Source organism: Singulisphaera rosea (assembly GCF_054877945.1).
Genome location: NZ_JBTYIP020000021.1, coordinates 115343 through 173013 on the forward strand (window position 1 = coordinate 115343; position 57671 = coordinate 173013).

Genomic DNA, 57671 nt, shown 5'->3' on the forward strand with positions numbered 1-57671 from the left:
AGCGGCGAGCCCGAAGTAATCGTCCTGGGTCCAGACGTCGAACGGATGATCATGGCACTGGGCACAGCGCATCCGGAGCGCGAGGAACCGCTGGGCGGACTGCTCGGCCTGCGTCTTGGCGTCGGGCCCGTCGAGTGCGTAGTTGGCCGCGCCGTTGCCGAACTCCTCGGGCGCTCCGACCGCCGTCAGGAGGGTGCGGACCATGACGTCCCAGTGCGTATTATCCCGCAAACAGGTGTCGATCCAATCCTGGAACCTGGAGGCCCCGTTCCCCTGGCGGGTCGTGCTGACCTGGAACATGTCCCCAAATTTGATCCGCCAGAACCGGACGAAGTCGCGGTCCTCCAGGAGCCGGTCGATCAGCTTGATGCGCTTGTCGGGATCGTCGGACGCGAGGAACTGCCGGACCTGCTCGGGAGTGGGCTGGCGGCCGACAAGGTCGAGGGAGGCCCGCCGGAAGAAGGCGGAGTCGCTCGACCTCGGGCTCGGCGGGACCTTGAGCGATTCGAGGCGCTTGAACAACTCGTCGTCGATGAAGTTCCGTCGCGGTCGTTTCGCGAAGTCGTACGCGAGGTCGGGGTTGATCAGGGTGGCGAGTCGCGTGCTCACAACCTGGGATTGGTAGCGGACGATCAAGTCGGTCTCGGCGCGTCGGAGAAGGACCGCCTTCCCCCGGGCGTCGATGGTCGCGGCCGAGTCGTCATTGACGCGGAACGTCGCGAGTCGGGTAACATCCCGGCGATGGCCGTCAGCATAGTGCGCGGTCGCCCGAATCTGCTGGGGACCGGGTTCGCCGAGGCGGATGTCCGCAGGCTCGACCTCGAGGCGGACCAACTCACCGTGAGTCTTCCCGAGACTCAACGGGGCCCCGGCCGCGATCCAGCCGCGGACGGTCTGATATTCCGGCGACAGCCGAGCGATCCTGAGGCCGCCCACATGCGGGACGCTTCCGGTCGCCTTCTGCAGCAAGAGGCTTTGCTCCGGGGCGAGCCGAGAGATTCGCCTCCCCGCCGCGTCCCGGGTGATCGAGCGATAATCGCCGGGGGCATCGTAGCCGAAAAGCGAGAGGTGGAATCCGTTCTGGCCGTCCGCCCTGCCGTGGCAGCCGCCGGTGTTGCACCCGGACCGGGTCAGGATCGGCACGATATCCTCGCCGAAGTCCCACGGGCGCTCGGACGTCGGCAGGACCTCGACCTCGGCCGAGGTCGATGCGTCCTTCCAACGGGCATGGATCTTGGCCCGGCCCGAAGCTAGCGGCTTTAAATAGCCATTGGCTTCGACGACTACGACGCCGGCCGGTTCAACGCTCCAGGCCACCTCGGTGGTCAGGTCACGCCGGTCCGCGTCGGCGGAAGTCCGTGCCGTTAACTGCAGGCCCTGGTCGCCCGGTGCGATGATGGTCGAGGCCGGGCTGACGACGAGGGGAGGGCTCGCCGGTGCGGTGGGGGCTTTCGGAGCGGCGGCCCCCTGCTCCGTCGTCACGGCTTGTGGTTGGGTCGGATGAGAGGCGTCCGTGGTCGTCTTGGCTGGCAACACCCGAGTGGGTGTGGGGGAGGTCGACTTCGAGCAACCAACGGCCCCGGCCGTCACGCAGAACAACACGACCGATCGGAACCCGGAATGGGCCATGAAAGCACCCTCCCCCATCCTCGTCGAAGGGCCGAAATGCGGGAAAACGACAAACGTCGATGCCCTCCCCTGATCCTAATCGAGTAAGATGCTCGAGGCAAGTCGGGCGTCGAGAAAATCGGATCCACACCTCCCGCGTTCAGGAGTACCAAACTGTGCGGACGAGGAAAATTTGCCCAATGCTTCGGCGATCAAATAGGGTTGGCGTCGCCTCGATCCGGACATTACTCTTTCCGGGGCATCATGCAGGGGCCGAACTGCGACCTTACCTTGTCGAGGCCGGACATTGCCCAAGTCGAAAAAGGCAACCATGAAAGCCATCGTGTTCGATCGGTTCGGCGAGCCCGGGGATGTCCTCCAGGTCCGCGAGCAACCCATCCCGGAACCGGGGCCGGGCGAAGTGCGGGTGCGGATGATCGCCAGCCCGGTCAACCCCTCGGACTTGCTGGTGGTACGTGGGCTCTACGGAGTCCTCCCGACGCTCCCGGCCACGCCCGGGTTCGAGGGGGTCGGGGTGGTCGACAAGGCTGGGCGGGGACTTCTCGGCTGGCTGGCCAAAGGAAAGCGGGTCACTGTCATCAACCACAAGGGGGGGAACTGGGCCGAATACGCCGTGATCCCGGCCCGACAGGCCAGGCCTGTCCCCTCCGACATCCCCGACGAGCAGGTGGCCTCCTTCTTCGTGAACCCCGCGACCGTCCTCGCGATGGTCCGGCATATTCTGGCGGTACCTAAAGGAGCCTGGCTCCTCCAGTCGGCGGCCGGCTCGGTGCTGGGAAAGATGATCATCCGGCTAGGCCAGCACGACGGTTTCCGGACGATCAATGTGGTGAGGAGGCACGAGGCGATCGCCGAACTGAAAGCTCTCGGGGCGGACGTCGTGCTCTCGACCTCCGACGGGCCGATCGAGACTCAGGTCCGAAACGTGGTCGGTCCGGCCGGCGTCGCGTATGCGATCGACCCGGTCGGCGGCGAGACCGGCACCGGCCTCTTCCGCTCGCTCGGCGAAGGGGGGCGTCTGCTCGTGTACGGATCGTTGTCCCAGGAACCGCTCCAGATCGACTCTCGCTCCGTGATCGCGGGGAAACGTATCATCGAGGGGTTCTGGCTTGGACATTGGATGCGAGGGCGGAGCATCCCGGCCGCCTTGCGCCTTTTTCGAGAGATTGCCGAGCTCATCCGCGCAGGCGTGTTGGCGACCGAGGTTGGCCCGTCCTTCCCCCTTGAGTCGGTCGCCGACGCCGCCCGGCAGGCCGAAGCGGTCGGTCGGGGCGGCAAGATCTTGCTCAGGATCGGAGCAGACTGAGTGACTTGGAGGGTCGGTACGATTGACCCTGACCACGTGGAAATCGACCCGGGTTGGCGAGGGTTCTTGCCAGCCTAAGAGGCCCCCGGGACATCGGTCCGACGGTCGAGAAGGTCTTGAGGGCTTCACCTTTGCGGAATCGGCAAGTTGCGGACTTAAGCATCGACGCACCGCGATTTTTCGCGGAATTCATTCGCCCTGGAGGGTCCCGGGCTGTACAATCCTGAGAGGTTGTGGATCGGCCTTGTTGCTCCGTCGTACTGAGTCTCGCCGGACCGATTCTTGCTCGAACGGTCTTCCCCCCCGAGTCCCTGTACTCGTCTCCTTCGCACGCCCTCCTGCGGCCTCGGTTCGGTTCCTGATGACTTCGGGAGGCCCGGTGAGTCGAAGTTTTTGGGCCGGGGAGATCGAGGACGTATGATCGTATTCACGGAAGATCCACCGGTTCGCCGGCCTGGCGGGCGGTCCCTTTGACATCCGAACCGTGATCTTTCTTGCTCATCGAAGTCCTGACGGTTCGTCCGACCTCGGTCCTTTGCCGAGTCTCTCCGGGACGATGCACGTCGGGCGGGGAAATCCTGAAAAATGAGTATATCTGAATCCACCGGCGCCCAGGATTGGCGTGCCGTTGCGTGTCTTGCGCCGGGTGGTGAGCGTCTGCTTTGCGTCGGCGAGAGTTCCTCCCAGGTCCGGGCGGCCTACGCCGGGGCGTGGGGCGAAGTGATCCGCGACGAAGATCGTCCGACCGTTCGCGCGATCTCGCTCCAGCGTTGGGCCGGGCAAGCGTGGGCCGGCCAGTGGGAGCACCAGACCTACCTCGCCGTCCCCGCGACCCGCGGCGGCAAAGCGGGTGCTGGCGATTCGACCGAACCCGTCGTGACCAACCCCTGAGTCGAGGCGATCGGTTTCGGACCCGTGGCCCCGAGCCTTTCGCTCGGTCGGCGAAATGGGCCCCCGTTGGTCTAATCCGACAACTTCCTTCACCCCCAGGCGACCTCTGGGGGTTCTTTTTTTGGCGGATCTCGGACGAGAACCGTTGCTGGCCCTCCTCGCTGCGCGGTTCTGCTTCTCGAGCCGTTAGGTGCGAAGGTCACAAGACCCAGATCAAAGGATCGCGGGCCGGAGCGGGTCTTTCTCGAGACGGCTGGCCCAGACTTCGAGATGGGGAAACGCTGCAGCAATTCGGCCGGCGAGTTCTTCGACCCCCGGGCGTTCCGTGGCATGATGCCCCGCGACGACCAGGCCAATCCCCCGAGAGTCCGCCTCGAGTGCCCGGTGGAACCGAGATTCGCCGGTGAGGAGGGCGTCGGCGCCAGCCTTCGCGGCATCGGGGAGGAAGTCGTCCCCGGCCCCGCAGACGATCGCGACGCGCTCGACACGACGGTCTTCCGATCCCACGTACTGGACGGCCGTGGTGTTTAGGAGCCTCGCGACGAGGGACGCGAACGCGCCGAGTGACGTCGTTTCAGCGAGACGCCCGAGCCGGCCGGCCCCGGCGTTATCGGGAGTTGGATGGAGCGGGTAGACGTCCGTTGCGGGTTCCTCGTACGGGTGGTTCGCCCGGATCGCCTCGAGGATGTTCGCGAGTCGTTCGCCGGGACAGAGCAGCTCGATCCTCGATTCGCGGACCGACTCCCTCCGCCCCGCCTGGCCGACGGTCGGGTTCGCGTCGGCCGTCCCGAAGTACGTACCGACACCTCGAGACGTGAACGAGCATTCCTCATAGGCTCCGATCCGTCCGGCACCGGCCGCGAAAGCGGCGGAGAGGATTGCGTCTCGGCTCTCTCGAGGAGCGAAGACGATCGTTTTAAAGCTCGAAGCCCCCGGCGAGGGACGCAAGGTCGTGACGTCGATTAGCCCCAGGCGTCTGGCGAGGCCGTCATTGATCCCGTCTCGCGTATTGTCGAACGCGGTGTGAGGGCTTGCGATCGACACCCCGGCTCGGGCGAGGTCCCAGAGAAAGCCGGTCTCGACGTGGTCCGCCCGGACACGCTTCACGGCCTTGAACAGGACCGGGTGATGGCTGACGATCAGTTCGGCCTTCGAATCGATCGCTTCGCGGGCGGAGTCGGGGGTTACGGTGAGGCACGTCATGACTCGTGAGACCGCGGTGCCCGGATCGCCCCAGAGCAAGCCCACGTTGTCCCAGCTCTCGGCAATCCGGCTCGGTGCGAAGCCTTCGAGCCAGCTCACGACGTCAGCGACCGAACTCATCTCGAACCTCCTCAATCTGCATCCGATCGGAAAGCACCGCCGATAGTTGCTGCGCCCAGGAGCCTGGTTTTTCCCAGGTCCGCCCGTCCATGCGAGAGACCGACCGAATCCCGCGGACGGAATTGGTGAGGAACACTTCGTCGGCCTGTCGAAGCTCGTCTCGGGTCAGCTCGCCATCGTCAATGACTTCGAGAGCCTGGTCTGCGGCCAACTCCAGCAGGACGGCCCTCATAATACCGGGGACTAGCGGCCCGAGGAGCGTGGGGGTGCGGAGCGTCGTCCCCTGGACGCAGAACAGGTTCGTTCGGCTCCCTTCCCAGACCCTTCCGTCGTCGGTCGTGCTCAACGCCTCGTCGAATCCGGAGCGTTGGGCCGACTCGAATACGATTCGACGCCGCCAGTAATTCAAGGTTTTGTGCCGGGCGAGCGGATCATTCCGGACAACGTCCCATCCCCCCACGTCCACCGTCAGACCGTCCGACGTTGCCGCGAGCCGGAGTGGATTCGCCGACATCCAGAGGGTCGAGCCCTTGTTGCTGGATCGTCCTCCGGACAGGCTGATCCGGATCAGAGCCTCCCCGGCGATCTGGTTCGCGTGCAAGAGCTCGGCGATCGCGGAGGCGTTCGGCAGCGCATTCCGGTCGAGCGGTATTCCGAGCTCCTCGGCCGATCGCGACATCCTCGCAAGATGCCGTCTGAGGAGCGGTACGCGACCGTTCCAGGTGCGTAGGGTTTCGAACAGGCCGAGCCCATGCTCGAACGTGCGATCATGAACCCTAATCGCCAGGCTGTCGGAAGGGACGACCCGGCCGCCGACCCAGAGGCTTGTCAAAGGTTCGCCCCTCCTCTCGCTTCGAGGACCTCCCGAAGTCCCCGGCCCTTGGCGAGGGTCTCGAGATACTCGGCCTCAGGATCCGAGTCGGCGACGATTCCCCCACCAACCTGATAACTGACTCGATCGCCCTCGACGAGCATGGTCCGGATCGCGATGTTGAACGCGCTGGTCCCCCCACGCCCATAGTAGCCGATGGCCCCTGTGTAGAGGCTGCGACGGGTCGGTTCGAGTTCGTCGATGATCTCCATCGCGCGGATCTTGGGAGCCCCGGTGATCGACCCGCCAGGGAACATCGCCCGGATGACCTCGATCGGTCCCGCACCCGCCCGGAGTTGGCCCTCGACGGTGGCCACGAGGTGGTGCACTTGCGCGAAACTCTCGACGGTCAGCGGGTCGAGGACCCGGACCGTCCCAAAGCGACAGGTTCGTCCCAGGTCGTTCCGTTCGAGGTCGACGATCATCGTCAACTCGGCGCGATCCTTGACGCTCGTCGCGAGCTCGGTTGCGAGTCGGGCATCATCGTCCGGCGAGTGGCCGCGAGGTCGAGTCCCCTTGATCGGCCTGGTGACGAGCCGGTCGCCTCGAGTCTCGAAGAACCACTCAGGACTTGCGCTCACGACGGCGAGGTCGTCCCACTGCAGGTAGGCCGCAAACGGGGCCGGGCTCTGCGCCTTCAGACCCAGGTAGAGGTCGAGCGGTTCTGGGTTACCTCGAACGGTGAACCTCTGCGAGAGGTTCGCCTGGAAGATGTCGCCCGCCGCGATGTACTCGAGGATCCGACGGACGGCGTCGAGGTATTCCTCACGAGTGAAGTTGCTCTCGATGTCCCCGAGCTCGCTCCTCGGCGGTTCCTTGGGAATCTCGATTCCCTCGAGGGCCTGCCGCCAATCGTCGAGTCGACCTTGGAGGGCACCCTCCCCTTCTCCGAGAAAATCGTGCGACCAGAGGTCCGCCTGTCCCGAGGCGTGGTCGAGCGTCACGACCGTGTCGTAGAGCGAGAACGCAATGTCCGGGAGGCGTGAGTCTCGGGCGATCCGACGGGAAAGTCGCTCGAGGCTTGGGGCGAGGTCGTATCCGTAGAAACCGATCAATCCCCCCGTGAACGGAGGATGCTCCGATTCGTCGAAATCGGACGGCTCGGAAAGTCCGAATCGATCGAGGAGTCGTCCCAGGACGTTCAGGACGTCCCCCGAGCCGAGCTCGGTCTGCAAGTCTTGGCGGATCGTCCAACGGTCACCCGTTGCCTCGAAAACCAGCCGAGGGCGGGCTGCGTAGAAGCTCCAACGCCCCGAACGTCCGAACCCCAGTCCGCTCTCGAGTAAGGCCGGTCGCGGCCAGTTGCCGATCGTTCGCGTAAGGACGTCGGCCGAGAGTCGTGGCAGCTTGGCATGGATCGGGGACCGAGAAGCGATGGCCACGGAACTCCTCATCAGAACCACTCGAAGTCGCCGTCTCCTGGCTCCATTCTAGGCTCCAGGATCCGACGCACGATCTGAGGACGATTCCATTCGGCATCGGACCAACGAAATCGGATGCCTTGGTAGTCCTCGACATTAGCCCGGTGAGGGGTGTCGGCGCTGATGGTGTCAGAAAGCCGGTTGACTCATGGGGCGAGATAGGTGCCGAAGTCATCCCGAAGGGTGGGCATTGCCCACCAGCCTTTCCCGGTGACGATTGCAGGCCGGAAAGACATCGACGCGCTCCATTCGCAATTCGATGGCTGGGCGACGTCTACCGGGCCTCCCGGAATGCTTTTGGGCAGTGCCCACCCTACAAGGAGCTCAGCACCGATTTCGCGACATGAGGCAACCCGGTCTTAAGAAAAAGCCGGGCTTCGGGACAGAGGCTTGAGCGAGACGGTGAAGGAAACCATCTGCCAAATGCCCGTATGAGGCTCATCAAGGGGGAGGGCTTTGAGGAATCGTATCCGGAAAGCCCGCGACCGCTCGGTGGCGTCGACTGAAAGGAAGGCGGTCAGGTCACGATTCGTTGACAGTCTGAATGTCGGAGTCGTCATCGAGCGCGACGACGATGACTTCGCCGTCATCGCGACGGAGGCGGATGGTCGGCTGCTGGCAATAGGAGGCCTTCCCGCCCATCTCCATGCCGCCGACGGGCCGGAACCCTTCGAGTTCGACTCGCCCGACGACCTGGGTCGTCCACTTGCGATGTCCGACCCGCACATGCTGGGTGATGCGAAGGCGAGTCCCGTGGGTGTACTTCGGCTTGGGAGGTGTGGGGATCATGGTCCCTTCCGGCGGTGACTGAGAATGACGCAACGCTCGGCAATCGTTCCGAAGCGACTATCGTACGGGCAGGTTGGGAGGGCGACAAGTCACGATTGCCGACGCGGGAGATCGGTATGGTCGGACGGGATGAGGATTGGTCTCTCACTGCCGCGCGATTCGTCCTTCGCCTTCGATCCACGAATCTCGATTCCTGGGCGGATCCCGACGTCGAGGAAGGGGGAAATTGGGGCCCGGAAGTCGAAGCATTATTTCGGAAAAGAAGTTGAAGACGTTCATGAGAAAAAGCCGACAACTGATCTGGTACTTCATGTCGACTCCAAGTAAAAGGGGCGTACCGCGGTGGACGCGATCCCCTCCGATTTCGGAGCTGGCCCGGCTGGAAGCCCGGGGCCGAAATGGTACAGGGAGGGAGCGGAAATCACGGTACCGTCGGGCGCCCTCCGTGACAGGAACGGGCCGTCCGCCGGGACACGTTACGCCATGATGGCGAAGCGTGGGGTCCTCGACGCGAGGTCTGCCCAAGGAAGGGTTGGGGTCCCTCCCCGACACGTCACTCAACTTCGCGTACTACACCCTCTTTTCTTGGTCAGAGTGGCCGCCCATTCGGGTGCGGGCCGAGTTTGCGCCTCGGCCTCAGGCTCGAAGGCGTGGCCGGTCCGGACTCCCCACTCGCGACGACCGACCCGGACAACGATGAGTTCCCCGACCCGTACCCCTGAATCGACGGGGGTGCCGGCCCGCTCCGCGTGCGCCGGCATCCCGACAGGGGGCGAGGGGCTGTCCTGGCGGAAAGGAGTCCGTGCGGCATGACGACCATCGCCCTTGTTCTTGCCCTCATCGCCACACCCAACACCGGTGACAACAGCGAGCCGACCCTGCTGGACTTCCACGCCTCCTGGTGTGGTCCGTGCAAGCAGATGCGGCCGGTGATCGGGCTCCTGGCCGATAAGGGCTATCCCATCAAGTCGATCGACGTCGACAAGTCACCCAACCTGGCCGCCCGCTACAAGATCAAGGGCGTCCCGGCTTACATTGTTGTAGATTCGTCGGGCCGGGAACTCGCCCGGACCGAAGGGTTGCAGCCCGCCTCGCAACTCGCCACCTTCTACCGCAGCGCTCGAACGAAGGCGAACCCTCCCGCCGACGCGGCGGGCGAGGACAATGGCGATGGCGATGGCGATGGCGACTCCGAGGCCAACGGCGAGGACGTCCAGGCCGAGGAGGAGGAGCCCGCGACCGCCGAAGAGGTGGTCGACACCGAGCCCCGGAACCCCTTCCCCTGGGAGACGGTCGTCCGCATCAAGATCCAGGGGAACGGGATGATCGGGTTCGGCTCGGGCACGATCATCCACAGTACGGCCGAAGAATCGATCATCTTGACGTGTGCTCACATTTTCAAGATGGAAGGGCAACGTCCGGTCCCCCCCTCGAAATTCCCGCTCGGGATCGCCATCGACCTCTTCGACGGCAAGCTCGACGGTCCGAATCATCAGCAGGTGCATCGGATCGAGACGGTCGATGGCCAGGCGATCGACTACGACTTCGCACGCGACGTCGGACTGATCCGGATCCGACCCGGCCGTCGGCTCGCGGCGTCGAGGGTCGTGCCCCCGACCTGGGTGCCCCGGACCGAGGAGAAAATGACGACGGTCGGCTGCTCCCTCGGACAGGACGCGACCGCGTGGACGACCAAGATCCTCAACCCGACCGTCCGGGGCCTCGCGGGGAATCCGTCGTACGAGGCCATCGAGTGCAAGTCCGCCCCCAAGCAAGGGCGTTCGGGCGGCGGCCTCTACACGAAGGATCGATTTGTCGCGGGTGTCTGCGACTTCGCCGAACCTCGGGGGGATGTCGGCCTCTACGCGACCCCAAGGTCGATCTATTCCATCCTCGATCGGAATGGAATGACCGCGCTCTACAAACCAGGCACTTCACTCGGTGGCCCGGTCCTGGCCAGGAATCCGTCGCGTTCGGGTTCGAACACCTCGAGGGCGATCGTGCGGACCCAGTCCCCCGAACCGCAGGACGAGATCACGATCCCGGTTCCCGAGCGACTCGGCATCAACCCTCCCTCCGTCGCCCAGAACCAGACCCGGTCGACGGCGGTCGGGCACGGCTGGATCAGCCCGAAGTCGCTCCCGGCGGAAGACGGCGAGGCGGAGAGCACCGACCTGAAGCTCTCCAAGTCCGCGGACAATGACCCGTTCGACGACGAACCCGTCCGTCGGAGTCGTCGTTCGGAGGAACGAGACCGGATCGCCCCAAGCTCGTCCGCGCCGATCGGTCGGTGGAAGGCCGTGCAGGTCCTCCCCTCCGAACCCAGCGACGCCGAGCCGGTCGGGGCTGGCCCGACGAGTCGCTGAGGCAGGTCCTAACGCGCAAGATTCTTGAGGACGTCGGTGGGGTGCTCCCTGTCGGCGTCCTCTTTCATTGGACATCCGCCGAATGTCGACCTGTCCTGCGATTTTTGTTTTTAGCCACGGATTGAACACGGATGAAACACGGATAAAAAATCTTAGAAATTTAAAATATTTTATATATTATTAGATTTGATTGCTTGGTAGGCGGGAAGCTTCGAATCATCCGTGTTCAATCCGCGGATAAACCTGCCCGTGGCCTAAAATCTAAGCGTCCTTATTTGTGAGTGTCAAAAACCGGCTCCCAGCCGACCGGTGGCCCGCCCAGGAGCAGTTTCTCGCACCAGTGGACGTAACCTTTGCTGGGCTCGTCGCCATCGGGGCGCTGGGAATTGGCGAGGACGAAGAGGTCGCGGGCCCGGTCGAAGTCGTTCGCCTCGAAGGCGTCGAGGGCCCGGTGGAATGTGCCGACGAAGGCGCCGTCGCCGAGGTCCTCCGGGTCGAAGGCTTCGAAGACGTTCAGCGGGGCCGACTTCCCGGCGACTCGGATTCGTCCCCAGCGTCGCCAGACGAGATCAGGACGGTTGGCGCAGAGCTGGCGTGTCTTCTCGCAAAAGAGGTTCCGGGTCCCGCATTGCGCGCTCGCCGGCTCGAGGCGGGCCGCCAGGTTTACGCCGTCCCCCAGGATGGTATAACTTAGCCGCGCGCTCGTGCCGAAGGCGCCGATCAGGCAGTCATCGGCCGAGGCTCCGCCGATCTTGACCCGGTGGAAGTACGGGTCTTTGAGCGAGTCGAGCGCCTTCGTGCTGGCCAGGGCCGAACGCACCGCGCGATAGGCGTGTTCGGCGGGGTCGCCAGGGACCATCGGCCCCCCGCGGAAGCTCATGATCGCGTCGCCGATGAATTTGTCGATGATCAGGTCGTGGCGCACCAACTCCCCGACCAACCGGTCCATGGCGGCCTCGAGGTGATTCGAGAGGCGGTCCGGGTCGTGGGCCAGCCCTTCGCACGTCTGGGTGAAGCCGACGAAGTCCATGAAGACGATCGTCGCCGGCATCCGGCTTTTCCTCGTGTAGGCCGAGGAATCCACCATGAACCGCTCGGCCACCTGCTTCGGCAACGCCAGGTTCAAAAGCCCGCGCAGCTGTGCCTGGGTGACGTCGAGTTGGTGGTACGCAATGATGTACATCAAGAAGAGCATCGAGAGCATCATCCCGATGATTACGAAGAACTCGATCAGGTCCGAGAGGTCATCGACGTGCTGCATGTCGAAGTAGACTTCGCGCGTCCGGCCGTCGACCTTCGCCATCCTCGTGATGTAATTCTCGTCGTCGGGGGGGAGTAGGCTCCCTCCGAGCGCCCTCAGGAGCGGCACGCTCAGCTCGCTGCGGATCTCGCGGTCGACCTTGTCGGTGAAATTCGTCTCCATCTCTTTCCGGATCAACACGATCAGGACGAGGACCGTCACCGTCATCGCGACGAGCCCCACGTTCATGAAGTGGTGGGTCCGTCTCTCGCTCCGCGTGGCGGGGGCGTCCTTGACGAAGTGCTCGAACGCGGGAATCGACCGGAGCGCCCGCAGGATCCTCAATCCCCTGAGGATTCTCAGGATGCGGAACGCTCTCACGAATCGGATGGCGCGCAAGGGGTGGACCCCATTCGCGAGCGCATCGAGCATCGGGAGGCAGCTAATGAGGTCGATCAGGAACCAGGGCGTCTGGACGTAGGACGTCCCGAAGGCATAGAGCTTCAGGCCGAGGTCGAAGACGAAGATCGTGTCGACGAACAGCGTCAGCGCGATCATGCCCGATCGGCCCCAGTCGATCAGCCCCCGCAGGTCGAACAAATAGAGGACCATCATGAGCACGGCCAGGCCGAGGAGCGGCTTGTCCATCAGCTCGATCAGGCGTTCCGAACGGGGCCGTCTCGTCTTGGTGGGCTGGGTCATCGATCCTTCGTGAACGAGAGAGACGATCGGCCCTCCGCCACCTGGGGAAGGGGCTCGAAGGAAGGGCCTCGGCCGGCCGGGAGAGTCTCTGGACGAGCCGACGGGCCGAATCGGCGTTCCTCGACTCTGATCTCCCTCGCGTGCAAAATCAACGCCGGTCTCCTCGGCCGAGGCTGGATTGCCCGGTGTCGACCTCACAGGCCGCGGTCTCGCCGTCGATTGACAGGCAGGGATGGGTCGCTAGAATCGTTCCTTGCGTCAAAGACGGGAGCTGGTCCCTTCGCGCGTAAGCCCTCATCCTCGAAAAAGTTCCGCGCTGGCGAGCGAACCGACCGGCGGCACCAAGGAGGTAATCGTGATGGCCCCCTCTCGCCGTCTGGGATTGGTCGTTCTCTGCGGGGTTGTCCTCGGGGGCATGCTCGGCGTCTCGGCGCGGGCCCAGGATGGGACGTCGGCCGTGAAAGTCGTGCCGAAGGCGGAGGTCAGCCCTGGCCAGCCGGGGTCCTCGGCGGGCGGGGCGCAAAAGGCCGCGGCCCAAGGGAAGAAGCAGGCGGCGGTCGGCCGCGGCAGCATCCTCGCGTTGTTCACCAGGACCAACCCCATGGTCTGGCTCCTGGCCCTCTGCTCGATCGTCACCTTAGGGTTCAGCCTCGAACGATTCCTGGCACTCCGCCGGGAGCGGGTGATCCCTCGCGAGTTCGTCGCGCGATTCCTCGAACGATTATCGAGCGGGAAGCTCGACCGAGATCGCGCGGCCGAGCTCTGCCGGGCGAACGACAGCGCGGTGGCCCGCGTCTTCGGCATGGTCATCGGCTATTGGGGCCAGCCCGGAACGGACATCCGGCAGGCCATCGGATTCGACGCCGCCGGCGAGCTCTCCGACCTCAAACGCAACGTCCGAGTCCTCAACGGGACGGCGACGATGGCCCCCCTGCTCGGCCTGCTCGGGACCGTGATCGGCATGATCCAGTCCTTCGACGCCCTCGGTGGGCGCGTCGGCCCCGCGAAGGGAGAAGCCCTGGCCCAGGGCATCAGCCTGGCGCTCGTCACGACGGCCCTCGGACTGGCGATCGCGATCGTCTCCGTGACGGTCTACTACTACCTCTTGAACCGAGTCGACGTCTTGGTCCGGGACCTCGACGCCTACGCTCGGCAGGTCATCGACCTCGTCTGCAGCGAGTCGATCCGCCCTGGGTCGTCGGTCGGCCGGTCGGGCTTCGGCCCCCCCGGCGACCTGAGCCGCCAAGAGACTCGCGTCGTTTGACACCGTCCGGCTCACGCACGTGTCGTTGGGGAGAACACCCGGCGCCCTTTTCGGAGATTCGCCCCGATGCTCTCGGACCGTCACCAGGCCGACGAGTTACCTTATATCAATATGACGCCGATGGTAGACGTCGTGATGTGCCTGCTCGTCTTCTTCATGGCGGCGACCCGGCTCTACGACTGGGATGAGAACGAGTTCGTCGTGAGCGTCCCCCGGGTGGCCAATGCCGGACCGCTCACGGCCGCGCCCGACGACCTGGTGCTCACCGTCGTGAAGCCTGGCCTCGTGGCGATCGGCGAGAAGACCCACGACCTGGCCGGTCTCGAGAAGACCTTACACGAAGCCCGGGAGCGGTACGCCGACCAGGGCGTTGTGATTCGCGGCGACGCCTCGCTCAACTATCAGGACCTCGCGGATGTCCTCTCCGCCTGCGACTCGGCCGGGATCCACAACGTCCGGCTGCCGGTCCACCACCGCGAGCCTCAACCCGTGACCCCATGATCGCCGTCCACGCCAACCTTCGCCCTCGACACCGACGGGCGGACGACGCTGACTCCCGCCCGTCTCGACTTGATCGAGACGCCTGAAGGTCGAGAACGATCTGGGGATCGGCGACCTAGGATTGAGCAAGCCTTCGCCCCTCACCCAAACACGTTTCCCGCGAATTCGCCAAGGCCTCGAGTGCAACCACCGAAAGGGGACTTCATGGAATTCCTGTCTCAACTCTTCCATACGCTATTCCATCTCGATATGCAGCAAATGAATGCATTTGCTGCATTGGCAGGCCATTGGCTCTACGTGGTCTTGTTCTGCATCATCTTCGCCGAGACGGGACTGGTGGCGTTGCCGTTCCTCCCTGGTGATTCGCTCCTGTTTGCGGTCGGTGCGTTGGCGGCCCATCCCGACTCGCCGATCAACATCTGGGCGACCATTTTCCTCTTGATCGTGGCCGCGGTCCTAGGCGATGCGGTGAATTATGCAATCGGCTATCGCGTCGGGCCCAAGATCTTTTCACGTGAGGACTCCTGGCTCCTGAACAAGAAGCATCTCGTGGAGGCCCAGCATTTCTACGAGCGTTACGGCGATCGTACGATCATCCTGGCCCGATTCGTCCCGATCGTCCGCACCTTTGCCCCCTTCGTCGCCGGCATCGGTCGGATGAAATACACTCAGTTCGCCACCTTCAACGTGGCCGGTGGGATCACCTGGGTCCTGTCATTTTTGATGCTGGGATGGTGGTTCGGCAGCCGGGAGTCGGTTCAGAAGAACTTCAAGATGGTAATCCTGGCGATCATCGTGATCTCGGTCCTACCGGCCGTGATCGAGATCCTCAGGAATCGAGGGCGTAAGCATGCCGACCTGGTCGAACCGAACCCGGTGACGGAGTCTCAGCCGGGCGCGTGATTGCCATCAAAACGGCGTGCCCCGGACATCCTTCGTTGCGAAGGATGTCCGGGGCGTTGTGTTGAGGCTGACTTATTTCGACTTGGGATCGAGGGCCCGCTCGAGGTCGTCCAGCGGCATTGAATTGAGATTTCCGCCGAGCAGGGCGCTCAACTGGAGTCCGACGAGGGCCTCGCTCGGGCTCTTCCCATCGATGACCATATTTAAATATGGCTCGGCACCTACTAAGACGGCCCGCGGCTTGCCGTGGACGGTCAGGACATAGCGGACACTCTCATTCTCCAGCTCGCGGAGAATTCCCGGCAGATTCTGGTGCAATTCACGACTGCCGATAATCCGTACGGGGGCTTCTGGGCCTTTGTCCACCATGAGCGTCGGCCTCCCACCGAACGAAGACGGGCGATTGCCCTCGTGAGGTCCATATCCCGGCCGTCGCCTTGGGAAGCGATCAAGGAGCCGCCACGAGCAGATGAGAAAATGGAAGCAGGTTTAGACATGACCTGCGGACGAGAATGGAGGATAGGGGACTTGAACCCCTGACCTCTTGCATGCCATGCAAGCGCTCTCCCAACTGAGCTAATCCCCCTGACGAAAACCGATGCATTCCGACCGATCTGTCCACTCCGTCGCCTTGGGAAGCGACCGAGGAGCATTCAGGAACTGTGAGAAACACGTTGCAGGTTTAGACATGACCTGCGGACGAGAGTGGAGGATAGGGGACTTGAACCCCTGACCTCTTGCATGCCATGCAAGCGCTCTCCCAACTGAGCTAATCCCCCTCACGGAAGGAAACTTTATCAGCCTCCGGGGGGGATGTCAACTCTCTGGCGGAATCGTTGGATCAGATTCGGACTCACCCTCGCACCACCATCCCGGATTCATGGTTTCCGGTCGGGGGTCTGGGGGCGCGTCTCGTATGACAATGCGGGATGGAGTCGACCTCAACCCGACCGATGCCCCTCGGCCGACGTATTGAGGGAAGCGGAATGATTTCGGACGAAGCGGGAACGAGGACCAGTTGATGTCGAGCGACCGGAACGGGGCCTTCCTCCTCACAAACGATGACGGCGTCGATGCACCAGGGCTGGCCGCCTTGAGGGCGGCGGTACTGGGACTCGGTCATCCTTACCGAGTCGTCGCCCCGAGCGGTCCGAGGTCGGGCTGTGGTCACCAGGTGACGACCCACGCGACGATCTCGGTGGACCGACGAGACGACGACACCGAGTCGGTCGGCGGCACCCCGGCGGATTGCGTCCGGCTCGCCCTGCACCACCTGGTGCCCGAGGTGGCCTGGATCCTCTCCGGGATCAACGCCGGGGGAAACCTCGGTACGGACGTCTACCACTCCGGCACGGTTGCCGCTGTCCGAGAGGGGGCGACCCACGGGTACCCCGGCATCGCGATCTCCCACTACATCGCGAGGGGGAAGGTCATCGACTGGGAGAGGGCCACTCATTGGACGATCCAGGTCCTCCATTGCCTTCTCCCCAGGCCCCTCGAACCTGGAACCTTCTGGAACGTCAACCTGCCCCATCTCGACCCCGGGGCTCCCGATCCCGAGATCGTGGAAGTCCTCGTCGACCCTTCCCCATTACCGCTGGACTTCTCGGTGGATGGGAACCACTCGGTTTATTCGGGAAACTATCAGCAGCGTGCCAGGCGCCCAGCCCACGACGTCGAGTGCTGTTTCGAAGGACGGATCGCCGTCTCCCTCCTTCGGGTCTGAGCCGAGCGGGCGGATTCGCGTCCGTGACGGCGAGCCGTCGCGGACCTGGACCGGACTTCTCGAGGGGGATTCTCGGTGAGGGGTGGCAAGCCCCTCGGCATGGCCGTCATAATAGGGCGGTGATCGTCGAGCCGCGAGAATCTCCATCAAGGCGAGGTCGGGACTGGGGCCGCCCTTGGGGCGACCTCGAACTATCGATCCCGACGTACCCCGGACGAGAGGATCGAGTCGGTCTCGCTACCGGCTCGGGCCGGGGAGATGGTCCTTTGCTCTTAGGCTCCCATCATGGGTGGGAATTGTTTCCGTCGCGGAGGTCGAGTCGATGTTGACGTGGCGTTGGGTTGTGCCGAGCGTGTTGTGTCTTGCCTTCTGCGGCTGTCAGGAGCCCACGCGGGTCGTCAAGTCCGCTCCTCCGGGGACGGAACTCCCCCCGACCCTTCCCGATTCCGAAAAGGACCCGGCGCAGGCGCTGGGGGAAACCCCTCGGGCTTTGCCCAAGACTGAAGCGACTCCCGCGACCGTGACCGCGGAACCGGCCACGCCGGTGACGGCGACGGCGACGGCGAAGGTTTCGGCCGACGCCAAGACCACGGCCTCGGGCGTGAAATATGAAATCCTCAAGGAAGGGACCGGTGCCGTCGCCAAGGAAGGGCAACGTGTGGACGTCCATTACACCGGGACTCTCGTCGACGGCAAGGTCTTCGACAGCTCGAGAACTCGCGGGGCCCCGTTCAAGTTCAGCCTCGGCGCCGGCGAGGTCATCAAGGGTTGGGATGAAGGCGTCGCGGGGATGAAGGTCGGCGAGCGACGCAAGTTGGTCATCCCCCCCGAGTCCGGCTACGGCGCCTCGGGCCAGGGTCCCATCCCGCCGAACGCGACCCTGGTCTTCGACGTCGAGCTCATGGGCATCAACTGATCGTCGATTGCCCAAAAGTCTCGCAAGCTCGCCTGGTCCTCGCACCGTCGGGTTGGACGGCCACGCAAGGCCGTCTGACCCCTTATGATGGCCTCTGGGCGGCAATACCTGCTCGGACCGTCTCGACTCTTGCCGGATTCCCGAGTTTCGGCTTGGCCTCGTTTCCACCGACGGATCTCGTTTCCGCTGGTGGAAATCATCCGGCCCGTGGTTTGCTCGCCGAGGTTTATCGACTTTTCTCGAAGGTGGTCGCGGAGATCGGTCGACTCGGATGCCCGGTTCCTCTGGAGCGAACCACGGCCACCCGACGTCAACGGTCACGTCCGATGACTCTCGTTTTCTAATCCGATGATGAAGTTTCGTCCCCGACCTCGGCGGCTCGTGAGGCTTTGGCCTTTCACCGTTGGGCCGTGGATGGCTGCTCTTCGTCATGCTTGGGTGCGGGTGTCCTGGAACGCGAATTCTTGCGTACTAGGATACGGGAGGATGGCGGATCGCGGGGCGTTGCCCCTCTTCCATCCCTGGGACATGGTCACGAAATTTCGATTCAACGCGACCCGACGACGCCAAACTGCCTTGCGAATCCGCCCGGTTGACTGGCCGCCCGTCGCCCGTCGTATCGTCTGGGGAATTGCATGTCGAACGTTTCGAGTCTTCCCAAGCTGAGCGAGATGAACTATCGGGTCGTGAATCAGCTCGGAACCGGGGCGGGCAGCACGATCCTCCTGGTGAGCGATAAGAACTCGGGGGGTAAGCGCTATGCGCTGAAGGTGGTGAGGCGACAGGATGCCGAGGACGACATCTACATCGCGCAGGCGAAGGTCGAATACGACGTGGCCCAAAAGCTCAACCACCCGGCCATCGTGCGGATCTACGACATGCGGACCAAGCGATCCTGGTTCCGGGTCGCCGGGGTCGAGTTGTTGATGGAGTATGTCGACGGGAAGACGCTCGACGAGCTCGAGGCACCGGAACTCGGCCAGCTCGCGCTTGTTTTCTATCACGTGGCGTCGGCGATGGCCCATATGCACCGGCGCGGGATATTCCACGGCGACTTGAAGCCGTCGAACATCATGCTTTCGAAGACGGGTCAGGTAAAGCTGATCGACTTCGGGACCGCCTGGATCCGCGGCGAGGAGAAGAACCGCGTCCAGGGGACGCCCCAGTACATGGCCCCCGAGCAGGTGAGCGAGAAGACGGTCGACGAGCGGACCGACATCTACAATCTCGGCGCCACGATGTATCGCATGTTCACCGGTCGATTTGCCCAGCAAGGGCTGCCGAAGGCGGTGGACCGGAGCACCCGGAAGCCCCCCACCCCGTCGGAGATCAATGTCAGGGTCCCCGCGGCACTCACCGAGTTGATCATGTCCTCGATCGACCCCGTCCGGGATAAACGCCCGTCCGGGATGTTCGAGATCAAGAACCAACTCGCCCAGGTCGCCAAATATCTCGGCCTCGATGAAGCCGACCTCAAAGGGGCTGGCGACGAGGAGGAAGACTAAGCGTCGCGTGATCGGGAAGGCCGCCGGGCCGCGGCGTGGGGAGGCCGTGCGGGCGCATCTCGTCGATCGATTCGCGTGAGGTTTCGACCGCCGGCCTCTCGGATCACGGCTGCCTTGGGCTGCGAACCGGACGACGTGCGCGCGTCGATCTTGCGAGCCCGGCGTCGGACCTCTACCATTCTTTACAGAGAAGCCCTCAGGACCCACTCGTCATTCCTCCGGTCCGTTCTTGCCCGGCAAGGAGCCCATGCAGTACAACCCCGCGAATCCGCTGATCGTGCAAGGCGACCGCACGGTCCTCCTGGAAGTCGATAACCCGTTGCATGCCGGGGCCCGAGACGCGCTCGCGCCATTCGCCGAGCTGGAGAAGAGCCCGGAGCACATCCACACCTACCGGCTGACTCCACTCTCGCTTTGGAATGCCGCCGCGGCCGGCATGACCGCCGACGCGATGATCGACGCGCTGGCGACGTACAGCAAGTTCCCGCTCCCTCCCAACCTCTCGACCGACCTCCGCGAGCTCGTCAGCCGTTACGGCCGGGTGAGCCTGCGACGGGTCGACGGCGGCCTCCGGCTCATCACCGAGGACCGCGTCCTGCTCGAAGAGCTGGCTCGGCAGAAAGGGGTCCGCGACTATCTCGGCGAACGGATCGACGAGACCAGCTTCGCGATCGACGACTCTTTCCGCGGCGTGTTGAAGCAGGCCCTTATCGGTGTCGGCTACCCTGCCGAGGACCTCGCCGGCTACACCGAAGGTGCGGCGCTGGCGGTCGAAGTCCGCGAGATCACGCGGAGCGGCGTCCCGTTCCGCATCCGAGACTACCAGCGTATGGCCGTCGACGCGTTCCACGCCGGCGGTGACGTTCGAGGCGGTTCGGGTGTCGTGGTGCTCCCCTGCGGGGCGGGGAAGACGATCGTCGGGTTGACCGCCCTCGCGGCCTTGAAGAAGAACACGCTGGTGCTCACGACGAGCACCACGGCCGTCGAGCAGTGGCGTCGCGAGATCCTCGACAAGACCGACCTCGACGACTCGATGGTCGCGACCTACACCGGCGAGGGGAAGGCGATCGCGCCGGTCACGCTGGCAACCTACCAGATCGTCACCTTCCGCCCCAAGAAGGACGGCGACTTCCCCCACTTCGGGCTCTTCAACGAGCGCGACTGGGGCCTGATCATCTACGACGAGGTCCACCTGCTCCCCGCCCCGGTCTTCCGGGTGACGGCCGAGATCCAGGCGAGGCGGCGGCTCGGGCTGACCGCCACGCTCGTCCGCGAGGACGGCCGCGAGGAAGACGTCTTCAGCCTCATCGGTCCGAAGAAGTTCGACGTCCCCTGGCGGGTCCTCGAGTCCAAAGGGTGGATCGCCGAGGCCCAGTGCCATGAGGTTCGGCTCGGCCTCCCGGCTGACCTCCGCATGGAATATGCGGTGGCCGAGTGGCGGGACAAGTTCCGGCTCGCCAGCGAGAATCCCGCCAAGGATGACCTCGTGGAAGTCCTCCTCGAGCAGCATCAAGGTCCCGACGACCGCGTCCTGATCATCGGCCAATACCTCAAACAGCTTCGGCGGCTGGCGGCCCGATTCGACCTCCCGCTGATCACGGGGCAGACCTCGAATCCCGAACGCGAGGATCTGTACGGCAGATTCCGCCGCGGAGAACTGAAGCGACTGATCCTCTCGAAAGTCGGCAACTTCGCCATCGACCTGCCCGATGCCAACGTGATGATCCAGGTTTCGGGGACCTTCGGCAGCCGACAGGAAGAGGCCCAGCGGCTCGGTCGGATCCTCCGCCCGAAGGAGGAAGAGGTGTCCGCCGCCTTCTACTCGCTGGTCACGCGCGACACCCGCGAGATGGATTTCGCCCATCACCGACAGTTGTTCCTGACCGAGCAGGGTTACAACTACGAGATCCTCGACGAGTCCGAGGTGATCGGCCGCAACGGGGTGGCGAAGTCTCACTGAACCGAGGCCTGTCCCGCCGACGATTGCACCAGAATCGCGTGCGCGATGGGCTTCGTTCATGGTACACTCTCTCGACTTTCGCCCTTCGACGCGCCGCGTGCCGTCGGGTTGATTCTTCGGATGGTCGAGTTCCGTGGAGGTGCTTTCGCATCCTCCCCGACGACTCGGCCCCGAATCTTCGTGAACGTCCGTCGTGGACTCGGTTCCGGCCGGCTCTGCAACGGGGCGATGTCGTCGGCGGCGCGCCGACGACACTTGACCGCGGAAGGGATCGCGACTGATGTCAGGACAGCCCGCGAGGACTCCCGTCAAGCTCCATAAACAAGTGGCTCTGATCCGCACGACGGAGCCCGTGCTGGTCGAGGAGTTGCTCGCGCGGAAGACGCTCGCCCGGATGATCGCGGGCCGGCTCTCCGACACTGTGCTGCTGGTCAACGCCTCGGAGGAAGAGGGAATCCTCGAGGAATTACGGCGGATGGGTCACACCCCTCGCGTCGTTCGCTGAGGGTGCTGCGACGATGGACGACGCCGAGGATTCCTACCTGATCGAATCGGCACCGAGGCCCGACCGCCCTCCGGTCGTGGTCGTCTCACCGCTCAACGCCTATCAAACGGCCCTCGGGCGTTATGAAGGGCTCACGCTCTACGAGATCCACAGGACCCTGGGGATCGCCGACCTCGGGACCAAGCCCCGGGCCCTTCCTGGGGTGATCGCCGAACGACTGGGCGAGTCGAGGTCGATGGAGCGACTCCTCGCCGAACTGGACAAGGGACCCCGGCTCGCGCTGAACCTTTTCGCCCTGACTGAGACCACATCATGGCCGTTGCTCGGCCTGACTCATGCCTTGGCATGCCTGGGTATTGATCCGTCGGCATCCCTTCGGCGGCTGGGCGAGTTGGGGCTCGTGGCTTTCGAGTTCCCCGCCGGGGAACCGGTGACCGACCCCGTCAAGACGCTCGTCGAGGGGAAGGCCGGCGTCAACGTCCTGGTCCATCCTTCGGCGCCGGGGGCGGCCCGGACGATGCAGCCGGACTCGGGGTTGCCCGCTAGCGATTCGACCGTCCGGCAGGTCCGAGAGGCCGACGGCCTCGAGGCCATCCTCCGCATGGGGGCGGTCTGGCAGCGCGTCGACGAGGCGCCTCTCCGTCGAACCCAGCAGGGGAGCCTCTACAAGAGGGATCGCGACCGCCTCGAAGACGACCCGGTCTTCGCCGGTACGATCGCTGATGTGATCGAACCTTTACCGGACATGGTCGCGCTCTGGCTGACGCTCGCCAGGCGGGTGGGGCTCCTGATCGACGAGGCCGAGAGCGACCGCATCATCGCCGCGCCGACGGCTTACTGGGCCGAGAATGCGATCCATCTCCCGCAAATGGTGGCGACGCGTTGGCTCGGGCTCCGGACTTGGCACGAGCAAGGGGGGATCCGGCAGGACGGGCTCGACGTGGAGCTCGCGATCTCGTTCGTCCGGCCCGCGATCCTGCTCTGGCTCTCAACCTTGCCCGAGGACGCATGGGTGGCCGTGGAAGACCTCGCCGTCCACCTCCGAGCCCAGGCGCCCGATTGGGATCGCCTGACATTCCAGGTCGAGGTCCCCGTCAAGGCGCCGCCGCGTCCCAAGCCGCCTCGAGGCCGCAAGGAGGGATCGAATGGCGAGGAGATCCCGGGGACCAGCTTGCTGGAAGCCATCCTCCTGGGGGCCGCCTATCAGTTCGGGCTGATTCGAACCGCGGAGGAAGTCCCGTCGGGGAGGCGGGTCGTTCAGCTCTCCCCGCTCGGTCGATACATCCTGGCGCTAGGATCCCCGCCGGCACCTCGCCCCGCGTTCGATCACTTCCTCTTCGTCCAGCCTAATTTCGAGATGATCGCCTATCGGCAGGGGCTCAACCCTTACTCGATCGGCCAGTTCAGTCGCTTCGCGCGCTGGAGTCAGGTGGGGGCGGCGCTCGAGTTGAAGCTCACTCCGGACTCGGTCTACCGGGGGCTCGAGGGAGGGATGGAGCCGAAGCAGATGCTCGACCTCCTCGCCAAGCACAGCCCCAGGCCCCTACCCGCGGGGGTGGCCGAGGCCCTGCGGACCTGGGCGGGGCGTCGCGAGCGCGTCACCTACTACGCGTCCGCGACGCTGGTCGAGTTCGCCTCCAAGGCCGAGCTGGATGCGACGGTTGCCCAATGGCCTGCCTCGGCGAAGGTGGCGCCGGTCGCGATCTCCGACCGACTGCTGCTCGTCGAGGACGAGTCCTCGATCCCGTTTCAGCGGCTCCGACTTGCCGGATCACGAGACTACCGACGGGCACCCGAGTCTTGTCTGGAAGTTGAGCCCGACGGCGTCACGTTGAGCCTGGACCTGGGCCGCTCCGACCTCCTGGTCGACGCGGAGTTGGTGCGGTTCTCCGACGAACAAGAGTTGGGGATGTCGCAAGGGGCGCCGGGGAACCCTCGTCGACGTTTTCGCGTTTCGGCGGAATCGCTCGCGAGGGCGTCCGAGAACGGTCTGACGGCGTCATTATTGTCGAACTGGTATGTGAGAAGGACCGGAGGAGAGATCCCCCCTGCGGTCAGGCTGCTCCTCTTCGCCGCGGACCCCCGCGTCGCCCCGCTCTCGACCAGCCGGCCGCTGATCCTGCACGTCCCGACTCCGGCCGTGCTCGATGGCCTGGTCCAGCATCCGGAGACCCGAGACTACCTCGGCGAACGGCTTGGCCCTACCTCGGTCGTCCTACCCGACCAGACGCTCCCATCGTTCCGACGTGTCCTGGAATCCCTCGGGCTGACGCTGGGAGATCCTCCGGGACCCGAATCACTTGGCGGCTTATCGCTCGCCGACAGCCCGCCGCCGTCCCCGTCTCGTCGACCGAAACGCACTTGAGGATCCGGGACGAAAGAACCTCGTCGCCGGTCTCAAGGGCCAGTCGGCGCTGGTCCAATCTCGGGAGGAGGGGCCGATTCGGGCAGGTCGGTTAAGGGGACCAGTTCGTTCCGACCTCGGAGAAGGCCCAGTAGTCCATCGAAACGCCAGCGGCCGTCTTGGTAGACGAATCGATAGACGGGGCCGACTCGGTTCGTTGGGCAAATCCACACGTCGGGGCCTTCTCGCCACGCTTGAAAGTTCTTGTGGATGTTGCGCGGGAAGCCGACGATCCCTCCCTCGCGCGCGGGAGTCAACGCGTGGCTTGCAAGGTATCGGGAGGAGCAGAGTCGCCGGATGGCGTCGAGGTCCTGACGATTGGCCGCACCGAGGAGTTCGCCATAGGCGGCGAGCGCCAAGCGGACGGGGCGTGTGACCAGGGCCATCGTGACGACCCCGGCGATGATCGCAACGCCGATCCCGGTCCCAATCAGGTAGGGGCGGGGGCGTTCCGGGACGCCGAGAGTCATCGGGAGACCCGGGACTTCAGGTCCTGGCGGAGGCGGTCGATGACGGAGTCGGTCTTCGCGTCCGCGAGGATCTCGTGGATGACGGTCTTGATCCCTCGAGGTCCCCACTGGCACCCTTGGCGGAGATAGAACTTCGCGCCGTGGCCGAGTACGTACGAGGTCGTTGCGGCGGTCCCTCCCAGCGTGATCCCGATCGCGCCGTAACCGAGCGCGGTGAGGGGGACGGCGAGACCTCCACTCAGGACCGTGAGGCCGGCGAGCGAGGCCTTGACCCCTCCGGCGACGAGCCGGGTGACGACCTCGACGGCACCCAGGGCCCCGAGTGCGAACATCATGTCCTTGACCAGGCTTGTCGCGGTGCGTCGGGTGAGCGGGATCCCGTACACGCGGCTCAAGGCCACGATCATGCCGACGTCCACCGCCAGGCCACCGGCCATGTCGGCGACCGGGATCGGGTTCAGGGCGACGGCCGCACCTTTGGCGATCGCGAAGTTCCAGATCAGTCGGTTCGCGGCATCGTCGCGGATCCGGATCTTGTGGGCCAAGATCTCCTCGTGCACGTCGCCGGCGAGGAGCAAGGTGTTTAAGGCCACCAGGGCCTTCCCCTCTCGCTCGAGCACGTCGAGGATCTTCAGCTTGAGAGGCTCGATGATCGGTTCGGGTTGCTCCCACTGGTCGGTCGTGGTCCCGTCGGGGCGTCGGATCCTGACCTTGAGGGGGTCGGGCCTCGCGGCCGTCATCACGACGTCTTCGGGACGGATCAGGTTGCGGACCCGCTCGTCCTTGATCTTGGAATAGATCTGGTCTCGGTCGGCGTCGGGATAGCGGTCGACCTGATTGAAGACCAGGATGATCGGCTTCTGCACCTCACGGAGCTGCGAGAGGGCCTCGATCTCGACGCGCTGGAGGTCGCTGGAGACGACGAACAGGAGCAAGTCGGCGTGTCGTGCGACCTCGCGTGCGATCGCCTCGCGGACCTCTCCCCCGACCTCGTCGATTCCGGGGGTGTCGACGAGGATCAGACGGGCTGTCCCCAGACCAGGATGTTGCGAGGTCGACTCGTGCTCCCAGCGCTCCGAGGTCCGGGCGATGGTCGTGCCGTGAGTCGTCCCGACCTTGAACACGACCCGACCCAGCAGGGCGTTGAGGACCGAGGATTTTCCCCGGCTGACCATGCCGAACGCGGCGATTTCGATCGTGTTCTCGTCGAGCTTGCTCCCGAGCGCGCGGAGCTGCCGGAGCTCATCGGCGAGGGCGTGCTCCTCCTCCGGGGTCAGCTTCAGCCCTTTCAAGGTCTCGTCGAGGCTGGCCCTGGCCTTCTCCACGAGCTCTTCGCTTGTTGCGTCGTTGAGATCTTCAAGCATGTCAGCAATGTCCGGGGCGACGGGCGTCGCCGGTTCGAGTCCCCCGGCCGAGCTCTCGGGCTTCATCGGTCAGACTCTCCTCGCATCATTGGACTCGGCAGATCGCGTCCTCGCACCAGCGTGCGGTCGCGATCAGGTCCCCTTCGCGGAGCCAACGGCACTCCACGAGTTGGATGGCCAGCGGCAGGCCGTCGGGTGTTTTCGCCACGGGGAAGGAGATCGTGGGCGAGCCTGCGTAACTCCAGGGGGCGTTCAACGAAGGGTCCCCGGTGGTCGACGTGTCCGGCGCCGGGCCGATCGCCGCGGGCATGACGAGGGCATCCAGGGCGCCGTCTCGGCCGGACAACGAAAGCCTCAGGGCCTCTTGATGCTCCCGAGCGCGGAGGTAGTCGATCGCGACCAGCTTCCGGCCCTCTTCCACGAGGGCCCGGATTCTCGGCTGATAGTCGTCGGGGTGCTCCGAATACCGGTCCCGATGCCCGGCCGCCGCCTCGGCGGCCATGATGATTCGATGGTTGCGAAGCACCTCATCGAAGTCGAATGGCATGTTCACATCGACGACTTCCGCCCCTTCTGCTTCGATGGTGGTGAGTGCACGGTCGAAGGCGTCGCGCATCGACGGATCGACGCGCGCTTCATAAGAGCCTCGGAGTCGCCCGAGCTTTGGGGCCTTCCCTTTCGGGGCGAAGGTCTCCGAAATCAGGCGAGAGACGGCGTCGGGGGTTGTCGGCGAAGCGTCCGGCCCGGGTTCGATCCGGAGGAACTCCATGAACATGAGCCCAAGGTCGAGGACCGAGCGTGCGATCGGCCCCGGGTGGTCGAGGTGCGGCGAGAATGGGACGATGCCCTCGGCGCGACCGTTGAACGTCGGCTTCAGCCCGGCGACCCCGCAGAACGAGGCGGGGCGGGTGATCGAGCCGCCGGTCTGCGTGCCGATGGCACCCAGGCACATGCCGGTGGCGACTGCGACCGCGGATCCGCTCGAAGAGCCGCCGGGCGTCCGCCCGAGATCCCACGGGTTGAGCGTCGGCGGCGGGTCGATCCAGGCGAACTGGGTCGTGACGGTCTTCCCAAGGATGACCGCCCCGGCGGACCTCAAACCTGCGACGATCCCCGCGTCACGCGTCGCGACCCGGCCTTTCCAGGGTTCAAAACCGGCGGCCGTCGGGAACCCTTCGACGTCGATGATATCCTTGACGCCGATCGGTATGCCGTGGAGCGGCCCTCGACAAGAGCCGGCGGCCAGTTCCTCATCTCTCGCCCGAGCCTCGGCAATTGCCCCGTCACGGTCGATCACGACCCAGGCGTGAACCCGATCTTCCCACTCGTCGACCCGGTCGAGACACCATTCGAGCACGTCGACGCACGTCGTCCGACCGCCCCTCAACGCGAGGCCGACGCTGTGGATCGTCTCGTGTTCTCGGGGAAACAGGATCATGTTAGCAAACCTCGTCGAAGTCAGTCGGAGACGGTGATGCTCTCATTTGTCCCGAAATCTGTTTTTTCCCTAAAACAACGGGTTTCTGGCACATTCGACCTCGACAAACGCTCCCGGGGTGTCGTTGTTCCCTCTCAGGGAAACCCGTTTTAAAAAAAACAGGTTGCGGGACGCGTCAATAACTCTCGTCCGTTACTCCGACTGCTTCCCGCGTCCGTTACTCCGACTGCTTCCCGGCCGTCTGTTGGGCTCCTTTGAGGGCCTTGCTGGTGACGCGGTTCAGCGCCTGTTTGGCGAATTCCTGGAGGAACTCCGAGCGGCGATTGAGGTCGAACTGTCGGATCAAGGCGGCTTGCATCCCGCCGTCGCCCCAGGATTGTCCCTTGGCGAAGTAGTCGGCGAAGGCGTGGCCGGAAATGTGGGTCAGGTAGGCCATCGAGACGGCCTGGACGCCTCCACCTGCGGCGTAACCGACCAAGGACGACTTGAATAGTCCGGCGATCAGCGAGGTGGTCGCTTCGACGAGACCGAGCTTGAGGAGCATCTGGATCATCTGTGCGCCGATCATCTTGACGTGGGCCGTCGAGATCTCGACGCCGTAGACGGCGCCCAACTCGGAGATCATCTGGAACTGCACCGCGCCTGCGGCCATGAAGTCGAGGGCGGGGATGGGGTTCGCGAAGACGGTCCCCGCCGTGAGCCACTGGAACTTGTCGATGACGGCCTGGGCCCGCACGTCTCGCTCCTTGCCGAGCTGGCCCTGGGCCTTCTGGCTCAGCAAATGGGCTCGGAGCAGGAGGTTGCCGGCCCGGAGGGATTCGCCCTCGCGAGAGAGGATCTTTGCGACCCTCGCCTCGAGCGCGGCAAGGTCGGGGGCTTCGGCTTCGAAGACGGTCTCGGTCGTCCCGTCGTCGTGGGTGATCCGCACGGCGATCGGCCTCGGGGACGCGGCGACCGACACGACGTCTTCCGGCGCAACGACACTTTGGAGCCGCTCCCGGAGCTTGTCGAGGATGGAGTCGCGATCCCCGTCCAGGAGTCGATCCTGTTTGTTGAGGACGACGATGGACCGCTTCCCCTGACGCGCGAGCGCGATGAGGGGCTCGTATTCGGTTCGCAGAAGGTCGTGGTCGACGACGAAAAGGAGCAGGTCGGACCGCGCGGCGAGGTCGCGTGCCTCGGCCTCGCGCTGCGCCCCTCCGGCTCCGATCTCAGAGAGACCGGGGGTGTCGGTCAGGATCACCGTGCCCTCGACCCCTTCGATGGAGTGGGAGAACGTCTCACCCCGACGGGTCGTCCCCATCACCGCTTCGGTCTTCCCGACGTGTCGTCCGAGCAGGGCGTTCACGAGCGAGGTCTTTCCCGCCGAGCTCGTCCCGAAGATCACCACGTGGAACCGGCGCACCTCGCGATCGGCGCGAAACTCGGCCAATTCCCCGTCGAGTCGTCCCTTGGCGGTCGGATCCCGGACCTGGGCGATCACCGCCTCGGCCTTTTCCGCCTGGACTTCAGCCGCGCGGACGACGTCCTCGGGTGGTTTCGGGGGTGGGACCGACGGCCGTCCCATGCTCCAGAACATGCGGGCAGCGACCAGGGCGACGGAGGCCGTCACCAGCCCGGCAGCCCCGATGAACGCGATCGCCAGGCCGTTGGAGTGCCGGGCAAGTCGGTCGTGCATCTCCCCGACGGACGTGAACAGCCAGGCCGCCGTGGCAAGGACAACCGAGGTGGCGACGAGGGGTAATAACCATCGGGTCGTTCGCATGCCGACCGGATCCTGGAGGCCTTGCGCCCCAAATCAAAAGGGTGGCGCTTCCCTACACTCCATTCGTCTTCCCGAAGGATCGATTCTGACATCTCCGCGGAATCTTTTCACTCCCCTGCCCCGCCCCTTCGTTCTCGAGGGTCGTTCGAGAGCCGACGGACCACCGAGGGTGAATCGAGACCTCCGGAACTGGTTGAGGCCCATCCAAGGAAAGATCCGCGAGGTCCCGAAGCAGGGACGGCTCGCGGATCTTTAGGGTGGTTCGAGGATCGAGCTGAGGTCGATCAACGCCGTTTCCGGCCGAAGAGGCTTCCCAGGAGGCTCGGACGCTTGGGGGCCTGGACGGCTTCTGGCGGGGCGTAAGAGGCCGGTGCGGCGTCGCCCATGACCACGGTCGGTCCGCGTCCCACGGGGGCCGTCGGGGTGACCGGCGTGGTCGGGTCCGGCAACGACGACAGCGGTCCGTCACTCGGAGGCGCGATGAGCGGGGGCAGTTCGCCGACCTCGGGACGATTCGTCGTCGGCGTCACGGCCCCGGCGGCCGGCTTCACCGGCTTCGGAGTCGCCGAGCTCGTCCCGCCCGAAGCGGGGGGAAGATCGAGCGGAGACGACGTCGCGGGGGGGGCCGCCGGCCCATTGGACGCCGGGGGAGCCGTCCTGGGTGCCCCAGCGGGCCCCTGACGGGGCGGAGGCGAATCCGAAGGCTTGGTGTCGAGCTCGAACGGCGACCGATCTTGCGGCGGGACGGGAGGGACGTTGCCGCCCGGCATCGCCGGAGCGCTGTCGTCGCCTTCCTCCGGGGGTGCATCGCCTTCCATGTTCGAGATGTTGGGGAACGGGTCCGGCTTACGGGTCCGGAACGCCTGCTCCACGTTCGGCGCCTCGGGAGAGGGGCAGCCCCATCCCGCCGGGAACTTCCGCCAGCAGGTCGGGTGATATCCGAAATACTCCTTGCGATACATCCCGTAGACCGGGTCTTCCGCCGCACACGGGACTCGTTCCCGACGGATCGGTGCCAGCGGGAAAAGTCCGCTCTGCTGGGCCTCCGCCAGCATCGGGGCGCCCAGGACCATCGTCAGTGCCCACGCAGCCGGCGACCTTAGTCGCTTCCCAATCGTACTTAGCATCCTCGCCTCGCAGGTTGCGGGGTTAACGGTCCGCCACGAATCCATTTCGTTCGGCGCGTCCCCCACTCAAGGGACTGTGCTTCCTTCGATCGGACCTCGTCTCGGTCCCCATGAAGTCAAATTGGGGGAGTCCCTCGATTCTGGGGTTTTGGTGAGGAGGGCTGCTCGGGGTAAACTGTAGAATATTCGGGTTAGGTCGAGATGGTAGGTGTTTGGCCCACGTTTCCTCCCGGCTTGAGTTAAGAATGTACTCACGGGAGAAACTCCGTGAAGTTAGGCAATGGTAAGAGACGAGAGATTCCGGTTAGACGGGTTGTGACTCTTGTAGCGGTAGGACTTCGACGCCGGGGTCGCAAAGGTTCATCGGTCTCGAATTCCGAGGCCGATTGGTTGAGAGTGCAAGATGCACCGCGTAGGGCGAGAGCCTGGCGGCCGACGGACACAAGACCAGGAGGGTCGAATGGGACGCCGAGCACGAGGTTTGGTCTTCAGCTTGGTCGTGTCGGGGCTTGGGACCGCGGTCCGTCCGGTCGAGGCCCAACAAATTGGCCGATCCGCGGCGACGGCCACGACCTCCCCGAATTCGGTGGCGTCGGGGATGTATGCCAACCCCTACGCGAATCCGTACGCCAACCCGTTCCTGAACCCCTACATGACGCAGGGGCAGGTCGGCGGTGGCAACGCCGCTCTCTATTTTCTCGCGGCCCAGCAGGCGAACGGTGGGCTTGGCTCGGGCCGGATCAGCGGGGTACGCCCCGCGGGTCCGCGGGTCCCGGTGCCGGCACCTACCCCGCCGGACGATCGTCGAGTGACTGACATCCCCGGGGGTACCGCGGCCCGCTACTTCAATCGCGCCTCGCAGCCGACGGGGGCGTCTCGGTACTTCCACAGGGCCGGGCGGAACGACCTGTCCACCCGCCGCTAAGGCGAGGACCGGGAAAGGCTGCCGTGGCCTTACATGTACGATGGGCGTTGCGGATCCGCTCGCGTTTCCAGCCGTCTTCGGACGACACGGCTTCGAGACACGAGCGGTCCTCGGCAACTCCTCAGCGTCTTCTCCCCCTTGGGATGGATGCGTGCCGTGAGCGAAGCTCATGCGACCAGAGGATTTCCCGGTTCGAGCTCGACCATCGGTTCGAAAGTATTGTGATCGGGGATGAGTATTGATGAGGCCAACTCGCGGGAGGGTAGTTAGCCTCAACTTGCCCAATCGAGAAAACCGATGGAGACCGGGCAGTGATTCTCCAGGCTCGGTCGGAGACATATGCTGGCGGTCGAAGTTTGAACGAAGGTTGGCGGCCTCTGCGCCGATCTTTTGAGTGGTGGGAAGGCCGGCCCGACGCGAAGGCTCGCGTCCGGACCCCTTTCGAGGCGATGACCGGATGTCAACGGACCCTGGCCCGCGGTTCTCATGGGGGCGACGGCGGGGTCGCGGCCGACACGTGATCGGCCGTATTCAGCCAGCCCCGGGGGACAGGGAGGGAGAGCTGCAATGGAGTGCACTAGGATGGTCCGACGGAGGAACGGGTCTCTCGGGCTAGTGGCGGTGGCCGTCCTGATGTCTTGCGGTTGCCAGACGGTCAGGACCCCAGAAACGCAAATCGCCAAAACCAACCTGCCCCGCGAGTTCCAGAAGGTGTCGATGCCGGAATACGTCGTCGAGCCCCCCGACCTCCTCTTGGTCGAGGTCCTCGACGCCCTCCCTGCACGCCCGATCAGCGGTGAGCGGCTCGTCCGCCCCGACGGCAAGATCTCTCTCGGCTTCTACGGCGAGGTCTACGTCGCCGGCTTAACCACGACCGAGATCAAGGAAAAGGTCGTCATCCACCTCCGAGAATACCTCTCGGACGAGGCTCTCGGGCTCACTCGCTTCAATGAAGGGGATCCCAACAACCCCGATGATGGCGAGTGGGTCCATGTCGAGCCCAACAACTCGGCCACGGTCTTCGTCGACGTCGTCGCCTACAACAGCAAGGCGTATTACGTTCAGGGGGATGTCGCCGCGCCCGGGCGGATGCCGATCACGGGGAATGAGACGGTCCTCGATGCCATCAACTACGCGGGTGGCCTGATCGCCACCGCCGCCCCGCAGAACATCCGGTTGGTCCGCCCCGCGCCACCGGGCGCCTGCTGCGAGCAGGTCCTGCCGATTAATCTCGCGGCGATCATCAGCGGCGGCGACCCGACCACCAACTACCAGCTCATGCCCGGCGATCGCATCATGGTCTATCGCGACCCGATCGTCCGTGCGACGATCTTCATCGACCGACTCGCCGCGCCGTTCCAGACCGTGGTCAACTCGGTCTTGCAGTACAGCTTCGCTGCAAGGTCGGCCCGGTCGATCAACGTGCCACTGGTCAGCGGGTCATCCTCGTCCTCCAGCTCCACCACAGCTCCCGCCCAGCCTGGAGCCCGCTGACGCTCGGAACGGTCGCCTCCGGTTCGCCTCGATTCCACCTGATCAGGCCGAAGGACCTCCTCGAACCCGAGGAGGCACCTTCGGCCTGCTCGCGTGATTCCGTGGCCGAATGCGACAAGTCGGACGGCGATCGTCGTGATCAAGGACTGCTTGGCTCCCTCTGTTAAACTTTGGTAGAATCCACGTGCGTCGCCCCGCCATCCGTCCTGCCTCGAAGGCCCACCATGCGAATTCGGTCCATAGCGCCGATCCTCGTTGTGTTCGTTGTCGCGATATCCCACGTCGCGAATCGGACTCGGGCCGCCGAACCCTTGCCGGGCACTGATCCGTCGCAGCGGGATAAGGCCGCCGCTCCGACGTTCGAGCAACACATCGTCCCGATGCTCACGAAACATTGCGTCGAATGCCACGGGGCCAAGAAGCCGAAGGCCGGACTGAACCTGTCGGCCTCCGTCGGCGCAAGCGACCTCGCGAACAATCCGAAGGTCTGGCGGCAAGTCGTCGAGGTCGTCGAGGCTGGCGAGATGCCCCCCGAAGGGCGGCCGAAGTTGAGCTCGGACGAGATCCGGCTCCTGGCCGAGTGGGCGAGCACTCAAGTCGTGACGAGGGACTGCACCAAGGAGGTTGACCCCGGCCGTGTCACGCTCCGACGGCTCAATCGTTCGGAATATAATAATACCATCCGCGACCTGTTCGGGATGGACTTCCGGCCCGCGGACGACTTCCCCTCGGACGACGTCGGATACGGGTTCGACAACATCGGCGACGTCCTGACCTTGCCCCCCCTGCTCTTCGAGAGATATCTGGCGGCCGCCGAGTCCGTCGCCTCGCTGGCGATTGTCTCGGGACCCGACCAACCCGCGATCACGAAGACTTGGCAGGTCGAGGAACTCGACGAGTCCGCTGGCGGATCCTCGTTTGAAGAGATGGGTCGAGTCCTGGGGACCTACGGCGCGATCACCGTGACCCATCCCTGCTCGAGGAATGGCGAATACACGCTCCGAGCCCGAGCCTTCGCCCAGCAGGCCGGACCCGAGCCCGCGAAGATGGCGTTCCAGGTCGATGGGAAGACCGTCGGCGTGGTCGACGTCGCGGCCGAGCAGGATGCTCCCAAGGTCTACGAGATGAAGGCGACGATCGCGGCGGGTTCGCGACGCATCTCGGCCGTTTTCCTCAACGATTTCTGGGATCCCAAGTTCCCGGACCCGAACCGTCGAGATCGAAACCTGGTGCTCGACTACCTCGAGATCCAGGGCCCTCCGGGGTCGATGGACGCCTCCTTGCCCGGCTCACACACGCGGATCCTCTTCCGGGCCCCGACTAAAGACACGCACCACGAGTGCGCCGAGGCGATCCTCGAGCGATTCGCCAGCCGAGCCTATCGCCGTCCCGCCACCGGGGGCGAGGTCGCCCGGCTCATCAAGTTCGTCGACCTCGCCGAGCAGAGCGGCGAGAGCTTCGAGAAGGGGATCCAACTCGCGGTCGAGGCCGTGCTGGTCTCCCCCCAGTTCCTCTTCCGCGTCGAGATCGACCCTCGCCCCGACTCGAACGCGAAGAAGCCAGCCGGGATCTCGTACCCAATCAATGAGTTTATGCTCGCGTCTCGACTGTCTTACTTCCTCTGGAGCAGCATGCCCGACGAGGAACTTTACCAGTTAGCCCTCGGGGGCAAGCTTCGGGAGGGGGGGACGCTCGAAGCCCAGGTGAGGAGGATGCTCCGGGACCCGAAGGCGAGGGCCTTCGTCGAAAACTTCGCCGACCAGTGGCTCCAGATCCGCAACCTGAAGACGCTCAACCCCGACCGCGAACGGTTCCCAACCTTCGACGAGTCGTTGCGTGCCGCGATGCAGAAGGAGACGGAGCTTTTCTTCGAGTCGGTCATGAAGGAAGACCGGAGCGTGCTCAGCTTCCTGGACTCGGACTACACCTACCTGAACGAGCGGCTTGCGAAGCATTACGGAGTCAGCGGCGTGACCGGGGATGAGTTCCGCCGGGTGACCCTGCGCGAGGAAGACCACCGCGGCGGCCTGCTGACCCAGGCCAGCGTCCTCGCCGTCACCTCGAACCCGACCCGGACCTCGCCGGTGAAGCGGGGCAAGTGGATCCTCGAGCAGATCCTCGGATCCCCCCCGCCGCCCCCGCCCCCCGACGTCCCGGAGCTGAAGGACGAGCCCGGCGCCAAGCTCTCGGGGACGTTGCGACAGCGGATGGAGCAGCACCGCGCCAATCCGAACTGCGCGGCCTGCCACGCGAGGATGGATCCCCTGGGCTTCGCATTCGAGAACTACGACGCCGTCGGATCCTGGCGCGAGAAGGACGACACGTTCCCGGTCGACGCCTCGGGCACCTTGCCCTCGGGACAGTCGTTCCGGGGCGCGGCAGAGCTGAAGACGGTCCTGAAGGCCAAGGACAAGGAATTCGTCCGCTGCCTTTCGGCCAAGATGCTTACCTTTGCGATCGGCCGAGGGGCCGAAGAAGAGGACAAGTGCGCCATCGATCGGATCGTCGACGGGGTGGCGCGGGACGAATACCGATTCTCGCGGCTGGTACTCGAGATCGTCACGAGCGACCCGTTCCAAAGGCGGAAGCATCGAGGGGGATGAGGCGATGAGCAAGTCTTGGCACCTGTCGCGGCGGACCGTCCTCAGGGGCTTGGGGACGGCCATCGCCCTCCCCTGGCTCGAGGCGATGACGACCGCGGCGACGACCAGCTCAGGAGCGTCCGGCCCGGCCCCCTTGCGGTTGGCCTTCTGCTACGTGCCGAACGGCGTCCACATGCAGGACTGGACCCCAAAAACCGACGGGGCCAGCTTCGAGTTCCCCCACATCCTCGAGCCCCTCGCGAAGGTCAAGGAAAAACTCCTCGTCCTCACCGGACTCGCCCAGGAGAACGCCGACGCCAAGGGGGACGGCGGCGGTGACCACGCCCGTTCCCTCGCCACCTTCCTGACCGGCTGCCATCCGCTCAAGACCGACGGCGCCAATATCCGAGCGGGAGTCTCGGTGGACCAGGTCGCGGCGATGAAGATCGGCCGGCAGACCCGTTTCGCCTCCCTCGAACTCGGCTGCGATCGGGGAGCCCAGTCGGGGAGCTGCGACACCGGATATAGCTGTGCCTACTCGTCGAACATCTCCTGGCGGTCGGAGTCGACTCCGATGGCCAAGGAGGTCAACCCGAGGTTGGTCTTCGACCGGCTCTTCGCCAGCAGACTCGGTGGCCAGGATGCCTCGGCCCGCGCCCGTCGCGAGCTCTACCGGAAGAGCATCCTCGACTATGTCGCCGAGGACGCGTCGACCCTCAAATCCCGCCTCGGCATCGGCGACAAGCGGAAGGTCGAGGAGTATCTCACCGGCGTCCGCGAGGTCGAGCTCCGGCTCGCCAAGGCCGAGACGACAGGCGACGTCGGGTTGCCGGATTTCCCCAAGCCGCAAGGCGTCCCCAAGGATTACCGGGAACACGTCCGGCTGATGTTCGACATGTTGGCCCTCGCCTTCCAGGGGGACCTCACTCGCGTCGGCACGTTCATGTACGCCAACGAAGGGAGCACCAAGAGCTATCCCTTCATCGGCGTGCCGGAAGGGCACCACGACCTCTCGCACCACGGCAACGACCCCGAGAAGCACGAGAAGATCAAGAAGATCAACCGATTCCACATCGAGCAATTCGCCTACTTCCTCGAGAAGCTCGACTCGATGCGCGAAGGCGAGGAATCTCTGCTCGACCGCTCGATGATCGTCTACGGTAGCGGCATCGGGGACGGAAACCGCCACAACCACGACGACCTGCCGGTCCTCCTCGCCGGCAAGGCGAACGGGACGATCAAGACCTCGCGTCACCTCAAGTTCAATCAATCGACCCCGCTCAATAATCTTTACCTCTCGATGCTCGACCGGGTCGGGACCACGCTCGATCGTCTCGGCGACAGCACCGGGCATCTGGATCTGGGCTGACGCGAATCGAGTCCGAGGAGTCTCGCCCGAGCTGGCTTTTCGACCCCTCACGCCGATCGTCATCGAGTTCGCTTTCACCACAAAGGCACCAAGCAAAGAATACGCCAGGAACGGATCCCCATTCGGCCGTTCCCTCGAGACCCAATGTGTGTATGTGCCTTTGTGGTGAGCCTCCTGTGATGTGAACCTCAGGAGACGCTTTGGAATTCAGTGATGCGTTGCGGTTCCGGTGGAGGGGTTACTCGACCTCCGACTCGGGAGCCATGGGATGGGGCTTCTTGTCCTCGCCAACGCCGTCGTCCTTGGAGGGGTTCGGCCTGTTCCAAAGACCTTGGTCGAGACGCGTCGGTCGTCCGATTTTGGCATCAAACTTGATAACGATGATCCATGTCAGGAGTATGGCGGAGCAAGTGTAGATCCACGTACCCAGGGCGCACGTCAGGACCATTTCCCCCTGGCGATCCCGACTTCCGCTGACAGAGGACCCGTGGATGATCTCGTCGAGGGTTTTCCAGAGATCGTTCCCCGAGACGAGCGAGAGGGCCTCGATCATCGGCGTGACGCCGAACGCGGTCACGCTCGAGTCCATCTGGGCGGGGATGAAACACATCAGGTAGACGCCGTTGATGAAGATCAAGATTGCCAGGGTCGTGATCATGGCCCTCGCGGACGTCTTCGCGCGTAGCGATAGGTACGTCCCGAGCGCGGTGACGAACCAAAGGAAGACGACGGTCTCGAACGCGACGAGGACGATACCGACCGGATGGACCGCACCCGTGGCCATGCCCAATCCCCAGAGGGGAAACAGGAAGAGGGCGACCCAACGCGTGGACCAGAACGCCCCGAACATCTTGCCTCGAATGATCTCCAACCCGGACAAGGGGGTCGAGACCAGGCTGATCCAGGTATCCTCCTCCCTCTCGCTCGTCAACGATGTCGAGGACGCGCTGGCGACGGCCAGCATCCAGAAAACGTACAGGCAGGTGCAGACGACTCGAAGATACGTGTTGAATTCATTTCGATGGCTGAAGGAGCTCCCCGTCCCGTAAGCGGCCTGGATGAGTTCGACGACGGCGGGTCGGGCCATGAATTCGGTGAGATATGCGAGCAATCCCCACCCGATGAGGAGGGCGCTCGTGGCCGCGATCTTCGTCCCCAGGGTTGTCCTCGAGACGTATCGCTCCTTCCAGAGCATCGCGTCGTCGCCGCAAGGAGGCCTCCCTAGCAAGCGACGCTTTCGAGAGATCTTCCCGAACTTCCCGAATAAGCGTCGACCCCCTCCCTCTCTGCGAAACACCGGGCGTAAAAGGACAGAAGCGAAGAAGAGAAGCACCAGACCATAGACCACCTGGCGTGCCATCATCTCGAGGATGAAGTCGAGGGGGCGACTCCAGCCTGCGAACCCGCCTGCAAGGAGACCGAATGGGCTCGTGGGCACGATCCAGTCGTTGATCGGCTTGATCCACTCGTAAACTTGCGACCAGTAAGGGCCGCCACCCGGCATGAGGAGCTTGAACATCGTCGGGATGAAGAACCACGCCGCCTCGATCGCGTAGGTCAGCGAGATCGCCTCGCGGGGACGTCGAGCGTTCACCGAGACGAGGATGGCGATGGAGGCGAGGAAGAACGCCGAAGTGAGGCTGGCCACGAATGAGAACACGACAGCGAGCGGGTCGACTCCGCCGAAGAGGCTCAGGATGCTGAGGATCGGCAGCCCGATCGCCAGGAAGACGCCCATGTGGAGGAGGCGAGCCGCCACTTTCCCGAGGATGATCTCGACGCTCGAGAGTCGGCTCGAGAGCAGGTAGTGCAAGGTCTTGCGTCGCTTCTCCTCCGCAACGACCCCGGCGACGAGGGCCGGCGTGAACGTCAAGACCGCGATGGACTGCACCACGATGAGAGACGTGAAAAGGGCCTTCCCGATCTGGGCCATCTGTTGGATCGTGAGCACCCCACTGGTCGGACCATAGTACGAGGGGTAGATGGCAGGGTTGTTTTCGTAGATGACTGCGAGGAGGACCAATCCATAGAGGAACCGGACCAGGTAGTATCGAGGTCGTCGGGATGTCGTGATTAACTCGACGTTGAAGACGGGCCCGGGGAGCATGGGGGTGTTCCTGGGAGTTATGAAGCCGACAAAATAGTCTAATGTTTAAATGTTATGAATTGGCGTAATTTTATCGATAAAGAGTCACTCGCTTGGCTCGTGAATGCCGAGAACTCGGCGCACTTCCGACGGCGACGTGAGCCCGGCTTCGACGGCGTTTCGGGCCCTCTCCCAACGGCTGATCATCCCTGAGTCGAGCGCGACCCGCTCCAAACTTCGCACGTCCTGACGAGAAAGGATCGCCGATCCGATCTCGCCTTGCTCGGGCATGAGCCATTCGGCGAGGACCATCCGGCCTTGATATCCGGTGCCGCCGCAGGAGTCGCACCCCACCGGGGTCCAGGCTCGCTCGACCGCGAGGCCGAGACGCTCCGAAGGGTCGTCGGACTCCCTGGCACACGTGCAGAGTCGTCGCACGAGTCGTTGGCTGACGATGGCGAGCAGGCCGCTCCGGAGTAAGTAGGGTTCGATCCCCATTTCGCAAAGCCTACCGATCGCCCCCGCGGCGCTCCCCGCGTGGAAGGTCGTCATGACGAGGTGGCCGGTCAGCGACGCCTGGAAGGCGATCTCGGCGGTCGCCGGGTCGCGGATCTCCCCCACGACGATGACCTCGGGGTCCTGCCTCAGGAGCGAGCGGAGCCCGGACTCGAGGGAGAACCCCGCCTGCGGGTTGACCTGGGATTGGGAGACTCCCGGGACGGGGACTTCGATCGGGTCCTCGAGCGTCGCCAGGCTCCGTCTCCCGCCGGACATGGCGACGAGCTCGCGGAGGCACGCGTAGATCGTCGTCGTCTTGCCGCTCCCCGACGGGCCGCTCAGGATGATGGCCCCCGAGGTGGCGTTGAGGGAGGTCCGGAGTGCCTCCCGGACCTCGTCGGGGAGCCCGAGGTCGTCGAGTCGGAGGAACCGCCCGCGAGCCCCGAACAGTCGGACGACGGCCTTCTCGCCATAGAGCGTCGGGAAGGTGCTCAGGCGCATCTCCACCTCGCCGCTCTCGCGACGCAGCCGGCCTTCCTGGGGGACGTCGGTCCGATACGTCAGCAGCTCGGCCAGGACCTTGAGTCGTGCCACGACATTCGGTGCGATCGAGGTCGGCAGCAGGGCTCCTGGCTGGAGCACGCCATCGATCCTCCAATGGACTTCGAGCCCTTCGGGTGTCGGACGCAGGTGGATGTCGCTGGCCCCGAGAGTCCGGGCCTCGCCGAGGATCAGGTCGACGACTTCGGTGGCATAGGCCGCGTGCTTCGGATTCTTCTTCGCGAGCTCGAGTCGGAATCGCTCTCCGAGTGTCGCCATGAGCCGAGAATCCTCTTCCTCGGGATGGGATGTCCCGAGACGGTCGATGTTGGACTCATCGTAGCGGAGCCGTGACCATTGTCGAAGGGTCACCCTCGCCTCCACGGCGACGTTGGCCGCTCTCCTACCCGGGAGAAGACGAAGGTTCGTCGAGGTCGGGGTGTTGCCCCTCGGCTGGAGAGGGCTCATGATCCTCGAGTCTCGACGTTGGTTTGGGGAGCGATTTCGGGGTGCGATCCGTCGCGAACCCGGACTCCCCGTGATGAGTGAGGACTGGCCAGGGGACGATGCCCGATGACGACCGGCGCCAGGATGCTTGTGCAGGAGTTGGAACGATTCGGGGTCCGGCATCTCTTCGGGATGCCCGGGTCCCACTCGACCGCGATCTACGACGCGCTTTCGCAATGTCCGTCGATCGCGACGTATCTCATCCGCAACGAGCAGGCCGGGGCGTTCGCCGCGGACGGCTACGCACGCGTAACGGGTCGGCCGGGAGTCGTTTGCACCACCGCGGGCCCGGGCGCGACGAACGCGCTGACGGGGGTCGCCGAGTGCTGGGCGGACTCCGTCCCGATCCTGCTCCTCTCCGGTCAGGTGAACGCCGACCGGATGCACCTCGAGTGCGGGGCCTATCATGAGATCGACCTCGAATCGATCTTCCGGGCCGTGACCAAGTGGTGCGGGACGCCGAGCTCCGTCGCGGAGATTTCCCCGATGGTCGCCCGAGCGTTCGAGGCGATGACCACCGGCCGTCCCAGGCCCGCCGCGCTCTTCCTGCCGCAGGACGTCGCCCGCTTCGAGGGTAATCCCGGCTCGCAAGACCTTGCGCCGATGCCAAAAACCGTCGAGCCCCCGACCGAGGAGATCGAGAAGGCTGTCGAACTGCTTTCGAAGTCCAAACGGCCGATCCTCCTGGCGGGTGGAGGTGCCCTCTGGTCGGGGGCCGCGGACGAAATCCTCGCCCTGGCCCAAAGGCTCGGGGCGCCGATCGTCACGTCCTTGAACGGGAAAGGGATCGTCGATGAGCGACATCCCCTGTCGCTCGGACACGCCCGATCGGCGCGGGCCAAGGTCGCCTTGCCGCATGCCGACGCGATGCTCGCGGTCGGTTGCCGATTCACCGAAGTCATGACCGAGTGGCGTCGAATGCCCGTGCCCGAGGCCCTTGTCCAGATCGACATCGATGCCGGCCAGATCGGGATGAATCACCCCTCGGCCGTGGGGATCGTCGCCGACGCGAAAACGGCCCTCAGTGCCCTCTTGGCTTCGATGCCCGACCGCCCCGCCCAGGGATGGGCCTCGATCTTGCTCGAAGCTCGCGGGGCCCGGCCGGCGAAACCCGAGTGGCTGATCGAGGTGTTGCGGTCGAAGCTCCCCCTCGATGTCCCGGTCTTCGCCGATGCGTGCGAGATGGGCTACCGGCTCCACACGGACTGGATCTCCCCCGGCCCTCGCCTCCTGTTCTACCCCTCGAACTACATCACGCTCGGCTGGGGCTTCCCCGCCGCGCTCGGGGCGGCCGTCGCGCTCGGAGGGACGCCCGTGGTTTCCGTCAGCGGCGACGGTGGGTTCCTCATGACCGCGCAAGAACTGGCGACAGCGAGTCGCTATCGACTCAGGGTGATCGCCATCGTCCACAACGATTCCACGTATGGTGCGATCAAAAACATCCAGCACCGTGTCCACGAAGACCGATTCCTCGACGTCGAGCTGAATAACCCCGACTTCCTCAAACTCGCCGGGTCTTTCGGTGTCCCGGCCTGCCGAGTCGAAAATCCTGGCGATTTCGTCGTGGCTCTCGAGGAGGCGCTTGGACGAGACGGCCCCTCAGTCGTCGAGGTGCCGGATCGTTGGCGACCACTTCGGGCCTGAGACGTGGCCTTCAATACTGGTCGGCGCCGATCATTTCTCCGTCGGCTCGATTGCCGAGGAATCGATAGATTCGCGTGTTGATCGTCGACTTCAAGAACCGAACGGAACCATCTCCGAAGGCCGTGACAGCTCCACCGGGGTGGAAGCTCGAGTATGAGCCCACCATGAGGGTGGCGTCGGCCTTGGTCTTCGAGACCGGCTTGGTCGCACCATCATCCTCGCCCTCTTCGTCGTCGCCCAGCACGGAGGCGCCGAAGGTGGGCGACGTGGAGTTGTTACTCGGGGGCGATCCCGTGTTCCGGAGCGTCGAGCTCGTCCCCGAGATCCAGCCGAGCTCGAAGGCGTTGCTTTTCTTCTCCGAGAGAAAGATCGTGTTCGAGCTCCCATCCGGGATCTCTTCGAACCTGATTCCGCTGTTGAGGAAAAAGACACCGGTATTATTGGAGGCGATCGGGGCCTCGACGTCGTTATGACAACCGGCGTAGTCACTCTGACCGGGGGCGGCCATCGTGGATTGGCTGGGGCAAAGCAACGTCCGGATCGTGATCGGTCGGGCCGACATGTTCTCGGAAGAATAAGCCCCGAACGAGAAATTGAGGTGATCATAGATGTTCTTTTGATCGATGTAGGGGAGGATCTGGGCGATCCAGCTCATGTGGAAGCCCTTCGGTATCGCTCGGACGGGGCTCGTCTCATTGACGACCCCGGGTGGCAGTACCTCGTGGGCCGTCTCGTAGTTCTGGACGGCGATGCTGAGCTGCATCAAGTTGTTGGTGCATTGCGCCCGCCTCGCGGCCTCGCGGGCCGACTGCACGGCGGGGAGCAAGAGGGCGATCAAGACCGCGATCATGGCGATCACGACCAACAGCTCGATCAGGGTGAACGCAGGGCGTCGAGGGCATTGGTATTGTCTTTGTCGATGGGTCTTCATGGTCGTGGATCCTTCGGAGTCGATCCGACACGGACGAGGGCTGTCTTGCTCAACCGAGCCCGGCGCGTGCTTTCGCGCGGATAGTCGGCTTCGATGTGGACGTGGCGCAGTGCGGTCGTGTTATCGGGGCGATCGACGGTAATCTTGACGAGGGCTGCGTCGAGGCCACCGAGTTCCCGGGCCGAAAGTTCCCAGGTCTCGCCGGAGTACTTGGCGTCGAGCTCGAGTTTCGACGCGGCCCGCTCGAGGCCCGACTCCACCAGCCATTCCACCTGGAGCCGTCGCTCCTCACTCCGGAGTCGTCCTCGACCGGCCAGGACGACCTTCAAGAGGACTCCGCAGACCAGCGTGATGAGGACCAGGCTGATCAAGACGAAGATTGTGGCTGTACCTCGGCGATGTTTTGGATGCGGCCGCGACGGCAACGGATTCATCGGACGGCCTCCGGCGTCGCCCCGAATCGGTCGTCCCGTCCGAGCGACACATCGATCTGGAACGGGCGTTCTCGAGGGCCGTTCGCGACCGTCGATCGAGGGCCGACCATCGAGACGAATGTGGTCCCGTCGTCGAGGCTCACGCGGAATTGCGGCGGGGTCGTGGGGAACGGGTAAGACTCGCCTCGTACGAGTTGGTTTCCCAACCGCTCGGACCTCGCGAGGATCTTCCCCTTCGCCTCGTAAGTCACGACTCGACCATCACGACTCCCGAGCTCGAGCGTGGCCGAGAGCGAGTCGAGCTCGGCCTTGGGTGTCACGACGTGGGCGGCATGCACATCCTTGCGAAACTGGTGGGACAGGCGATCCCGAGTCATCGATTGGGCGAGGTGCGCCCGACCGACCCGATCGAGCTTCATCAAGGAGTACAGGATCGCGACGCAAATCCCCATCACAATCCCGAGCGATGAGATGACCACGAGGAGCTCGATGAGCGTATAACCTCGGCGAGCCTTCATCGTTCCTCCTTCCCACGATATCGCCAGGCTGTCAAACGCACAGGCGCTTCCATGGTCCCGGCCCGGTTCCTCCAGGACAACCGCATTCGGATCCGCTTCGCTCCCTCGCTGGCGAGAACGTCGACGTCGACCTCAAGTCGTGCTCCGGGCAATCCGGAGCGGGCCGAATCGGAAAGTGCGAGGGCCTGGTCGCCCTCAGCGTTCAGCCGGTTCCAGGGCCTCGCGGCGAGCCGCTCCATGAGGTTGGCAACCTCCTGAATGGCAAGTTGCCGACGATCGGTGGCTCGACGTTGAATCGCGACCCAGGAGACGACCTGGAGCGTCGTCGCCATGGCGGCCACCAGCATGGCCGAGATCACGGTGATCTCGATCAGGGTGAAGGCTCGACGCTTGGGGCGAAGGTTCGTGCTGGAATTCCTCCTCATCCGGCGAGCCTTTCGATCAGCGTGACCAGGGGCAGGAAGAAGGCGACACTCAGGGCCATGACGAGGGACCCGATCGCGATCAGGAGAATGGGGTAAATCCCCTGCACGAGCAGATGGGCGCGATGGGCCAGGCGTCGTTCTCCCGCTTCGGCCGCTTGACGCATCGCCCACGAGAGGTTTCCGACGCGGCGTGCCGAGTCGAGGAGGGCGGCATCCGAGGCGTTGATGAGCGAATGGTCGCGGAGGGATCGTGTCCAGTCGATGCCGTGGGCGAGGTCGAGGGCGATTCGGGCGAGCCTGCGCCGGACCCACCGCGACGGATAGGATCTGGCGAGCACGTTCACCCCCCTTTCGAGGGGCTTGCCGCCGTCCACGGTCCACGCCAACGAACGTAAGATCAACGCGCTGTGCCGGCGGACGAACCATCGATCGAGGATCGGGATCCCGAATTGCGACCAACCGAAGATCGCCAGGGGGACATAAATCAAGATCAAGGAATCTACGAACGCGAGAGTGACGAGGAATTGCCAAGCGGTCGAGAGGTGGCCGAGCGCGAACACGGTCCCGGTCATGGTTGGCAAGGCGATGCCGAAGTCTCGAAGTATCGAGACCATCCTCGGCTCGACGAAGTAAAATAGGAAACCGGCGATGATCTGGATCAAGAAGAAAAGCGCGGTCAGATAAGAGATTCGAGACGCGATCAGGTTGTAGATGGGTCGAAGGGCGAGGCGTGTTGCGGCCCCTTCGAGCAGCGCCTCGGAGAACTTGCCCGAAAACCAGCCGACGCGGGCGAGGATCTCGACGTCGGCGGGTAGGACGCCCGGGATCTGATCGATCGCCCTCGGGAACTCCTCTCCGTAATCGAGGTATGCGGCCAAAGTCAGGACCTTTCGCCGGTAGGAACCCCGGCAATCTTCGGCGAGGGCGGTGAGTGCCGTAGTAAGCACGACCTCGTGCTGCGAAGCGATGGCCAGCATCCTCGTCAGGGTATCCCGATTCCTCGACCGGCTCTTCGACGCGGTGATCAGGCTGCCGACGATCAGGAACCCGAGCCCCAGGAAGGTCAGGATCACGAGGTAGAAGTCCGCGAGCGAGATGACCCAAAAGATGAGTGCGGCGACGAAAACCGTGTACATAAGATGACGAAGCATCAGTCGCCGATGAGGCGGCGACGGGAAGTCGATCGGGCGATCTCCCTTCGTCGAGTCGTTGGATCTGGCCGATTCGTCGATCACAAACTCCTCCGCGAATCCCCTCGATCGGGCCGAGGTGAGGTCGTCAAGACAACTGGTAGATGAGCAAGGCCGTCGGGAGGACGAGCGTGAACAGGATCCCTCCGAAGATTGCGATGAGGCTTGAGATGTTCAGGGCCAGGGCGACGACCTGGACGCGGGCCCGGGCGCGGACCAGGATGAGCTCGGCGAGCATGTGGAGGGCATCGGGGAGCCCTCGGTGTCCTTCGGACCAGACGAGCATCCTGGTCATCCCTCGGGGGAAGAGCGAACGGCCGACCATCGCATCGGAGAACGGGAGGCCGGACGAAACCGCCGAGGCGGCCGACCGGCTCGCGGACGCCACCTGGAAATTCGACACCCCTTCCCCGGCCATCGGCAGCGCCTCGACGAGCGGGATCTCACATTCCACGAGGGTGGCGAGGAGGTGGCAAAACTCCGCCAGGGCCGTCAGTCGCCAGACGTCCCCGAGCACGGGAATGTCGGCGAGCAGGCCGCGACGAATCTCCTTCGGCAGGACCAGGCAGGCGATGGCCCAGCAGGCCGAGAGGATCAGGAGCCCCTGGACGACCGGCCGCCAGACCGCCTGGATCGCGTCGGAGATGGCAAAGATGGCCCGGATGATCTCCAAAGGAGGGGCGCCGAGATCTTTATAGATCGTCTTGAAGTCGGGGATCAACTGGGTCGAACCGAAGATGAAGATTGCGATCGCGAAAGCCAGTGAGGCGAGCGAGGGGATGAGCCGGAGCATGACCGAGCGCCGAAGATCGGCCCCGATGTCGCAGTATCCGGCGAATCGGCCGAGGACCTGGCCGAGGTTCCCCGTCCTCACCGCGGCCAGGATCAATCCTCGTAGGTAGCTAGGAAGTTGGGGTTTGAGAGCGCCCAACGCGGCATCGAGCGGCACCCCCGCGTCCATCGCGTCTGCCAACCGCACCAGGCATTCTCGGACTCGTCTCCTGGGGAGTTCTTCCGCCAGGGCACGGAGCCCCGACGGGAGAGGTAGTCCGGCGGCGGCCAGGTCGGCGATCCGACGCGCGAGTTCCGTCGTCTCGTGGTCCGAGAGCGAACTTCCCGCGTCCAAAGCTCTCCTCATCGGCGGCCCTCTCGCTCGTCGGACTGCGTCTCGGATTCGTCGGGAATCACACCGCCCGCGACTCTCAAGGCGTGGCGAGTTGATGGAACAGCGTGGTGATGGGGAGGAAGAGGGTGAGTCCGTAGGCCAGGACCGCGGTCGATCCGACGGCTACCATCGCCATGACGGGGAAAAAGAGTTTGATTTTTTCGGCGTCGTCGCGCGCCCGTTTCCGGTCGTTGTTCGAGAGTTGTCGCAGCACGACGGGTAAGTTCGACGACTCTCGACACGTCGCCAACGTCCATCGCAGCATGGGCGTGAAGGCCGAGGATCGATAGACCTCATCATTCCGGGCATCCCCGCGCTCGATGGAGTCCGCCAGCGACCTTCCCGCACCCGTGATCGCGGGATCGCCCGACGACTCCGAGGCCAGGATGATCGCTTCGGGCATCGGCACGCCGTGCTCGATCAGCATGGCGAGGAGATCCGCGAAGTTGGCGGCCTCGAATCGCCCGGTCATCGAGCGCATCCAGGGAATCCACAACAACGGTGACCCCCGCCCGCCCGGCAAGACGTTCGCCGCTCGGCCGGTCCACGCCCAGGAGGCCGCGAGTGCCAGCAAGATCGCTGGTAGGATCGGGCCCCAGTAGCGAGCCGTTGCACCGAGGTTCGTGAATGCGTCCAAGGCGAATGATCTCGGAACTTGCAGCGAGTCGAACGCGGCTGTCAGATGCGGCACCCACTGCGTCACGAGGAGCAGGAACAGCCCATAAGCCATCACCAGGACGATCAACGGATACCAAAGAGCCTGGCCGATCGAATGCCGAGCGTCCCGGTAGCTCCGGATGAACTCCGCCAGGCTCTCCAGTGCGGTCGGAAGCCGTCCCGATCGCGAGCCGGCCGCGACGACGGCCCGGTACAGCGGGGGGAATTGGTCACCTTCCTCCTGAAGGGCCTCGAGCAGACTCTGCCCTTGCCCGATCCGCTCCGACAGTCGGCGCATCGACTGCCCCAGGCTTCCCGACAACTCACCGCCGAGGTCTTGTAAACCACGCTCCAACGGTAAGCCGGCCCCGGCTAGCGCCGCGATTTCGTCGTTCAACGCGATCAAGTCGTTGAAAGAGAGTCGCGGGAGGGCGGGCAACTCCCCTGTCGCTTCCGGCATGGTTCCAACCGATCTCGCCAGGCAACCAGGGCGATCCTACGACAAATGTGAAAGCTGATTTCACCACACCACACGCTCGACGTCAACCGTCACCGAAGTCAGAAACCGCAACGGCTTATCCGTGAAGCTCAACTCTAAACCAAAGTCCTGGCCCAGAAGCTTTCGGACGTCGAGGGCCGATCCTGACACCCGGATGTTCGGACAGTCGAAGATCAACGAATGCGTCTCTCCTGTCGAGAGGCTCGTTGGATGCGTGAAGTTTTCGTGTAAACTTGTCCCGCCAGACCGGTCGTCCTCCTCTCCGCCGTGATAGCCAACTCGGTGTCGCCAGCCGAGCTTTCGGCCCCTACGTCGACGCCGATGGGATTAAGGTCGAATGATTCGATATTCTGGTTTTATGTTGATGCTTGCAGTGTTTGGCCTCGAGGCTGGCGGCGGCGAGACGGATTCGGAGCACAGGGTCGCGGACTTCAAGCTCGCGATCGAGGAGTTCGAAGTCCGAAAGGAACCCGTGCGGACCGTCGAGATGATCGTCCACGGTGGGCGAGTGTACCAGATCATCACCAAGCCGGGCTTCGAAGTGGTGCTTTACGAGCCGACCGCGGACCGGGTCGAGATCGTCGATTTGGCGAGGAAGGTGCGGACTGAAGTCGCTCTGAGGAAGGTCGAGACCCTTGAGGAGACTCGCCGACAGGTCCTCAACCGTACCCGAGATGTGGCGGAGGCGAAGCCGAGCCCTTCGAACTCGAGCCCGAAAGACTTGCTTCAGCAACCGTTGGCCGTGTCGTTCGATCGACAAGCTCGCCGGCTGAGCCTGTCGAATCAAGCGTTCGAAGTCGAGGCAATCGGCGAGCCGGAGGCTGATCGGGGACGTCTGGACCTCATCGCGAAGGCGCTCGTCACGCTCGAGAAGGTGAATGCCTTGCGAAACCCTCGACCCATTCCCCCGTTCCCGACACTCGAGGCGGTCCGCACGCTCGTCGAAGGGCATCGGCTCCGCCCGAGCGAGATCACCGTGCTCTATCGACTGACGGGGCCACCGCGGAAGGTGCGTTCGACTTATCGAGTCACACCCAACCTGACCACTCGCGAGGTTGAGGCCCTCGAACGGATCCATTCGCTGATGGCTCGCTCCCGATTCGTTCGCCTGGAGGAATATAAAGACCTCCAGTCGCGATAACGACCACTGGCATCACGCCAGGTCCGAGTCGACGATGGGCTTCAGCTATTCGTCGGCAAGTCCCGCGCGGAGAAGAGCAGGAACGATAGGCCGACCCCGGCTCCGAAGATCAGGACGAGGACGCCCGCATTGAACGCGAGCGGATCTCCTTTCATCGCCACGGTCACCGGGGCATAGGCCCGCAGCACCGACAGCTTTTCCAGCCAGTCGTACCCTTCGAATTGTGGTGCGACCGTGAGTGCGATCAGGCCCGCCAACGTGATGGCCGAGGCGATCAAGCTGGGACGCCAACGCACCAGATCGATCGTCGAGAACGGCAGCGTGTATCCGTAAACGCCCATGCCCAGCGTGATAACCATCAGGCCGGGCCTCAGATAAGCCAGCAGGTTTGCGGGCGACTTCACGGGAAAGACTTGGTTGCCGATGAGGTCTCCCACGATCAAGGCCGCCGCCAGCGCAACCAGCCCGAAGACCGTATAGGCGATGTGCGAGGCCAGGAACGCTGAACGTGAGGTTGGTCGTGAGAGGATCAGGTCGAGCGTCCCGCGCTCGATTTCTCCACCAACCGCTGCGGCCCCGCGCGTGATCGCCCACCCGAGGACCGTCAAGACGATCAACGGGTGGTTCCAGAAGCTGATCTCCAGGGCCAGCGTCGAGCCGTCCATCTCAGGGCCGCCGAGCCGCTTGAAGAAACCGAGGTTGCGGGCCGCTTTATCGAAATCTTCGCTGGCGGCGAGACGCTCGAAGCGCAACGTCAACCAGACGGTGAGGATCGACAGCCCGAAGAAGGCGAGGCATGAGAGGATGAGCACCCATCGCGCCTCGGTCGAGTGCTTCCGAATGAGGGCCAGGAAAGGAACCATCACCAAGCGTCCTCGTCCTTGACGTTGGGGCCGTGGAATTGGTCGTACAGCGTGCGCAGGTCTTCGGTCCCGATCGCGACGTCGAGGACTCCGCGCTCACCGAGCCAGGAGAGCACCGGGGCTGCCGACCCTCGGTGCTCCATCAGGAGCACGTCTCCATTTCGCTCGCGGACGGTCAATTCGAGCTCGTCGGGGAACGGTTGGACGAATCCCTCGGGGAATCGAGCGAGGATCAGGCGGAGCGTGTTGCGCCTCTCGTGCATGTCCGCGAGATGCATCAGGCGGCCTTGACGCATGATCGCCACGCGGTCGGCGACTTCCTCGACCTCCGAGAGGACGTGTCCCGAGAAGACGACGGTCTGGCGGTGGACGTCCCGCGCCTCGCGGACCAGACTCAGGATCTCGGAGCGGGCCGACGGGTCGAGCGCCGACGTGGGCTCGTCGAGGATGAGGATCTCGACGGGGTCGGCGAAGGCCTGGGCGAGCGCGAGCTTCTGCTTCATCCCCGTGGAGTAAGTCCGAACCTTACGCCTGAGGTCGAGCTTCATGAGCTTTTCGGCGATGGCGACCGCCCGGTCCAGGGGAGCTCCGTCTCGAAGGTCGGAGAGGAAGCTCAGCATCTGGAATCCGGTCATCCAGCCGAACATCCGGAGTTCGCCGGAGAGGTAGGAGACCCGTCGTCGTACCTCGAGGCTTTGCCGCCAGCAGTCGTGCCCGGCGACGGTGGCCTTCCCCGAGCTTGGACGGAGAAGTCCCAGGAGGAGTCGGATCGTCGTCGTCTTCCCCGACCCGTTCGGGCCGAGCAGGCCGAACACCTCGCCCTGACGGATCTCCATCGAGAGTTTGGAGAGGGCCGTCGTCGTCCCGTACTGCTTGGTCAGGCCTTCCGTAACGATCATCCCTCGTCGACCTCACGGGTTAACCGCGCCGATCGGCCTTGGTTCGGCTCCCGGCCTTGGCGAGCGATTCGGAGACTCGCAGCTCATCCTAACAGGTCGGGGGATCGTTCGCCCGGGAAGAGTCGGCGAAGTCGCCCCGGGTCGTCGGTAAAGAGCCCGGCAACACCGGCTTGGGCCAGGTGAATGGCGAGACCGTCCGCACGGTCGTCGTTGACGGTGTAGACCAGGACGGGAACATTCGCGCCGTTGAGTGCTTGGAGGTCGAGCTGTCGGAGTGCCTCGGCCGATGACCTTCGCCGATAGGCGATCGACTCTTCGCCGAGGATTTGGCTCGACGGATGATAGAAGTCGGCGCCGACGAAGTCGCGGACGTATTCGTGGGGGCGATCGACTGGCGTGACCGCGAGAACTCCGGTGGGGATGTCCGGGCAAAGTCTTGCCGAGCGCGCCACGTCGGCATGATCGAACGATGAGATCAGAACCCGGTCGGCCATCCCACGTCGGATCACAAGGTCGAGGATGGCTTCGAGGAGTCGAGGGTCGGTCGCGGGAAACGATTTGACCTCCACATTCACCAGCCAGTCGAGCCTCTTGGTCAATTCGAGGGCTTCGTCGAGCGTGGGAATGCGCACCTGCCCCGAGGCGATGAACGCCCGACGTTCGTCATCGATCTCGTCCAAGGTCCCAAAACCCGCGGCTGTTCGCAGGCCTCCTGGTTCCAGGAACCAGGAACCGGCGTCGAACTGCTGGACTTCGTCGAGGTCGAAGTCCGAGATCAAGAATCCCGACTGGCCGCGCGGATCACACTTGCACCGAGCCGAGACGTCGGTGGTCCTGGAGAGCGACTCGTCGTGGATGACGACTGGGACGCCGTCCCTCGTTAGTTGCACGTCGAGTTCCCAGGCGTCGGCCCCGGCTTCATATCCTGCATTTGCGGCGAGGAGGGTGTTCTCGGGGGCATGGGCCGAGTCACCCCGATGAGCGATGATCCACGGTTTGTTTCGCGAGGCGACGATCAGACCCTGTCGGAAGAGATTGAGCATATCCGGTCAAGCGCCCTGGACATCTGGTTCGACCCGAGTCAACGTCGTCTCAGGCCTAAAATCGAAGGGCCGACCTGTTGGGTCAGAGTCTTAACGTCGCCTGATCTGGTTCCGAATCTGTGGTCGGGTGTTGCCCAAGGCCGGGGGGCTTTGGCAATTCAAGGCGGGGTGACTATCCCTCGCACCCGGATTTCGAACCAGCGTTGAGAAATTACCGGGCGCGATCTCGCTCGCTCGACCGAGCCGTGAGGGTTCGATCAGAGGCAATGTTCGCCGCATTCTTTAAGCGAAGTCGAGTCGGGCGGTATGGGAAGACGAGAGTCGCGAGGGCCGCTTACTTGGTCTCGATGCCGGCCGCGGCGGCGATCTTCGAGGCGTCCGCCTTGCGGTACCCGAGGCTCTGGAGGACTTCGAGGACCTCGCTCCAGGTGGGGAACATCCGGCCGCTTTTCTTCTTGTATTCCTGGATGGCCTGCATGAACTCGAGTTCGTTGGACGTATACTCGCGGTCGCAGGTTGTGGGGTCGACGAGGCGGCGGCGTCCGCTGGTCGAACGCGCATTCGCGGCCCGAGTGGCTTGCGCCTTACTTTGCGTGTTCGACCACGACGAAATTTCGGCCGGGGAAGGGAGGGGAGCGGAGATCTCGGTGTGATTCATCGCGGATGGCTCCTTCGTGGGGCAGTCCTCAGACGCGGCAACGTCGCCGAGGGGACCGTCTTGACGGGTTCGTGAATTCCCTTGATGGTCTGGTGAGGATCGATCCATGAAATGACCAGCCTTAAAGATTATAATGCGGTTCGGCCTCGATGTCACCACCCGAGAAGTCGACTTTGGCCGGTTTATTGTTTTACCACGCCTAGTCCCACCTCACCCGCGTTTGTCCTCGACCGGCGGCAGAGGCTTGCTTTTCCCTGATCACGGCCCCGCCTCAGTTCAACCCTTCGACGGCGATCGCCCCCACCCAACCCAGGCCTGGGGCATGGGTGAACTTGAGGGGCCGTTCGTTCTCGGGGAGGATCGCCCACTCCTCCTCCGACCACACGTGCAGCCGGCAGAGCATGGAATCCGCCACGACTTGCATCGTGCCGAGAGTGGATTCCGATGACATCGAAATAAGATCATGCTTGGTCCGCTGGATGTTTTGTCGGCCAATTCGCCTCATGAGCGAGCTCCCTCTGTACCCTGGCCTCGTCCATTTCGAGGTCGTCGTTCATCGCAGCCGGGGGGAAGATATCGCTCTGAACGCGATATCTCTCGATCGCCCACGGGACCTCGGGACGTTTAGGGCCCCGTCGTCCTTATCCTAGGTCACGATTGAACTCACGCCAAATAATCCCGTGAATAATCGGCGCTCCCGCCATCATCGGGCCATCGGGACGCACATACATGTGTGACGTCCAATCCTCGAAGACCGTGTCGACCCCTTGGCACATAGGGCTCCGCAGGGTTCATCACCCGCAAATGCCCTCATGCTCGATGGGTCGTACCCCGCTCTTGTCGGGGCCGTTCCTGGTCTGATTTGACGTTTTCTTTCGAACCGGTGGGGATGCGAATCAGTCAAACTAAGCTATGCCCTTGGAGGTGCGCTGCGGCGAGATTCTGGTATGTCAAAGCTTAAATAGTAATTTGAACAGGAAGTTAATTTCGGAGCCGGGTGGGTGTTATAGGCCTTGGTCTTTGCCGGATAGAGTTTCTCCATCCTAGCTTACCGATGGGCGGCCCTCCGCAAAGGGATGAAGGCACTCACCCTCTGCGAAAGCCTCAAGGAGGCAACGACTCGTAGTGAAACGGACGGGGGCGTGAAATCGACGATTCCGATCGACTCCTCGAATCACAGCCTTGGGAACAAGCCTTTCGAGCCGCTGTCGCGTTCTAGGCTAGATGCTGGTCAGCGGCGGAAGAGTCTTTGGAGCATGTTGCCGGTCTTCGAGGTTGCGCCGCCGGGGGCCAACGGTGTGGCCAGCGCGGTACGCGAGTACTCGACCACTACCTGAGGAGGGTCGCCCGGCGACGGCGTCGGCTCTCCCTGCCCGGCCTCGTCGCGAGCGATGACGCTGAAGCCGTAAGTCCCTTCGTCGCCCAGTTCGATCGGGAAAGGAGAACGCTTGTCCGGATCTTTGCCTTGAGACTTCCAGGTTCGCCCGCCGTCTCGAGTCACCCAGAGTTCGACACTGACCAGCCCTTCAGGACCTGATCCTTGAATCCCGTATGGGAGCGTGAATCGAGGACGATTCACGCGGAAGGTGGCGGGCCCGTCTGCCGTCGGCTGGGTTGCCGAGACCGGCTTTTCCGCCGGCGTGTCGTTCGTCAATCCGACCGGGTCGACGAAAGGGTCGGTCCCGGAACGGTCGTCGAGCTTAGCAATCACCCGTGCGATCGCCTCCGAGTCCTGGGCGGACTCCTGCGCGACGGTGGGTCCCCGGCTTGCGGTGACCATTATCGCACGATCATCCGAGGCGGATGGCTGACTGTTCGTTGCGACGGGATCGGGCGTGTTGTTATTGCTCGAGGGGCGTTGGTCACGACCCTCGGCGCGTTGACGTCCCTTGCCTCGTCCGCCCGACCCTTCCGTGCGTGAGGTCGCGAGGACTGGACGACCCTCCAGGGGATTGGTCTCCGCGGGACGGACGTCTGTCGTGGGAACGGTGTCGTTCCGAACCTCTTGAATCGCGACGTTCTCGGCGGATCCTTGTGCCTTCGAGGAGGCCGACTCCGGCATCTTCTCTCGGAGCGCCGACGCTGGGGACGGCCTGGCTCCTCGGTTGACTTCCCGATCTCGATTTGCGCCGACGGTCTGAGTGTTCCGGGCTTGTTCGTTACGTTTCGGTGACTTCGCGGCCAACGTCCGGTTGGGAACTTCGGCCTTCGATGTGTCTGAGGTCCGCTTGGTAGTTGCAGCGACGGCCGACTCCGTAGCGGCCGAACCTGCCTCGCGGCGTTGTCCCGGGATCGCCGTGAAGGTCTCGATGCGGTTGCCGGCACGATCCGAGACGGTGGCCCGGACTCTGAGCGGGCTGGTGTAACCCGCATCCCAGGTCGCGCAGCCGATGGCTCCCGGGTTTTGTCGAGGAATCGGTTGCCAGTCTTTTCGCCCCTCGACCTGATACTCGAAGGTGAGGGTCGCTACGTCGGGGTGATCGTCCCCGATTTTCCAGAGGATGGAAGCGAGGCTTGCGCTCCTCATCTCCGGCTCCAACGCGAGTGTCGGCGGGGTCGTGTCGACCACCACTTTCATGCTCGGGACGATTTGGTCGTTGCTGCTCGGGTGCAGACGCCCCTCGTCGTCGACGGTCCTCACCGCGAGCCAGTACTCGCCATCCTTCGCCGCCTGGAACGTGAACGAGGGCTGGTCGGGGGTCGTGGAATCCTTGGGCTTCCACGACTTTCCACGGTCTTCGGAGACCCAGAGCTGGACCTCCCTTCGCCTCGACTTCTCGTTGGGATGGTTCTGGAACGGGATCCGGAAGGCCCGATTTCGTTGGTAAATCGTGGCTGGCTGACTCGGCACCGAATCGGCGGATGCGATGGCCGCGACGATTCCCAGGCTCAGGGAAATCCCCTGGATCGTGCGACGTTTCCAAGATTCCCGCAACGTCACGTGATCCCTCCTTAGACCAAGGCCCGAATCGTCGCCTGAGGCAAGTGTCGGTCGGGTCGCCCCTCTCTTCGTCCTCGACGGGGGTCGCTTCGGAGAAGCGAGCGATCGAGTCTCGGGAGCGGCCGAACTTCTCGCCAAGCGACGTGCGGCGTGGCCGAGATTCCCCATCCTTGAGGAATTTACGGAGCCCGAGTGCCTTGGACCCGCTCACGGCGCGGTCAACGAACCTGCCGGATGTCAAGATCGTAGACACAGAAGCGCGGGAACTTTATCCGAAGGTCCAAACAGCGCCAAGCGAGGATTTTTGGGGTCCACCAACGATTTCCGCATCCGCCCTACTCTGCCGTCGAGAGCTCGGCAACACTGACATGGCTCGGACGACCCTTTTGCCGGGCCCGTCTCGACCTCGAGGCCTGTAGTCGGGAAGATTTGAGGGGATCGGCTCGGAGAATCCAGCCCGGGTGCGACCGACCCGAAGTCGATCGGGGACGATGTCGACAGCCCTCCAACGCCAGACCGGGTCCGAAGGGATGATCATGACGGGACGACGCAGGACTCTCGAAGGTCGCGCGGGGAAGGTTGTGGTCGGCCGGAACGTCGAGGGGGTTGCGGAGGTCGAGGCTCAAGACCCCATCGACGCCCTTTTGGGACTGGGCTTTTGTCATGCGAGAGACCGCGCGCTCCAGATGCGGCTGGTCCGGATCCTGGCGCGAGGCGAGGCTTGCCAACGGCTTTCTGACACCGACGAAATGCTCGAACTCGACCGCTTCTTCCGGAAGTTGAATTTCGGAGGCGACGCGATACAGCAAGAGGCGGCACTGTCGCCGAGGGCAAGGGCGGGCGTCGACGCCTATTGTCGAGGGGTTACGCTGGGATTTCAGACGTCCGGGATCCCCTGGGAGCTTCGGCTTTTGGGTGACCGAGCGCGGAGCGACCCCTGGTCGTTCGCGGACATCTACCTGACGGCGAAGGTCATCGGCTACGTCTCGCTCGCCATCGGCCAGGCGGAGATGGAGCGTTGGATCCTCGAGTGCGTCAAGGGTGGGATTTCCCGGGACCACCTCGAAGAACTCTTTCCAGGGAAGCTCGAGGGCCTCGATGAGGAGTTGATCCGCCGCATCAACCTCGAGGAGAGGCTGGTCCCCGAAGCCCTCTGGCGGGTGCCGACGATTCCCGAAGGGGTCGGCTCGAACAACTGGGTCCTCGCAGGTTCCCGGACGGCGACGGGGCACCCGTTCGCATGCAACGACCCACACCTCCAGGTCAACCGGCTCCCCGCGTTCTGGTATGAGGCGGTCCTGCGCTGGTCGTCGGGGGGCAAGGAGTGTTTCGCTGCCGGCGCAACGCTCCCCGGCGCACCCGGAGTGGTGATCGGCCGTAACGCCGACGTCGCGTGGTCGGTTACCTATGCGTTCATGGACTGCGTCGACTCCTGGGTCGAGGATTGTTGCGACGGGCAGTATCGGCGTGGGACGTCCTGGCACCCGTTCCGGGTCCGCGAGGAGACGATCCTCCGCAAACGGCATGACCCCGTCACCGTTTGTTTCTATGAGAATGAGCACGGGACACTCGAGGGGGATCCCCGCGTCCCGGGCTACTACCTCACGACGCGCTGGTCTTGCGGGGAGGAGACCGGGGCCCCTTCCCTCGATGCGCTCCTCGGGATGCTCGACGCTTCGAACGTGGACGAGGCCCGGGGCCTGCTGGGCCAACTCTGCAACTCGTCGTGGAACTGGCTCCTCGCCGACCGCGAAGGTGCGATCGGCTACCAGATGTCCGGCAAAATGCCCCTGAGACGGCCGGGGGTCTCGGGCCTGCTTCCGTTACCCGGCTGGGAACCGGACAACGACTGGAGGGGGTTCGCCGACGTGGAGGATCTCCCACGCCGCTCCGACCCCGATGAGGGGTTCCTGGTCACGGCCAACGACGACCTCAACCGCTGGGGACGGCTCGATCCGATCAACCTCTGTGCGGCCCCTTATCGATCGGAGCGGATCCGTTCGATCCTCGCTCGTCCCGGCGTGTTCACGCTCGACGAGATGAAGGCGATCCAGTTCGACCTCTATTCGCTCCAGGCCGAGCGTTTCATGACCGTCCTTAGACCTCTCCTGCTCGAGGCTGGGCCCGGGAGGAATGCGCAAAGGCTCCTCGACTGGGATTGCTGCTATCGCGACGACTCGACGGCCGTGACCTTGTTCGAGTCGTTCTATCGCTCGCTGTTGGAGGACGTCTTCGGAGGGGCGGACGACAGCGATTCGGACCGATTCGGACCGGAG

General features: G+C 64.1%; 46 protein-coding genes and 2 tRNA genes (2 of these 48 running past the window's edge). 19 read left to right on the forward strand and 29 right to left on the reverse strand.

Going from position 1 to position 57671, the window contains the following annotated elements; translation table 11 throughout:
- Positions 1–1629, reverse strand: the 5' portion of a protein-coding gene (locus ACYOEI_RS28430) for a DUF1549 domain-containing protein (protein ID WP_462853037.1). It extends 936 nt beyond the left edge of the window; 1629 of the gene's 2565 nt are visible here — the first part of the coding sequence; the start codon lies at positions 1627–1629; its stop codon lies off the left edge, out of view.
- Positions 1630–1939: 310 nt separating this feature from the next.
- Between ACYOEI_RS28430 and ACYOEI_RS28435 the strand changes: the two genes are divergently transcribed.
- Together ACYOEI_RS28435 and ACYOEI_RS28440 are read left to right on the forward strand one after the other, a co-directional pair.
- Positions 1940–2935 (forward strand): zinc-dependent alcohol dehydrogenase family protein, encoded by a 996-nt coding sequence (locus tag ACYOEI_RS28435; protein WP_462853038.1) that lies wholly within the window; start codon positions 1940–1942, stop codon positions 2933–2935.
- A gap of 585 nt (positions 2936–3520) precedes the next feature.
- Positions 3521–3826 (forward strand): hypothetical protein, encoded by a 306-nt coding sequence (locus ACYOEI_RS28440; RefSeq protein ID WP_462853039.1) that lies wholly within the window; start codon positions 3521–3523, stop codon positions 3824–3826.
- A 213-nt stretch (positions 3827–4039) separates the two neighbouring features.
- On the opposite strand, the gene ACYOEI_RS28445 is transcribed toward ACYOEI_RS28440, so the two are convergent.
- From ACYOEI_RS28445 to ACYOEI_RS28460, 4 genes are all read right to left on the reverse strand, one after another.
- The gene (locus ACYOEI_RS28445) at positions 4040–5149 is read right to left on the reverse strand and encodes a Nif3-like dinuclear metal center hexameric protein (RefSeq protein WP_462853040.1); all 1110 of its coding nucleotides are present in this window, start codon (positions 5147–5149) and stop codon (positions 4040–4042) included.
- Entirely contained in the window at positions 5133–5981 is an 849-nt protein-coding gene (locus ACYOEI_RS28450) for an aminotransferase class IV (RefSeq protein ID WP_462853041.1), read from the reverse strand. The genes ACYOEI_RS28445 and ACYOEI_RS28450 overlap by 17 nt, the downstream gene beginning before the upstream one ends.
- Entirely contained in the window at positions 5978–7402 is a 1425-nt protein-coding gene (pabB, locus tag ACYOEI_RS28455) for an aminodeoxychorismate synthase component I (RefSeq protein ID WP_462853042.1), read from the reverse strand. The genes ACYOEI_RS28450 and pabB overlap by 4 nt, the downstream gene beginning before the upstream one ends.
- Before the next feature lie 561 nt (positions 7403–7963).
- Complete coding sequence (locus ACYOEI_RS28460) at positions 7964–8230, reverse strand: hypothetical protein (protein WP_462853043.1); 267 nt, start codon at positions 8228–8230, stop codon at positions 7964–7966.
- Between the two features lie 809 nt (positions 8231–9039).
- On the opposite strand from ACYOEI_RS28460, the gene ACYOEI_RS28465 reads away from it, so the two are divergent.
- On the forward strand, positions 9040–10596 hold the full coding sequence (locus tag ACYOEI_RS28465; RefSeq protein WP_462853044.1) for a thioredoxin domain-containing protein: 1557 nt from the start codon (positions 9040–9042) through the stop codon (positions 10594–10596).
- 271 nt (positions 10597–10867) lie between these two features.
- Here the strand turns inward: ACYOEI_RS28465 and ACYOEI_RS28470 are convergent, their stop codons facing one another.
- Positions 10868–12538, reverse strand: a complete 1671-nt coding sequence (locus tag ACYOEI_RS28470; protein ID WP_462853045.1) for an ion transporter — start codon at positions 12536–12538, stop codon at positions 10868–10870.
- Positions 12539–12896: 358 nt separating this feature from the next.
- On the opposite strand from ACYOEI_RS28470, the gene ACYOEI_RS28475 reads away from it, so the two are divergent.
- The 3 genes from ACYOEI_RS28475 (at position 12897) to ACYOEI_RS28485 (ending at position 15206) form a co-directional block, all read left to right on the forward strand.
- The gene (locus ACYOEI_RS28475) at positions 12897–13802 is read left to right on the forward strand and encodes a MotA/TolQ/ExbB proton channel family protein (RefSeq protein ID WP_462853046.1); all 906 of its coding nucleotides are present in this window, start codon (positions 12897–12899) and stop codon (positions 13800–13802) included.
- Positions 13803–13868: 66 nt separating this feature from the next.
- Positions 13869–14303 carry an ExbD/TolR family protein gene (locus ACYOEI_RS28480; protein ID WP_462853047.1) on the forward strand — a complete coding sequence of 145 codons (435 nt, stop codon included), beginning with the start codon at positions 13869–13871 and terminating at the stop codon, positions 14301–14303.
- A gap of 204 nt (positions 14304–14507) precedes the next feature.
- Complete coding sequence (locus ACYOEI_RS28485; protein ID WP_462853048.1) at positions 14508–15206, forward strand: DedA family protein; 699 nt, start codon at positions 14508–14510, stop codon at positions 15204–15206.
- Between the two features lie 72 nt (positions 15207–15278).
- Here ACYOEI_RS28485 and ACYOEI_RS28490 read toward each other — a convergent pair whose 3' ends face one another.
- The 3 genes from ACYOEI_RS28490 to ACYOEI_RS28500 form a co-directional block, all read right to left on the reverse strand.
- On the reverse strand, positions 15279–15575 hold the full coding sequence (locus ACYOEI_RS28490; protein WP_462853049.1) for a type II toxin-antitoxin system Phd/YefM family antitoxin: 297 nt from the start codon (positions 15573–15575) through the stop codon (positions 15279–15281).
- Between the two features lie 144 nt (positions 15576–15719).
- A tRNA-Ala gene (locus tag ACYOEI_RS28495) sits at positions 15720–15792 on the reverse strand.
- A 120-nt stretch (positions 15793–15912) separates the two neighbouring features.
- Positions 15913–15985: transfer RNA gene (locus tag ACYOEI_RS28500), tRNA-Ala, on the reverse strand.
- 242 nt (positions 15986–16227) lie between these two features.
- On the opposite strand from ACYOEI_RS28500, the gene surE reads away from it, so the two are divergent.
- The 6 genes from surE (at position 16228) to ACYOEI_RS28530 (ending at position 24183) form a co-directional block, all read left to right on the forward strand.
- Positions 16228–16932: a 5'/3'-nucleotidase SurE gene (gene surE, locus ACYOEI_RS28505; protein WP_462853050.1), complete on the forward strand. Its 705-nt coding sequence runs from the start codon at positions 16228–16230 to the stop codon at positions 16930–16932.
- 322 nt (positions 16933–17254) lie between these two features.
- Entirely contained in the window at positions 17255–17848 is a 594-nt protein-coding gene (locus ACYOEI_RS28510) for an FKBP-type peptidyl-prolyl cis-trans isomerase (protein WP_462853051.1), read from the forward strand.
- A 635-nt stretch (positions 17849–18483) separates the two neighbouring features.
- A complete protein-coding gene (locus ACYOEI_RS28515) occupies positions 18484–19353 on the forward strand; it encodes a serine/threonine protein kinase (protein ID WP_462853053.1) in 870 nt (289 codons plus the stop codon).
- A 247-nt stretch (positions 19354–19600) separates the two neighbouring features.
- Positions 19601–21313 carry a DNA repair helicase XPB gene (locus ACYOEI_RS28520; RefSeq protein ID WP_462853054.1) on the forward strand — a complete coding sequence of 571 codons (1713 nt, stop codon included), beginning with the start codon at positions 19601–19603 and terminating at the stop codon, positions 21311–21313.
- Between the two features lie 280 nt (positions 21314–21593).
- Positions 21594–21818 (forward strand): hypothetical protein, encoded by a 225-nt coding sequence (locus ACYOEI_RS28525; protein ID WP_462853055.1) that lies wholly within the window; start codon positions 21594–21596, stop codon positions 21816–21818.
- 13 nt (positions 21819–21831) lie between these two features.
- Positions 21832–24183 carry a helicase-associated domain-containing protein gene (locus tag ACYOEI_RS28530; protein WP_462853056.1) on the forward strand — a complete coding sequence of 784 codons (2352 nt, stop codon included), beginning with the start codon at positions 21832–21834 and terminating at the stop codon, positions 24181–24183.
- 32 nt (positions 24184–24215) lie between these two features.
- Here the strand turns inward: ACYOEI_RS28530 and ACYOEI_RS28535 are convergent, their stop codons facing one another.
- The 5 genes from ACYOEI_RS28535 to ACYOEI_RS28555 all read right to left on the reverse strand — a co-directional run bounded on the left by ACYOEI_RS28535 (position 24216) and on the right by ACYOEI_RS28555 (position 30386).
- Positions 24216–24692 (reverse strand): hypothetical protein, encoded by a 477-nt coding sequence (locus ACYOEI_RS28535; RefSeq protein ID WP_462853057.1) that lies wholly within the window; start codon positions 24690–24692, stop codon positions 24216–24218.
- Complete coding sequence (locus tag ACYOEI_RS28540; RefSeq protein WP_462853058.1) at positions 24689–26122, reverse strand: YcjF family protein; 1434 nt, start codon at positions 26120–26122, stop codon at positions 24689–24691. The genes ACYOEI_RS28535 and ACYOEI_RS28540 overlap by 4 nt, the downstream gene beginning before the upstream one ends.
- Before the next feature lie 19 nt (positions 26123–26141).
- Positions 26142–27494, reverse strand: coding sequence for an amidase (locus ACYOEI_RS28545; protein ID WP_462853059.1), 1353 nt, complete (start codon positions 27492–27494; stop codon positions 26142–26144).
- Positions 27495–27711: 217 nt separating this feature from the next.
- Positions 27712–29259 carry a YcjF family protein gene (locus tag ACYOEI_RS28550; protein ID WP_462853060.1) on the reverse strand — a complete coding sequence of 516 codons (1548 nt, stop codon included), beginning with the start codon at positions 29257–29259 and terminating at the stop codon, positions 27712–27714.
- Positions 29260–29543: 284 nt separating this feature from the next.
- A complete protein-coding gene (locus ACYOEI_RS28555; RefSeq protein WP_462853061.1) occupies positions 29544–30386 on the reverse strand; it encodes a hypothetical protein in 843 nt (280 codons plus the stop codon).
- A 460-nt stretch (positions 30387–30846) separates the two neighbouring features.
- Here ACYOEI_RS28555 and ACYOEI_RS28560 point away from each other — a divergent pair, with 460 nt between their 5' ends.
- From ACYOEI_RS28560 to ACYOEI_RS28575, 4 genes are all read left to right on the forward strand, one after another.
- Entirely contained in the window at positions 30847–31311 is a 465-nt protein-coding gene (locus tag ACYOEI_RS28560; protein WP_462853062.1) for a hypothetical protein, read from the forward strand.
- A gap of 582 nt (positions 31312–31893) precedes the next feature.
- A complete protein-coding gene (locus tag ACYOEI_RS28565) occupies positions 31894–32805 on the forward strand; it encodes a polysaccharide biosynthesis/export family protein (protein WP_462853063.1) in 912 nt (303 codons plus the stop codon).
- 257 nt (positions 32806–33062) lie between these two features.
- Positions 33063–35408 (forward strand): DUF1592 domain-containing protein, encoded by a 2346-nt coding sequence (locus ACYOEI_RS28570; protein ID WP_462853064.1) that lies wholly within the window; start codon positions 33063–33065, stop codon positions 35406–35408.
- A gap of 4 nt (positions 35409–35412) precedes the next feature.
- On the forward strand, positions 35413–36756 hold the full coding sequence (locus tag ACYOEI_RS28575; protein ID WP_462853065.1) for a DUF1552 domain-containing protein: 1344 nt from the start codon (positions 35413–35415) through the stop codon (positions 36754–36756).
- A gap of 238 nt (positions 36757–36994) precedes the next feature.
- Here the strand turns inward: ACYOEI_RS28575 and ACYOEI_RS28580 are convergent, their stop codons facing one another.
- Positions 36995–38863, reverse strand: coding sequence for an ABC transporter permease subunit (locus tag ACYOEI_RS28580; protein WP_462853066.1), 1869 nt, complete (start codon positions 38861–38863; stop codon positions 36995–36997).
- An 84-nt stretch (positions 38864–38947) separates the two neighbouring features.
- Positions 38948–40159 carry a GspE/PulE family protein gene (locus ACYOEI_RS28585; protein ID WP_462853067.1) on the reverse strand — a complete coding sequence of 404 codons (1212 nt, stop codon included), beginning with the start codon at positions 40157–40159 and terminating at the stop codon, positions 38948–38950.
- 294 nt (positions 40160–40453) lie between these two features.
- Here ACYOEI_RS28585 and ACYOEI_RS28590 point away from each other — a divergent pair, with 294 nt between their 5' ends.
- On the forward strand, positions 40454–42031 hold the full coding sequence (locus ACYOEI_RS28590; RefSeq protein ID WP_462853068.1) for a thiamine pyrophosphate-binding protein: 1578 nt from the start codon (positions 40454–40456) through the stop codon (positions 42029–42031).
- Between the two features lie 10 nt (positions 42032–42041).
- Here the strand turns inward: ACYOEI_RS28590 and ACYOEI_RS28595 are convergent, their stop codons facing one another.
- From ACYOEI_RS28595 to ACYOEI_RS28625, 7 genes are all read right to left on the reverse strand, one after another.
- A complete protein-coding gene (locus tag ACYOEI_RS28595) occupies positions 42042–42962 on the reverse strand; it encodes a DUF1559 family PulG-like putative transporter (protein ID WP_462853069.1) in 921 nt (306 codons plus the stop codon).
- Entirely contained in the window at positions 42959–43396 is a 438-nt protein-coding gene (locus tag ACYOEI_RS28600; RefSeq protein WP_462853070.1) for a hypothetical protein, read from the reverse strand. Before ACYOEI_RS28600 ends, ACYOEI_RS28595 begins: the two co-directional genes overlap by 4 nt.
- Positions 43393–43914 carry a PulJ/GspJ family protein gene (locus ACYOEI_RS28605; RefSeq protein WP_462853071.1) on the reverse strand — a complete coding sequence of 174 codons (522 nt, stop codon included), beginning with the start codon at positions 43912–43914 and terminating at the stop codon, positions 43393–43395. The genes ACYOEI_RS28600 and ACYOEI_RS28605 overlap by 4 nt, the downstream gene beginning before the upstream one ends.
- Positions 43911–44339, reverse strand: a complete 429-nt coding sequence (locus ACYOEI_RS28610) for a type II secretion system protein (RefSeq protein WP_462853072.1) — start codon at positions 44337–44339, stop codon at positions 43911–43913. Before ACYOEI_RS28610 ends, ACYOEI_RS28605 begins: the two co-directional genes overlap by 4 nt.
- Positions 44336–45574 carry a type II secretion system F family protein gene (locus tag ACYOEI_RS28615; protein ID WP_462853073.1) on the reverse strand — a complete coding sequence of 413 codons (1239 nt, stop codon included), beginning with the start codon at positions 45572–45574 and terminating at the stop codon, positions 44336–44338. The genes ACYOEI_RS28610 and ACYOEI_RS28615 overlap by 4 nt, the downstream gene beginning before the upstream one ends.
- 43 nt (positions 45575–45617) lie before the next feature.
- Positions 45618–46667, reverse strand: a complete 1050-nt coding sequence (locus tag ACYOEI_RS28620; RefSeq protein ID WP_462853074.1) for a type II secretion system F family protein — start codon at positions 46665–46667, stop codon at positions 45618–45620.
- Positions 46668–46731: 64 nt separating this feature from the next.
- Entirely contained in the window at positions 46732–47811 is a 1080-nt protein-coding gene (locus ACYOEI_RS28625) for a type II secretion system F family protein (protein WP_462853075.1), read from the reverse strand.
- A 403-nt stretch (positions 47812–48214) separates the two neighbouring features.
- On the opposite strand from ACYOEI_RS28625, the gene ACYOEI_RS28630 reads away from it, so the two are divergent.
- Positions 48215–48991 carry a hypothetical protein gene (locus tag ACYOEI_RS28630; RefSeq protein ID WP_462853076.1) on the forward strand — a complete coding sequence of 259 codons (777 nt, stop codon included), beginning with the start codon at positions 48215–48217 and terminating at the stop codon, positions 48989–48991.
- 41 nt (positions 48992–49032) lie between these two features.
- Here ACYOEI_RS28630 and ACYOEI_RS28635 read toward each other — a convergent pair whose 3' ends face one another.
- From ACYOEI_RS28635 to ACYOEI_RS28660, 6 genes are all read right to left on the reverse strand, one after another.
- The gene (locus tag ACYOEI_RS28635; RefSeq protein ID WP_462853077.1) at positions 49033–49857 is read right to left on the reverse strand and encodes an ABC transporter permease subunit; all 825 of its coding nucleotides are present in this window, start codon (positions 49855–49857) and stop codon (positions 49033–49035) included.
- Entirely contained in the window at positions 49854–50753 is a 900-nt protein-coding gene (locus ACYOEI_RS28640) for an ABC transporter ATP-binding protein (protein WP_462853078.1), read from the reverse strand. Before ACYOEI_RS28640 ends, ACYOEI_RS28635 begins: the two co-directional genes overlap by 4 nt.
- Positions 50754–50836: 83 nt before the next feature.
- Positions 50837–51796 (reverse strand): glycerophosphodiester phosphodiesterase, encoded by a 960-nt coding sequence (locus ACYOEI_RS28645; protein WP_462853079.1) that lies wholly within the window; start codon positions 51794–51796, stop codon positions 50837–50839.
- 334 nt (positions 51797–52130) lie between these two features.
- A complete protein-coding gene (locus ACYOEI_RS28650) occupies positions 52131–52454 on the reverse strand; it encodes a hypothetical protein (protein WP_462853080.1) in 324 nt (107 codons plus the stop codon).
- 271 nt (positions 52455–52725) lie between these two features.
- The gene (locus ACYOEI_RS28655; protein WP_462853081.1) at positions 52726–52905 is read right to left on the reverse strand and encodes a hypothetical protein; all 180 of its coding nucleotides are present in this window, start codon (positions 52903–52905) and stop codon (positions 52726–52728) included.
- A 780-nt stretch (positions 52906–53685) separates the two neighbouring features.
- Complete coding sequence (locus ACYOEI_RS28660; protein ID WP_462853082.1) at positions 53686–55395, reverse strand: hypothetical protein; 1710 nt, start codon at positions 55393–55395, stop codon at positions 53686–53688.
- A 491-nt stretch (positions 55396–55886) separates the two neighbouring features.
- On the opposite strand from ACYOEI_RS28660, the gene ACYOEI_RS28665 reads away from it, so the two are divergent.
- Positions 55887–57671, forward strand: the 5' portion of a protein-coding gene (locus tag ACYOEI_RS28665; RefSeq protein WP_462853083.1) for a penicillin acylase family protein. It continues 486 nt past the right edge of the window; 1785 of the gene's 2271 nt are visible here — the first part of the coding sequence; it begins with the start codon at positions 55887–55889; the stop codon falls past the right edge of the window.

Excerpts from the sequence above, each read along its gene's own strand:
- ACYOEI_RS28545 (WP_462853059.1), bottom strand. The coding sequence starts at position 27,494 with ATGATCCTGTTTCCCCGAGAACACGAGACGATCCACAGCGTCGGCCTC.
- ACYOEI_RS28620 (WP_462853074.1), bottom strand. The coding sequence starts at position 46,667 with ATGAGGAGAGCTTTGGACGCGGGAAGTTCGCTCTCGGACCACGAGACG.
- ACYOEI_RS28510 (WP_462853051.1), top strand. The coding sequence starts at position 17,255 with ATGTTGACGTGGCGTTGGGTTGTGCCGAGCGTGTTGTGTCTTGCCTTC.
- ACYOEI_RS28575 (WP_462853065.1), top strand. The coding sequence starts at position 35,413 with ATGAGCAAGTCTTGGCACCTGTCGCGGCGGACCGTCCTCAGGGGCTTG.
- ACYOEI_RS28445 (WP_462853040.1), bottom strand. The coding sequence starts at position 5,149 with ATGAGTTCGGTCGCTGACGTCGTGAGCTGGCTCGAAGGCTTCGCACCG.
- ACYOEI_RS28540 (WP_462853058.1), bottom strand. The coding sequence starts at position 26,122 with ATGAAGCCCGAGAGCTCGGCCGGGGGACTCGAACCGGCGACGCCCGTC.
- ACYOEI_RS28440 (WP_462853039.1), top strand. The coding sequence starts at position 3,521 with ATGAGTATATCTGAATCCACCGGCGCCCAGGATTGGCGTGCCGTTGCG.
- ACYOEI_RS28640 (WP_462853078.1), bottom strand. The coding sequence starts at position 50,753 with ATGATCGTTACGGAAGGCCTGACCAAGCAGTACGGGACGACGACGGCC.
- ACYOEI_RS28590 (WP_462853068.1), top strand. The coding sequence starts at position 40,454 with ATGACGACCGGCGCCAGGATGCTTGTGCAGGAGTTGGAACGATTCGGG.
- ACYOEI_RS28600 (WP_462853070.1), bottom strand. The coding sequence starts at position 43,396 with ATGAATCCGTTGCCGTCGCGGCCGCATCCAAAACATCGCCGAGGTACA.
- ACYOEI_RS28610 (WP_462853072.1), bottom strand. The coding sequence starts at position 44,339 with ATGAGGAGGAATTCCAGCACGAACCTTCGCCCCAAGCGTCGAGCCTTC.
- ACYOEI_RS28435 (WP_462853038.1), top strand. The coding sequence starts at position 1,940 with ATGAAAGCCATCGTGTTCGATCGGTTCGGCGAGCCCGGGGATGTCCTC.
- ACYOEI_RS28520 (WP_462853054.1), top strand. The coding sequence starts at position 19,601 with ATGCAGTACAACCCCGCGAATCCGCTGATCGTGCAAGGCGACCGCACG.
- ACYOEI_RS28530 (WP_462853056.1), top strand. The coding sequence starts at position 21,832 with ATGGACGACGCCGAGGATTCCTACCTGATCGAATCGGCACCGAGGCCC.
- ACYOEI_RS28625 (WP_462853075.1), bottom strand. The coding sequence starts at position 47,811 with ATGCCGGAAGCGACAGGGGAGTTGCCCGCCCTCCCGCGACTCTCTTTC.
- ACYOEI_RS28525 (WP_462853055.1), top strand. The coding sequence starts at position 21,594 with ATGTCAGGACAGCCCGCGAGGACTCCCGTCAAGCTCCATAAACAAGTG.
- ACYOEI_RS28470 (WP_462853045.1), bottom strand. The coding sequence starts at position 12,538 with ATGACCCAGCCCACCAAGACGAGACGGCCCCGTTCGGAACGCCTGATC.
- ACYOEI_RS28605 (WP_462853071.1), bottom strand. The coding sequence starts at position 43,914 with ATGAAGGCTCGCCGAGGTTATACGCTCATCGAGCTCCTCGTGGTCATC.
- ACYOEI_RS28465 (WP_462853044.1), top strand. The coding sequence starts at position 9,040 with ATGACGACCATCGCCCTTGTTCTTGCCCTCATCGCCACACCCAACACC.
- ACYOEI_RS28535 (WP_462853057.1), bottom strand. The coding sequence starts at position 24,692 with ATGACTCTCGGCGTCCCGGAACGCCCCCGCCCCTACCTGATTGGGACC.
- ACYOEI_RS28630 (WP_462853076.1), top strand. The coding sequence starts at position 48,215 with ATGCTTGCAGTGTTTGGCCTCGAGGCTGGCGGCGGCGAGACGGATTCG.
- ACYOEI_RS28550 (WP_462853060.1), bottom strand. The coding sequence starts at position 29,259 with ATGCGAACGACCCGATGGTTATTACCCCTCGTCGCCACCTCGGTTGTC.
- ACYOEI_RS28515 (WP_462853053.1), top strand. The coding sequence starts at position 18,484 with ATGTCGAACGTTTCGAGTCTTCCCAAGCTGAGCGAGATGAACTATCGG.
- ACYOEI_RS28580 (WP_462853066.1), bottom strand. The coding sequence starts at position 38,863 with ATGCTCCCCGGGCCCGTCTTCAACGTCGAGTTAATCACGACATCCCGA.
- ACYOEI_RS28650 (WP_462853080.1), bottom strand. The coding sequence starts at position 52,454 with ATGAATCACACCGAGATCTCCGCTCCCCTCCCTTCCCCGGCCGAAATT.
- ACYOEI_RS28655 (WP_462853081.1), bottom strand. The coding sequence starts at position 52,905 with ATGTCATCGGAATCCACTCTCGGCACGATGCAAGTCGTGGCGGATTCC.
- ACYOEI_RS28490 (WP_462853049.1), bottom strand. The coding sequence starts at position 15,575 with ATGGTGGACAAAGGCCCAGAAGCCCCCGTACGGATTATCGGCAGTCGT.
- ACYOEI_RS28480 (WP_462853047.1), top strand. The coding sequence starts at position 13,869 with ATGCTCTCGGACCGTCACCAGGCCGACGAGTTACCTTATATCAATATG.
- ACYOEI_RS28565 (WP_462853063.1), top strand. The coding sequence starts at position 31,894 with ATGGTCCGACGGAGGAACGGGTCTCTCGGGCTAGTGGCGGTGGCCGTC.
- ACYOEI_RS28475 (WP_462853046.1), top strand. The coding sequence starts at position 12,897 with ATGGCCCCCTCTCGCCGTCTGGGATTGGTCGTTCTCTGCGGGGTTGTC.
- ACYOEI_RS28585 (WP_462853067.1), bottom strand. The coding sequence starts at position 40,159 with ATGGCGACACTCGGAGAGCGATTCCGACTCGAGCTCGCGAAGAAGAAT.
- ACYOEI_RS28560 (WP_462853062.1), top strand. The coding sequence starts at position 30,847 with ATGGGACGCCGAGCACGAGGTTTGGTCTTCAGCTTGGTCGTGTCGGGG.
- ACYOEI_RS28555 (WP_462853061.1), bottom strand. The coding sequence starts at position 30,386 with ATGCTAAGTACGATTGGGAAGCGACTAAGGTCGCCGGCTGCGTGGGCA.
- surE (WP_462853050.1), top strand. The coding sequence starts at position 16,228 with ATGTCGAGCGACCGGAACGGGGCCTTCCTCCTCACAAACGATGACGGC.
- ACYOEI_RS28460 (WP_462853043.1), bottom strand. The coding sequence starts at position 8,230 with ATGATCCCCACACCTCCCAAGCCGAAGTACACCCACGGGACTCGCCTT.
- ACYOEI_RS28595 (WP_462853069.1), bottom strand. The coding sequence starts at position 42,962 with ATGAAGACCCATCGACAAAGACAATACCAATGCCCTCGACGCCCTGCG.
- ACYOEI_RS28485 (WP_462853048.1), top strand. The coding sequence starts at position 14,508 with ATGGAATTCCTGTCTCAACTCTTCCATACGCTATTCCATCTCGATATG.
- ACYOEI_RS28645 (WP_462853079.1), bottom strand. The coding sequence starts at position 51,796 with ATGCTCAATCTCTTCCGACAGGGTCTGATCGTCGCCTCGCGAAACAAA.